The 54382-nt window shown below is 72.7% G+C and carries 62 protein-coding genes and 4 tRNA genes (2 of these 66 running past the window's edge); 40 read left to right on the top strand and 26 right to left on the bottom strand.

The window, feature by feature from the left end:
* The 8 genes from ACIRG9_RS11135 to ACIRG9_RS11100 form a co-directional block, all read left to right on the top strand.
* Nucleotides 1-32: the end of an efflux RND transporter periplasmic adaptor subunit gene (locus ACIRG9_RS11135; protein WP_402853543.1), read on the top strand. It extends 1282 nt beyond the left edge of the window; the window shows 32 of its 1314 coding nt (coding positions 1283-1314); the start codon falls outside the window, past its left edge; it ends in the stop codon at nt 30-32.
* A 70-nt stretch (nt 33-102) separates the two neighbouring features.
* A complete protein-coding gene (locus ACIRG9_RS11130) occupies nt 103-855 on the top strand; it encodes a response regulator transcription factor (RefSeq protein WP_402854254.1) in 753 nt (250 codons plus the stop codon).
* Nucleotides 852-2528 (top strand): sensor histidine kinase, encoded by a 1677-nt coding sequence (locus tag ACIRG9_RS11125; RefSeq protein WP_402853540.1) that lies wholly within the window; start codon nt 852-854, stop codon nt 2526-2528. Before ACIRG9_RS11130 ends, ACIRG9_RS11125 begins: the two co-directional genes overlap by 4 nt.
* A gap of 46 nt (nt 2529-2574) precedes the next feature.
* Nucleotides 2575-3831 carry an efflux RND transporter periplasmic adaptor subunit gene (locus ACIRG9_RS11120; protein WP_402853537.1) on the top strand — a complete coding sequence of 419 codons (1257 nt, stop codon included), beginning with the start codon at nt 2575-2577 and terminating at the stop codon, nt 3829-3831.
* Nucleotides 3831-4571, top strand: a complete 741-nt coding sequence (locus ACIRG9_RS11115) for an ABC transporter ATP-binding protein (protein WP_402853534.1) — start codon at nt 3831-3833, stop codon at nt 4569-4571. The genes ACIRG9_RS11120 and ACIRG9_RS11115 overlap by 1 nt, the downstream gene beginning before the upstream one ends.
* Entirely contained in the window at nt 4568-5761 is a 1194-nt protein-coding gene (locus tag ACIRG9_RS11110; RefSeq protein ID WP_402853531.1) for an ABC transporter permease, read from the top strand. The genes ACIRG9_RS11115 and ACIRG9_RS11110 overlap by 4 nt, the downstream gene beginning before the upstream one ends.
* A 21-nt stretch (nt 5762-5782) precedes the next feature.
* A complete protein-coding gene (locus tag ACIRG9_RS11105) occupies nt 5783-6343 on the top strand; it encodes a hypothetical protein (protein WP_402853529.1) in 561 nt (186 codons plus the stop codon).
* Between the two features lie 178 nt (nt 6344-6521).
* The gene (locus ACIRG9_RS11100) at nt 6522-6956 is read left to right on the top strand and encodes a VOC family protein (RefSeq protein WP_402853526.1); all 435 of its coding nucleotides are present in this window, start codon (nt 6522-6524) and stop codon (nt 6954-6956) included.
* Nucleotides 6957-6985: 29 nt separating this feature from the next.
* Here ACIRG9_RS11100 and ACIRG9_RS11095 read toward each other — a convergent pair.
* The 7 genes from ACIRG9_RS11095 to ACIRG9_RS11065 form a co-directional block, all read right to left on the bottom strand.
* Nucleotides 6986-7058, bottom strand: a tRNA-Lys gene (locus ACIRG9_RS11095).
* 152 nt (nt 7059-7210) lie between these two features.
* Nucleotides 7211-7468, bottom strand: a complete 258-nt coding sequence (locus tag ACIRG9_RS11090) for a GlsB/YeaQ/YmgE family stress response membrane protein (protein WP_402853524.1) — start codon at nt 7466-7468, stop codon at nt 7211-7213.
* Between the two features lie 153 nt (nt 7469-7621).
* Complete coding sequence (locus ACIRG9_RS11085) at nt 7622-8215, bottom strand: hypothetical protein (protein ID WP_402853521.1); 594 nt, start codon at nt 8213-8215, stop codon at nt 7622-7624.
* A gap of 5 nt (nt 8216-8220) precedes the next feature.
* Nucleotides 8221-9015 carry an EndoU domain-containing protein gene (locus tag ACIRG9_RS11080; protein ID WP_402853518.1) on the bottom strand — a complete coding sequence of 265 codons (795 nt, stop codon included), beginning with the start codon at nt 9013-9015 and terminating at the stop codon, nt 8221-8223.
* Between the two features lie 9 nt (nt 9016-9024).
* On the bottom strand, nt 9025-9726 hold the full coding sequence (locus ACIRG9_RS11075) for a WXG100 family type VII secretion target (protein ID WP_402853515.1): 702 nt from the start codon (nt 9724-9726) through the stop codon (nt 9025-9027).
* Complete coding sequence (locus ACIRG9_RS11070) at nt 9723-10052, bottom strand: type VII secretion target (protein WP_402853513.1); 330 nt, start codon at nt 10050-10052, stop codon at nt 9723-9725. The genes ACIRG9_RS11075 and ACIRG9_RS11070 overlap by 4 nt, the downstream gene beginning before the upstream one ends.
* A 5-nt stretch (nt 10053-10057) precedes the next feature.
* Complete coding sequence (locus ACIRG9_RS11065; RefSeq protein ID WP_402853510.1) at nt 10058-10465, bottom strand: YbaB/EbfC family nucleoid-associated protein; 408 nt, start codon at nt 10463-10465, stop codon at nt 10058-10060.
* Between the two features lie 239 nt (nt 10466-10704).
* On the opposite strand from ACIRG9_RS11065, the gene ACIRG9_RS11060 reads away from it, so the two are divergent.
* Entirely contained in the window at nt 10705-11211 is a 507-nt protein-coding gene (locus ACIRG9_RS11060) for a hypothetical protein (RefSeq protein ID WP_402853507.1), read from the top strand.
* 68 nt (nt 11212-11279) lie between these two features.
* On the opposite strand, the gene ACIRG9_RS11055 is transcribed toward ACIRG9_RS11060, so the two are convergent.
* Nucleotides 11280-12053, bottom strand: a complete 774-nt coding sequence (locus ACIRG9_RS11055; protein ID WP_402853504.1) for a prepilin peptidase — start codon at nt 12051-12053, stop codon at nt 11280-11282.
* Nucleotides 12054-12644: 591 nt separating this feature from the next.
* Between ACIRG9_RS11055 and ACIRG9_RS11050 the strand changes: the two genes are divergently transcribed.
* The 12 genes from ACIRG9_RS11050 to ACIRG9_RS10995 all read left to right on the top strand — a co-directional run bounded on the left by ACIRG9_RS11050 (nt 12645) and on the right by ACIRG9_RS10995 (nt 22103).
* Entirely contained in the window at nt 12645-13211 is a 567-nt protein-coding gene (locus ACIRG9_RS11050) for a hypothetical protein (RefSeq protein WP_402854251.1), read from the top strand.
* Nucleotides 13205-14149: a hypothetical protein gene (locus ACIRG9_RS11045; RefSeq protein WP_402853501.1), complete on the top strand. Its 945-nt coding sequence runs from the start codon at nt 13205-13207 to the stop codon at nt 14147-14149. Before ACIRG9_RS11050 ends, ACIRG9_RS11045 begins: the two co-directional genes overlap by 7 nt.
* 115 nt (nt 14150-14264) lie before the next feature.
* Complete coding sequence (locus tag ACIRG9_RS11040) at nt 14265-14933, top strand: SAF domain-containing protein (protein ID WP_402853498.1); 669 nt, start codon at nt 14265-14267, stop codon at nt 14931-14933.
* Nucleotides 14933-15763 carry a ParA family protein gene (locus ACIRG9_RS11035; protein WP_402853496.1) on the top strand — a complete coding sequence of 277 codons (831 nt, stop codon included), beginning with the start codon at nt 14933-14935 and terminating at the stop codon, nt 15761-15763. The genes ACIRG9_RS11040 and ACIRG9_RS11035 overlap by 1 nt, the downstream gene beginning before the upstream one ends.
* Nucleotides 15753-17285, top strand: coding sequence for a CpaF family protein (locus ACIRG9_RS11030; RefSeq protein WP_402853493.1), 1533 nt, complete (start codon nt 15753-15755; stop codon nt 17283-17285). Before ACIRG9_RS11035 ends, ACIRG9_RS11030 begins: the two co-directional genes overlap by 11 nt.
* Nucleotides 17246-18190 (top strand): type II secretion system F family protein, encoded by a 945-nt coding sequence (locus ACIRG9_RS11025; protein ID WP_402854249.1) that lies wholly within the window; start codon nt 17246-17248, stop codon nt 18188-18190. The genes ACIRG9_RS11030 and ACIRG9_RS11025 overlap by 40 nt, the downstream gene beginning before the upstream one ends.
* Nucleotides 18190-19050, top strand: a complete 861-nt coding sequence (locus tag ACIRG9_RS11020) for a type II secretion system F family protein (RefSeq protein WP_402854247.1) — start codon at nt 18190-18192, stop codon at nt 19048-19050. Before ACIRG9_RS11025 ends, ACIRG9_RS11020 begins: the two co-directional genes overlap by 1 nt.
* Before the next feature lie 27 nt (nt 19051-19077).
* On the top strand, nt 19078-19281 hold the full coding sequence (locus ACIRG9_RS11015; RefSeq protein ID WP_402853490.1) for a hypothetical protein: 204 nt from the start codon (nt 19078-19080) through the stop codon (nt 19279-19281).
* Complete coding sequence (locus tag ACIRG9_RS11010; RefSeq protein ID WP_402853487.1) at nt 19281-19763, top strand: TadE family protein; 483 nt, start codon at nt 19281-19283, stop codon at nt 19761-19763. Before ACIRG9_RS11015 ends, ACIRG9_RS11010 begins: the two co-directional genes overlap by 1 nt.
* A gap of 5 nt (nt 19764-19768) precedes the next feature.
* Nucleotides 19769-20227 carry a TadE/TadG family type IV pilus assembly protein gene (locus ACIRG9_RS11005; protein WP_402853484.1) on the top strand — a complete coding sequence of 153 codons (459 nt, stop codon included), beginning with the start codon at nt 19769-19771 and terminating at the stop codon, nt 20225-20227.
* On the top strand, nt 20224-20655 hold the full coding sequence (locus tag ACIRG9_RS11000) for a pilus assembly protein TadG-related protein (protein ID WP_402853481.1): 432 nt from the start codon (nt 20224-20226) through the stop codon (nt 20653-20655). Before ACIRG9_RS11005 ends, ACIRG9_RS11000 begins: the two co-directional genes overlap by 4 nt.
* A 14-nt stretch (nt 20656-20669) precedes the next feature.
* Complete coding sequence (locus ACIRG9_RS10995) at nt 20670-22103, top strand: LysM peptidoglycan-binding domain-containing protein (protein WP_402853478.1); 1434 nt, start codon at nt 20670-20672, stop codon at nt 22101-22103.
* 52 nt (nt 22104-22155) lie between these two features.
* On the opposite strand, the gene ACIRG9_RS10990 is transcribed toward ACIRG9_RS10995, so the two are convergent.
* Entirely contained in the window at nt 22156-23007 is an 852-nt protein-coding gene (locus ACIRG9_RS10990; protein ID WP_402853476.1) for a Rieske 2Fe-2S domain-containing protein, read from the bottom strand.
* A gap of 271 nt (nt 23008-23278) precedes the next feature.
* Between ACIRG9_RS10990 and ACIRG9_RS10985 the strand changes: the two genes are divergently transcribed.
* A complete protein-coding gene (locus tag ACIRG9_RS10985; RefSeq protein ID WP_402853473.1) occupies nt 23279-24178 on the top strand; it encodes an EamA family transporter in 900 nt (299 codons plus the stop codon).
* Between the two features lie 73 nt (nt 24179-24251).
* Here the strand turns inward: ACIRG9_RS10985 and ACIRG9_RS10980 are convergent, their stop codons facing one another.
* A complete protein-coding gene (locus ACIRG9_RS10980; protein WP_402853471.1) occupies nt 24252-24500 on the bottom strand; it encodes a flavin reductase in 249 nt (82 codons plus the stop codon).
* A gap of 397 nt (nt 24501-24897) precedes the next feature.
* On the opposite strand from ACIRG9_RS10980, the gene ACIRG9_RS10975 reads away from it, so the two are divergent.
* From ACIRG9_RS10975 to ACIRG9_RS10965, 3 genes are all read left to right on the top strand, one after another.
* Nucleotides 24898-25665, top strand: coding sequence for a Scr1 family TA system antitoxin-like transcriptional regulator (locus ACIRG9_RS10975; protein WP_402853469.1), 768 nt, complete (start codon nt 24898-24900; stop codon nt 25663-25665).
* Entirely contained in the window at nt 25656-25847 is a 192-nt protein-coding gene (locus ACIRG9_RS10970; RefSeq protein ID WP_402853466.1) for a DUF397 domain-containing protein, read from the top strand. Before ACIRG9_RS10975 ends, ACIRG9_RS10970 begins: the two co-directional genes overlap by 10 nt.
* A gap of 238 nt (nt 25848-26085) precedes the next feature.
* Nucleotides 26086-26850: a crotonase/enoyl-CoA hydratase family protein gene (locus ACIRG9_RS10965; protein ID WP_402853464.1), complete on the top strand. Its 765-nt coding sequence runs from the start codon at nt 26086-26088 to the stop codon at nt 26848-26850.
* Nucleotides 26851-26876: 26 nt separating this feature from the next.
* Here the strand turns inward: ACIRG9_RS10965 and ACIRG9_RS10960 are convergent, their stop codons facing one another.
* A complete protein-coding gene (locus ACIRG9_RS10960; protein ID WP_402853461.1) occupies nt 26877-27455 on the bottom strand; it encodes a TetR/AcrR family transcriptional regulator in 579 nt (192 codons plus the stop codon).
* Between the two features lie 138 nt (nt 27456-27593).
* Here ACIRG9_RS10960 and ACIRG9_RS10955 point away from each other — a divergent pair, with 138 nt between their 5' ends.
* Entirely contained in the window at nt 27594-29171 is a 1578-nt protein-coding gene (locus ACIRG9_RS10955) for a carboxylesterase/lipase family protein (RefSeq protein ID WP_402853458.1), read from the top strand.
* A 137-nt stretch (nt 29172-29308) separates the two neighbouring features.
* Here ACIRG9_RS10955 and ACIRG9_RS10950 read toward each other — a convergent pair whose 3' ends face one another.
* Together ACIRG9_RS10950 and ACIRG9_RS10945 are read right to left on the bottom strand one after the other, a co-directional pair.
* Nucleotides 29309-30793 (bottom strand): dihydrolipoyl dehydrogenase family protein, encoded by a 1485-nt coding sequence (locus ACIRG9_RS10950; protein WP_402853455.1) that lies wholly within the window; start codon nt 30791-30793, stop codon nt 29309-29311.
* 124 nt (nt 30794-30917) lie between these two features.
* On the bottom strand, nt 30918-31835 hold the full coding sequence (locus tag ACIRG9_RS10945) for a phytoene/squalene synthase family protein (protein ID WP_402853452.1): 918 nt from the start codon (nt 31833-31835) through the stop codon (nt 30918-30920).
* A gap of 130 nt (nt 31836-31965) precedes the next feature.
* Between ACIRG9_RS10945 and crtI the strand changes: the two genes are divergently transcribed.
* From crtI to ACIRG9_RS10905, 8 genes are all read left to right on the top strand, one after another.
* A complete protein-coding gene (gene crtI, locus ACIRG9_RS10940; RefSeq protein ID WP_402853449.1) occupies nt 31966-33447 on the top strand; it encodes a phytoene desaturase family protein in 1482 nt (493 codons plus the stop codon).
* Between the two features lie 31 nt (nt 33448-33478).
* On the top strand, nt 33479-34165 hold the full coding sequence (gene idi / locus ACIRG9_RS10935) for an isopentenyl-diphosphate Delta-isomerase (RefSeq protein WP_402853447.1): 687 nt from the start codon (nt 33479-33481) through the stop codon (nt 34163-34165).
* On the top strand, nt 34155-35102 hold the full coding sequence (locus tag ACIRG9_RS10930) for a MerR family transcriptional regulator (RefSeq protein WP_402853444.1): 948 nt from the start codon (nt 34155-34157) through the stop codon (nt 35100-35102). Before idi ends, ACIRG9_RS10930 begins: the two co-directional genes overlap by 11 nt.
* Nucleotides 35103-35178: 76 nt before the next feature.
* The gene (locus ACIRG9_RS10925; RefSeq protein WP_402853441.1) at nt 35179-35973 is read left to right on the top strand and encodes a polysaccharide deacetylase family protein; all 795 of its coding nucleotides are present in this window, start codon (nt 35179-35181) and stop codon (nt 35971-35973) included.
* 154 nt (nt 35974-36127) lie between these two features.
* Nucleotides 36128-36200: transfer RNA gene (locus tag ACIRG9_RS10920), tRNA-Glu, on the top strand.
* 32 nt (nt 36201-36232) lie between these two features.
* A tRNA-Asp gene (locus ACIRG9_RS10915) sits at nt 36233-36306 on the top strand.
* Between the two features lie 73 nt (nt 36307-36379).
* A tRNA-Phe gene (locus ACIRG9_RS10910) sits at nt 36380-36453 on the top strand.
* Nucleotides 36454-36693: 240 nt separating this feature from the next.
* A complete protein-coding gene (locus ACIRG9_RS10905) occupies nt 36694-37206 on the top strand; it encodes an SRPBCC family protein (RefSeq protein WP_402853438.1) in 513 nt (170 codons plus the stop codon).
* Between the two features lie 54 nt (nt 37207-37260).
* Here ACIRG9_RS10905 and ACIRG9_RS10900 read toward each other — a convergent pair whose 3' ends face one another.
* Together ACIRG9_RS10900 and ACIRG9_RS10895 are read right to left on the bottom strand one after the other, a co-directional pair.
* Entirely contained in the window at nt 37261-37968 is a 708-nt protein-coding gene (locus tag ACIRG9_RS10900; RefSeq protein ID WP_402853435.1) for a DUF2786 domain-containing protein, read from the bottom strand.
* A gap of 37 nt (nt 37969-38005) precedes the next feature.
* Complete coding sequence (locus tag ACIRG9_RS10895; protein WP_402853432.1) at nt 38006-38395, bottom strand: hypothetical protein; 390 nt, start codon at nt 38393-38395, stop codon at nt 38006-38008.
* Between the two features lie 166 nt (nt 38396-38561).
* Here ACIRG9_RS10895 and ACIRG9_RS10890 point away from each other — a divergent pair, with 166 nt between their 5' ends.
* Complete coding sequence (locus tag ACIRG9_RS10890; RefSeq protein ID WP_402853429.1) at nt 38562-39905, top strand: ABC transporter substrate-binding protein; 1344 nt, start codon at nt 38562-38564, stop codon at nt 39903-39905.
* Between the two features lie 59 nt (nt 39906-39964).
* On the opposite strand, the gene ACIRG9_RS10885 is transcribed toward ACIRG9_RS10890, so the two are convergent.
* Both ACIRG9_RS10885 and ACIRG9_RS10880 read right to left on the bottom strand, forming a co-directional pair.
* Nucleotides 39965-40708, bottom strand: a complete 744-nt coding sequence (locus tag ACIRG9_RS10885; protein WP_402853426.1) for an enoyl-CoA hydratase/isomerase family protein — start codon at nt 40706-40708, stop codon at nt 39965-39967.
* A complete protein-coding gene (locus ACIRG9_RS10880; RefSeq protein WP_402853423.1) occupies nt 40705-41562 on the bottom strand; it encodes a 3-hydroxyacyl-CoA dehydrogenase family protein in 858 nt (285 codons plus the stop codon). Before ACIRG9_RS10880 ends, ACIRG9_RS10885 begins: the two co-directional genes overlap by 4 nt.
* A gap of 164 nt (nt 41563-41726) precedes the next feature.
* Between ACIRG9_RS10880 and ACIRG9_RS10875 the strand changes: the two genes are divergently transcribed.
* The gene (locus tag ACIRG9_RS10875; RefSeq protein ID WP_402853420.1) at nt 41727-42002 is read left to right on the top strand and encodes a hypothetical protein; all 276 of its coding nucleotides are present in this window, start codon (nt 41727-41729) and stop codon (nt 42000-42002) included.
* A gap of 71 nt (nt 42003-42073) precedes the next feature.
* Here ACIRG9_RS10875 and ACIRG9_RS10870 read toward each other — a convergent pair whose 3' ends face one another.
* Complete coding sequence (locus ACIRG9_RS10870) at nt 42074-42850, bottom strand: class I SAM-dependent methyltransferase (RefSeq protein WP_402853417.1); 777 nt, start codon at nt 42848-42850, stop codon at nt 42074-42076.
* A gap of 54 nt (nt 42851-42904) precedes the next feature.
* On the opposite strand from ACIRG9_RS10870, the gene ACIRG9_RS10865 reads away from it, so the two are divergent.
* Nucleotides 42905-43315: a PPOX class F420-dependent oxidoreductase gene (locus ACIRG9_RS10865; RefSeq protein ID WP_402853414.1), complete on the top strand. Its 411-nt coding sequence runs from the start codon at nt 42905-42907 to the stop codon at nt 43313-43315.
* 92 nt (nt 43316-43407) lie between these two features.
* Here ACIRG9_RS10865 and ACIRG9_RS10860 read toward each other — a convergent pair whose 3' ends face one another.
* A complete protein-coding gene (locus ACIRG9_RS10860) occupies nt 43408-43617 on the bottom strand; it encodes a BldC family transcriptional regulator (protein WP_007073996.1) in 210 nt (69 codons plus the stop codon).
* A 254-nt stretch (nt 43618-43871) separates the two neighbouring features.
* Complete coding sequence (locus ACIRG9_RS10855; protein ID WP_402853411.1) at nt 43872-44711, bottom strand: hypothetical protein; 840 nt, start codon at nt 44709-44711, stop codon at nt 43872-43874.
* Nucleotides 44712-44884: 173 nt separating this feature from the next.
* On the opposite strand from ACIRG9_RS10855, the gene ACIRG9_RS10850 reads away from it, so the two are divergent.
* Nucleotides 44885-45967: a Glu/Leu/Phe/Val dehydrogenase gene (locus tag ACIRG9_RS10850; RefSeq protein ID WP_402853409.1), complete on the top strand. Its 1083-nt coding sequence runs from the start codon at nt 44885-44887 to the stop codon at nt 45965-45967.
* Nucleotides 45968-46270: 303 nt separating this feature from the next.
* Complete coding sequence (locus tag ACIRG9_RS10845) at nt 46271-46486, top strand: DUF3073 domain-containing protein (RefSeq protein WP_402853406.1); 216 nt, start codon at nt 46271-46273, stop codon at nt 46484-46486.
* A 147-nt stretch (nt 46487-46633) separates the two neighbouring features.
* On the opposite strand, the gene amcA is transcribed toward ACIRG9_RS10845, so the two are convergent.
* From amcA to ACIRG9_RS10820, 5 genes are all read right to left on the bottom strand, one after another.
* On the bottom strand, nt 46634-46870 hold the full coding sequence (gene amcA, locus ACIRG9_RS10840) for a multiple cyclophane-containing RiPP AmcA (protein WP_402853403.1): 237 nt from the start codon (nt 46868-46870) through the stop codon (nt 46634-46636).
* Nucleotides 46839-47942 carry a cyclophane-forming radical SAM peptide maturase AmcB gene (gene amcB / locus ACIRG9_RS10835; protein WP_402854244.1) on the bottom strand — a complete coding sequence of 368 codons (1104 nt, stop codon included), beginning with the start codon at nt 47940-47942 and terminating at the stop codon, nt 46839-46841. Before amcB ends, amcA begins: the two co-directional genes overlap by 32 nt.
* Before the next feature lie 122 nt (nt 47943-48064).
* A complete protein-coding gene (gene purM, locus ACIRG9_RS10830; RefSeq protein WP_402853400.1) occupies nt 48065-49219 on the bottom strand; it encodes a phosphoribosylformylglycinamidine cyclo-ligase in 1155 nt (384 codons plus the stop codon).
* Nucleotides 49220-49281: 62 nt separating this feature from the next.
* The gene (purF, locus tag ACIRG9_RS10825) at nt 49282-50898 is read right to left on the bottom strand and encodes an amidophosphoribosyltransferase (RefSeq protein WP_402853398.1); all 1617 of its coding nucleotides are present in this window, start codon (nt 50896-50898) and stop codon (nt 49282-49284) included.
* A 160-nt stretch (nt 50899-51058) separates the two neighbouring features.
* Entirely contained in the window at nt 51059-51382 is a 324-nt protein-coding gene (locus tag ACIRG9_RS10820) for a sterol carrier family protein (protein WP_402854242.1), read from the bottom strand.
* 194 nt (nt 51383-51576) lie between these two features.
* On the opposite strand from ACIRG9_RS10820, the gene ACIRG9_RS10815 reads away from it, so the two are divergent.
* Nucleotides 51577-53544: a carboxypeptidase regulatory-like domain-containing protein gene (locus ACIRG9_RS10815; protein WP_402853395.1), complete on the top strand. Its 1968-nt coding sequence runs from the start codon at nt 51577-51579 to the stop codon at nt 53542-53544.
* A gap of 208 nt (nt 53545-53752) precedes the next feature.
* Here ACIRG9_RS10815 and ACIRG9_RS10810 read toward each other — a convergent pair whose 3' ends face one another.
* Nucleotides 53753-54382, bottom strand: the 3' portion of a protein-coding gene (locus ACIRG9_RS10810) for a 2-phosphosulfolactate phosphatase (RefSeq protein WP_402853392.1). Its footprint extends 120 nt past the window's final position; the window shows 630 of its 750 coding nt (coding positions 121-750); its start codon lies off the right edge, out of view; its stop codon occupies nt 53753-53755.

Genomic DNA, 54382 nt, shown 5'->3' with positions numbered 1-54382 from the left:
CCGCCGGCGACGTCGTCCTGCGGTCCTGGTGACAGCTGGGGCACAGGTTCCACACAGGTCGCTCCGAGGCAGGCCCGGTAGGCAGAGCCGGTGCGAACCGACATCCTCCGGCCGCCCGGGGAGGGCCCGACCCCAGCTCTCGACGGCACGACCGATGCCGCCCGGGTGCTGGTGGTCGACGACGAGCCGAACATCTCCACGCTGCTCGCCGCCGCGCTGCGCCTGGTCGCGTACGACACCCGGGTGGCCGCCAGCGGCCGAGCGGCACTGGCCTGCGTCGAGGAGTTCGACCCCCACCTGGTCGTCCTCGACGTGATGCTGCCGGACCTCGACGGGTTCGAGGTGGCCCGGCGGCTGCGCGCGGCCGGGCGGCCGGTGCCGGTGCTCTTCCTGAGCGCCAGGGACACGGTGGAGGACCGGGTGACCGGGCTGGTGGTCGGCGCGGACGACTACGTCGCCAAGCCGTTCAGCCTCGAGGAGGTGGTGCTGCGGATCCGGGCCATCCTGCGACGCAGCCGACCTGAGTCGCCGGCGGTGCCGGAGAGTTCCACGCTGCGCTACGCCGACCTGGAGCTCGACGACGGCGCGCACCAGGTACGCCGGGCGGGTCAGCCGGTGGAGCTGTCGCCGACCGAGTTCCGGCTGCTGCGCTATCTGCTGCTCAACGCCGGCCGGGTGGTGAGCAAGGCGCAGATCCTCGACCGGGTGTGGAACTACGACTTCGGCGGTGACGGACGGATCGTCGAGTCGTACGTGTACTACCTGCGACGCAAGGTCGACCGGCTCGGCCCGCCACTCATCCACACGGTTCGCGGGGTGGGATACACCCTCCGACTACCGCCCGGGGACGAGTGAACCGCCGGCTGCGGGTGCGCCCGTGGGCACACTGGACCCTGCGCTCCCGGCTCGTGCTGGTGGTCGCTGCGCTCACCACGCTCGCCCTGCTCGGCGCGAACACGGCCGGGTTCTTCCTGCTCCGCGGCTATCTGCTGGAGCGGATCGACGACCAGCTGACCGCCCAGGCCCGGCCGCTGCACGCCGGACCCAGGCCGGGGATCGGGCCCTGGCCCGGCGACTCCACACCGCAGGCCGCGAGCCCGAGCCCCTGGCCGGAGCCGGGAGCGGACTCCGGCGCCGGCCGTGACCTGTCCGGGCGCTTCGCCCGCCTGGGCCAGGACCAGATGGTCCTGGTCTACCGCGCGGACGGCACCCGGGACACCGAACGCAGCAGCACGCCGACGGCGGCGGCCCCGGATCCGGGCACTCTCGCCGAGGTGACGGCGCGGGCCACGACCGGACGGCCGTACACCGTTGCTGGCGGTGACGGCGCAGTCGATTGGCGGTTGCTGGCCGTGCCGGTCGGGCAGGACGGAGCGGTGGTGGTTCTCGGCGTGTCACTGAGCGAGGTGGACCGGACCGCCGACCGGTTGCTGCTCATCGACGTGGCGGTCGCCGGCACCGTGCTGCTCGGGCTGGGCCTGCTCGCCGCGTCTGTGGTCCGGCTGGGCCTGCGCCCGCTGACCAGGATGGAAGGCATCGTCGCGGGTATCACCGGGGGCGAGCTCACCCACCGGGTCGACGGGGTCGACCCGCACACCGAGCCGGGCCGGCTGGGCGCGGCGGTGAACCTGATGCTGGACCGGATCGGTGCCGAAATGGCCGCCCGCGCTGCCTCCGAACGGCGGCTGCGCCAGTTCGTCGCGGACGCCTCGCACGAGCTGCGTACCCCGCTGACCTCGATCCGGGGCTTCGCCGAGCTGTACCGGCGTGGCGGTGCCCCGGCGGGGCCGCTGCTCGACGAGACGATGAGCCGCATCGAGGGCGAGGCGGCCCGGATGGGTGTACTGGTCGAGGACCTGCTCCTGCTCGCCCGGCTGGACCAGCAGCGGATTCCCGCGCTGCGTCCCGTCGACCTGCTGGAGATAGCCGCCGACACCATCCGCGACGCGCACGCCCGGACGCCGGAGCGGCGCGTCCGGCTGACCACCCTGGCCGACTGCGACGACTCGTTCGAGCCGCCGAGCGTGCTCGGCGACGAGCACCGGCTCCGCCAGGTCGCGGCGAACCTGGTCGGCAACGCACTCCAGCACACCGGGCCGGAGGTGCAGGTCACCGTCCGAATCGGGCGGCTGCCCGCACCGGCGGCCGACCCGGCTGTCCGGTCCGCCCCGCCGCCCGCGCCGACCGGCGGGGGGCTCGCGGTGCTGGAGGTGCACGACGACGGGCCGGGGATACCGGTGGAGCACGCCGGCCGGGTGTTCGAGCGGCTCTACCGGGTGGATCCCAGCCGCGGGCGGGGCAACGGCGGCGGCTCCGGCCTGGGGCTCTCCATCGCCGCCTCGATCGTGCATGCCCACGGCGGCTGCATCGAGCTGGACACCGCGCCGGACGCGGGAACGACCTTCCGGGTGCTGCTGCCCGCCGCGCTCGAACAGGCCGCCGGCAGTCCCGACACCGAGGTCCACGCCGCCGACGGTGCGCCGGCCGACCAGCCCGAGTTGCGGACGGCGATTCCGAGCCAGCTCTGAGCTTGCCTGGAACCTCCTCCCAGCCGACCGGTGGAGGCTTTCGGCCATGCGTGTGCGCCTGCCGGCTGTCCTGCACCGGCCTCCCGTGGCGGTGAACGCCACACTGGCCCTGCTCCTGCTCGGCGGCGGCTACTGGGCCTGGTCGTCGGTGACCGGCGACTCCGCCGCACAGGCGGAGCCGAACCGGGCCGCCCGAACGGTCCAGGTGTCGCGAGGGACCGTGACCGCCACGGTCACGGCGGACGGCTCGATCGAGAGCGCCACCACGGCGAGCGCCAGCTTCGCCACCGCCGGCACGGTCACCGACATTCGCGTACGGGTCGGCCAGAACGTCAAAAAGGGACAGCTGCTGGCGACGGTGGATCCGGCCGCGGCCGAACGAGCGCTCAAGCTGGCCCAGGCGAACCTGGACGCCGCCGAGAGCGCGCTGGAGCGGGCCCGCGCCGCCGACGGCGACACCTCGTCCGCCGAGAACTCGGTGACGCAGGCGGAACTCGCGGTCGACGAGGCCGAGGCCGGCGTTGCCGGGACGAAACTCACCGCGCCGATGGCTGGCACGGTGGTCGCCGTCAACGGCACGGTGGGCAGCTCGTCCGGGGGGTCCGGCGGTGGGTCGTCGGGCAACTCGGGCGGCGGCTCGCCCGGCGGTTCCGGTGGCCAGCAGAACAGTGGCGCGTCGAGCACGACCACGGGGTTCGTGGACCTCGCCGACCTGTCCCACCTGCAGGTCAGCGCGGCGGTCGCGGAGGCGGACGCCACCCGGCTCAAGAGCGGGCAGGCAGCCACCGTCATCTGGAACGCGCTGTCCGGCGCCCAGGCGACCGGCAAGGTGACGGCGATCGACCCGCAGGCCACCACCAGCAACAACGTGGTCACCTACGGCGTGACGATCGGCCTGGACGAGCTGCCGACCGGTGCCAAACCGGGGCAGACGGTCACGGTCAGCGTGGTCACCGGCACCGCCCAGGACGTACTGATGGTCAACTCGGCCGCGGTCAGCGGCAGCGGCGACCGGCGCACCGTCACCGTGGTCACCGAGACCGGCCAGGAGATGCGGCGGGTGGAGGTCGGACTCGCCGGCAACCAGGCGTACGAGATCACCTCCGGGCTGGCCGAGGGCGACCGGGTCGTCCTGCCGGAGAACAGCACCGGGACCGGCAGTAACGGCGGCGGCCTTCGGGGTGGCGCGGGCTTCCCCAGCGGTGGTGGCTTCCCTGGCGGTGGTGGGTTCCCCGGCGGCGGTGGGCCCGGCGGTGGCGGCTTCCCGGGTGGCGGTCAGGGCCCGCGACGGGCAGGCGGCTGATGGACCTCCGGGGCACACCGCGCCGTCCGGTCCTGGACGTCCGCGGGCTGACGAAGGTGTACGGCGAGGGGGACGCGGCGGTGCACGCGCTGCGCGGCGTCGACCTCTCGGTCGAGGCGGGCGACTACGTGGCGATCATGGGCTCGTCGGGTTCCGGCAAGTCCACCCTGATGAACATCCTCGGCTGTCTCGACGTACCGTCGGCCGGGCGATACCTGCTCGACGGGGTCGACGTGAGCAGTCTCGCCGACCGGCAGCTCGCGCTGGTCCGCAACCGGCTGATCGGCTTCGTGTTCCAGGCGTTCAACCTCATTCCCCGCACCAGCGCGCTGGCCAACGTGGAGCTTCCGCTGGCGTACGCCGGCGTACGCGTGGCGCAGCGTCGACGTCGGGCGATGGCCGCGCTGGACGCTGTCGGACTCGCCGAGCGGGCCGACCACCACCCCAACCAGCTCTCCGGCGGGCAGCAGCAACGGGTCGCCGTCGCCCGGGCGCTGGTCACCGAGCCCGCTCTGCTGCTCGCCGACGAGCCCACCGGCAACCTCGACAGCCGATCCACTGAGGACATCCTGGTCATTCTCGACCAGCTCAACGCCGCCGGACGGACAATCGTGCTGATCACCCACGAAGCTGAGGTCGGCGCCCGGGCCCGACGTCTGGTGCGGCTCTTCGACGGTCAGGTCCGCGTCGACGAACGGCAGGACGGGCTGGGCCGACACGCGGCGGGGGTGCCGCGGTGACGCTGGTCGAGATCCTCCGCTTCGCCCTGCGCGGGGTAGCCGCCAACAAGCTGCGCTCGGCGCTGACGATGCTCGGCATCCTGATCGGCGTCGCGGCGGTGATCCTGCTGGTCGCGGTGGGCAACGGGTCAGCTCAGGCGATCACGAGCCGGATCGAGGCGCTGGGCACCAACACCCTCACGGTGACCGGTACCAACCGGAGCGCGGGCACCGGCGGGCTCACCCTGGACGTGGCCGACGCGCTCGCCGACCCGGTGCTCGCCCCCGACGTACAGTCGGTGTCCCCGCTGGTCACCACCTCGGCCACCATCACGTATCAGGGCACGGAGCACGAGGTCGGCCAGTTCGTCGGCACCCGGCCGAGCTGGTTCGACGCCTCGAACTCCCCGGTCGCCAGTGGCGCGACGTTCAGCGTCGACGACGAGGCGCAGGGCCGCCGGGTGGTGGTCATCGGAAGCACCGTCGTCGACGAGCTGTTCGCCGGCGCCGACCCGATCGGGAAGCAGGTCACCGTCGGCGGCGCGCTGTTCACCGTGGTCGGCGTGCTGGCCCCGAAGTCCGCGACCGGTTTCCAGGACGCCAACGACATGGCGGTCGCCCCGCTGCGGGCGGTACGCGAGGTGCTGGCCGGCTACGGGACGCTCAGCTCGATCCTGGTCGAGGCGAAGAACCCGGAGCAGGTGGAAGCGGTCCAAGCGCAGATCGACACCGTGCTCGCCCAACGCCTGCCGAGCACCGGCACCGGCAGCACGCCGTACCGGATCCAGAACGCCGCGCAGCTGCTCCAGACGCAGACCGAGACCGCCGAAACCTTCACGGTCCTGCTCGGCGCGGTCGCCGCGATCAGCCTGCTCGTCGGCGGCATCGGCATCACCAACATCATGCTCGTCACGGTCACCGAGCGGACCCGGGAGATCGGTATCCGCAAGGCGCTGGGCGCCCGGCGCCGGACGATCCTGGTCCAGTTCCTGACGGAAGCGACCCTGCTCAGCCTGATCGGCGGGGCGCTGGGGGTGGCCGCCGCGCTGGTCGGGTCCCAGTTCTCCATCGTGGGCGTACGACCGGTGATCGTGCCCAGCTCCGTCGCGCTGGCCCTCGGCGTGTCGGTCGCGATCGGGCTCTTCTTCGGCGGCCTGCCGGCGGCTCGGGCGGCCCGGCTGCGCCCCATCGACGCCCTGCGTTACGAGTAACCCATCCGGAGAGACGAGGACATGGACACCACCGACACCGTCATCTTCGAACGGGTGGGAGACGAGGCACCGGGATCGCCGGACCGCCAGGCGGAGCCCGACCGGGACCTCTCCGCCGCACTCGCCGGCGCAGCGCCACGCCGCTGGTGGAACCGGGGCACCTTCGTGCTGGCCGGGCTGCTGCTGGTGCTGGTCGGCTTCCTGGCCGGGACGCAGGTGCAGCAGCGTTGGGGCGACGCCCCGGCAACCTCGCAACCCGGCCGGTTGGGGGGCTTCCCGGGGGCTATGCCCAGCGGGTTCCCCGGGGGCGGCGCGGGGCGCGGCGAGCTTGGCAGCGGGTCGGCCCCGACCTCCGCCGCAGCGGCCACCACCGGGAAGGTGAAGCTGGTCGACGCCGGTGTTCTGTACCTGGAGACCTCCGACGGCACCGTGGTCACCGTACGGACCAACGACGGCACCACCGTGCAGACCAGCAAGAAGAGCGAACTGGCGAAGCTCAAGGCCGGGCAGACCGTCAGCGTGCAGGGCGACCGATCGGCCGACGGCACGGTCACCGCCACCACGGTCACCGCCGCCGGCTGAACCGGGCGGCGACAGCTCCGACGCCTGACGTCCACCGCCGCGCATCCGGCAACGGCTCGTCGGCACCGGGCGTCAGGCGGTCCGGGCCCGCCGCAGGCCGGCCAGGGACTTTGAGACAGGCCCTGGCCGGGGGGCGGCCCGTGGAGACGACGAAAGACCCCGCCCCTATGGTGGACCGATGACGTCGGTCAAGCAGATCCAGGTCACCTTCGACTGCGCAGCGCCTGAGCGCGTCGCTCGTTTCTGGTGCGAGGTGTTGGGGTACGTCGTACCGCCGCCACCGGAGGGGTTTGCTACCTGGGACGAGTTCGATCGCGCGCTGCCGCCCGAGCGTCAGGGTTCAGCGTTCGCCTGCGTAGATCCCTCAGGTGTGGGCCCGCGACTGTATTTCCAGCGTGTTCCCGAAGGCAAGGTCGTCAAGAATCGGGTGCATCTTGACGTACGGGTCGGCACCGGGCTCGTGGGTGAAGAGCGCCTGGCCGTACTTGAGGCCGAATGCGCCCGGCTGATCGCGCTCGGCGCGGTACGCGTGCGACTACTGCGTGCCGATGGCGAGAACGAGTCGTGCCTCGTGATGCAGGACGTCGAGGGCAACGAGTTCTGCCTCGACTGACTCTCATCGCGCGGCAGTGAGCGTACGAGTGGGCCGCCGGGGACTCGAACCCCGAACCTAAGGATTAAAAGTCCTCAGCTCTGCCAATTGAGCTAGCGGCCCGCCGTGGCACTAGGCTACCCGAGCCCGTGCTGGCTCGACGCACCGCTTTCCCGGTACACCACGGACCGGGTTCGTCAGCGGCCGGCCAGCTGCCTGAACCGTCCGCGGCCGGCCCGCCCGGCAGGGGACGGACCGGCGGGCATGCCTCGGGATCAGCGGCGGCGGCCGGACGCGATCGAGACGCCGATCGCGGCGAAGCCGACCTGCAGGGCCAGCTCGATCCAGTCGATGCCGCGGGTGTCGGCGACGCCGAATGCGCTGGCGACGAGGGTGCCGAGCAGCGCGGCGACGATGCCGATGAGCAGGGTGAGCCAGATCGAGATCTTCTGCTTGCCGGGCACGACCAACCGGCCCAGCGCGCCGATGATCAGACCGATGAAGATCGCGGTAAAGATGCCGGTGACTTCCACGAGCTGTCCCTCCCAGGCCAGTTGTCTCCGTCCAGCGTTACCCAGCCCCGCAAGGAGGGCCAAACCCTGGCGTCCGGTGGAAACGCGGATGCCAGGGTTGACCGGGATCTGGCGCGCGTCGCAGCGCCGGTCCCTGATGCGGTTGTCGTCTCGTCAGGCGTTCCAGACCGCCTGCGCTGCGGCCAGTGCGGCGGCCTGATACGGCGTCAGCGCGGTGGCCTCGGCGACCACTTCGATCGGCCACTTCTCGCTCAGATCGGTCCACAGCACGGCGGTCAGGCCTGAGAACGTCTTGAGTTCGTCCGTGTCCTCGGCCACCCGCAGCACATAGAGCCAGGCCGCTCCGTCGGGTGCCCCGTCGAGCGGGTCCCGCCAGGCACGGTGCAGGCCCTGAGCGCCCTCCCGCGCGGCGTGGGTGGTCAGGAGGCTGTCCGCCCGGTAGGGGCTGGGAGCATCCACCGGGCCGGTCGGGCGAAACCGGTACGCCAGTGGCGGCTCCTCGGCGACTACCGGCACGTCGAGCAGGTCCGGGATGTCGTCCTCGTCGAGGAAGGAGCGGATCAGGCCCTGCTCCTCGCGGGTGATCCCGACGCCCTGGTACGCCAGGTTGCCGAGGAGCGCACTGCCGGCCAGATACCACTCGCCCGCGGCGTAGTGCTCGCGCACCGTGCCCAGGACGTCGTCGGACAGCCGGCCCGCGAGCCGGGCGCACGCCTCGGTGATCGTCGCGTAGGTCTTCGCATCCATGGCACTCACTTCTTGTAATCACCGAGCACGGTCGTGGTGACGTTCCCCTGGGCATCCTGGACGACCCTGACGATCTTGTTGCCCTTGGGGCCCTCCCACGTCCAGCTGCCGTTACCGCCGACGTCGGGGTGGCTGTAACGGGGCGGGTTGCCCATCGGCACGCCCTTCGGGGCGGGGTTCGGCGCGGGCGGGTTGGTGATGACGCCCGGGTCGCTGCCGTGCGGCGGGTAGGCGGTCCGGATCTCGCCGTTGGCGAGCACCGTCGTCTTGACCCGTACGCCGTCGACCTGGCCCTCGTAGTCGTAGGCCCAGGCCCATTTTCCGTCGACGTCCTTGGTCATGTACGGGCCCTTCACCGGTGGCCCCTGTTGCGTCACGCGGTGCGCGGCGTCGAGGATCTGCGGATCGTCCCAGTCCTTCGGGAACTCCGTCTTCTTCGAGTAGCCGGTGCCGGCACGGTGGCCGCCCTGCCGGCCGCCGTCGCCATCGAGGATGTGCTTTCTCGACGCGTCACTGTGGTGGATGTCGGCGGCTGTGGGCGGGGTTGTCGGCGCCTGCGGCCTGCCCGGCGTGTTCGGATTGTTGGACCCCGGCTGATTGTTGCCCTGGCCGCCGCCACCGGGCCGGCCCTGTTGCGCCTGCGCCGCGACGGTGTTCTGGGCGCTGCTGACGTTCTGCGGTACGCCTGTGCTGCCGTGCGGTCGTCCGGACGGCCCGTTTCCGCTGTTGCCGTCTCCCTGCGGGTGGGACGAATCTCCGCCGCCGTTTCCGCCGCCGTGGGGGGTCTTGGGTTTCGCCATGAGTCGGAGCTAGCCGTTCAGGAGCTTGGAGAGGTTGGTCAGGCTGGTGATCAGGGCCATGACGTACGTCAGGATCCGCCCGGCCCATTTGACGACGGCCGCCGCGATCTGCGCGGCGATCACCGGGATGGTGACGACGAAGATGGCCTCGACCGCCCACACGATCACGCGGGCCACCAGGTCGGCGATGAGGTCGCGGACGATGTCGCGGGTGAACATCACCAGGTTGCCGGCGGCCTGCGTGGCGGCGGCCATCGCGGCGGAGATTCCGCCGAGCCCGCTGATCGCCTCCACGTTGTGTCCCATGAGGTCGTGGTAGGCGTCCGCGGCCCGCCCCTGCCAGTGTGGCATGTCCCCGTTGACGAAGGACGCGAGGTCGGTGGCCATGCTCCGCAGCGCGGCCGCCATGTTGTCCCAGGTGGCCGCGTGCGAGGCCACCACGTCCGGCATGCCGGCGAGTTCGTCGAGGATCTGCCGTAGCGGCTCGAAGTATTCCATCGCCCAGCCCAGCCCGTTGGCCAGCAGCGCGCTGAAGGGATCCATCACGCTGGCGGCGACCTCGATGCCGAACGACGCCCCTGCGATCAGGTCGTCGACCCAGCCCTCGCTGTGGATGGCGTCGACCAGCCCTTGGAAGCTGTCGGCCAGGGCCGCGCCGGTCCAGGGCTTGCGGGTCGACACGACGTCGGCGACCAGCGACGTGTCGGTCATGGCGTCGCCCCCGTCAGTCCTCCACCCGCCTTGCGGACCTCGGCGTCGGCGTCGGCATCGGCGTGGTCGTAGTTGTCGGCGGTCTTCCGCAGCCTGTCGACGGCCAACGACAGGTTTTCCTCCACGTACGCGATCAGCTCGTCCTGCCGTTTGTGTCGGCCCTCCAGGATGGCGGGCATCCAACTGCAGAGCAGCCCGTACGCCTCGTCGTTCTGGGCGATGTGCGCGCTGGCGGTCTTGACCGCGTCGAACTGCCCCCTGACGGCGTCGACGTTGCGGGCGTGCGCGCGGATCTGCTCCGCGTCAACCGCGAATCCGTCGGTCATCGCGCTCACCACCGACCGTGCTGGTCGTCGGAGCTCTCCCCGGCGGGGTCGGGGTCGCGCAACTGCTGCCCGACCCGCTCGGCGATCGCCCGCCCCGCGGCCGACTCGGTGCCCACCGTGTCGGCGATGATCTCCTGCGAGCGGTCGGCCAGCTGCCGCTTCGCCTCGCGGATCGTGTCCATGATCGTCCTGCTGACGACCTCGGGGCCGACCCGCTGGACCCGCTGGCCCAGCCGCAGGTCGACCAACGCGCCCACGGAGTCGACCGTGACCTCGCACAGGCCGTTGCCGTCGGCAACCGTCACCTGCAGCCGCTGGAGTCGGTCGCTCATCGCCTTGGTGTCGGCCGCGAGCTGGTCGATCCGGCCCTTCCATTCCGCCAGCCGGACCATCGCGCCGTCCGGATCCAGCAAGCCCCCCGTGTTCGGAACGCCGGCCCCCATGTGTCTCCTGGTCGCTTACCTTGATCAATTCTGGCCGGGGAAGACTAACATCGCGCACCTTGGGTGAGCACGGCTCGGAATCCTCACGATCCACAACGGACCAGGTGGGGCCACGCGACACGCCGGCCGGCCGCCCGGGTCGGTGATCCGGCTGCGGGGGCCGCCCACCTGGTACGACGGTGGGACGCACCGACGGCGAGGAGGTACTGATGACCAGTGGACGGGAGACGACGGAGGTGGACCCGGTGGTGTTCCGGGCCGTCTACGACTCGCCGGCCTCGCTGCCCGGCCGGCACCGGTGGACCACGCCCGAGCACGATGTACGCCGGTTGGAGAAGCTGCTGAACATGCCGGCGCACAGCATCGGCGCCCCGCTCTGGGTCAGCGGCGACGAGCCGGACTGCCCCAAGTGCGGTCGCCGGTTGAGCTGGTACGACATCGTCGCCTCCGCCCTGCACGGGGTGCACGAACCGGCGATGATCGCCCGCGTCATCCTCGGCGACCGCAAGTACGTCAACACTGAGGTGCCGGACGCGATCCCCGGCGTGTACTGCTCCGACTGCCGCACCCCCATCGACGGGCTGCGCAGCTTCAAGTGTCACAACTGGGCGTACGCCTTCGAGGCGCTGGAGGAGATCGTCGAGCGGATGACCGGCGGCCCCGCCCAGCCGGCCCAGCACCGGCCGGCCGACGCGGCCGAGCCGCCGGCCCACTGACCCGCCGCGCCTCGATCCGCCCGGAGCGCCCTGGTCGGGTGGCGAGGAGCCCACCTGAACCGCCCTGGTCAGGTGGCGAGGATGAGGGTCAGGGCGGTGGCGAGGATGAGGAACGGGCCGAAGGGCAGGTGGCTGGACCAGCGGACCCGGCGGGCCGCCAGCAGCGCCAACCCGACCAGGCCGGAGAGGGTGACGGCCAGCATCAGCCCGACCACCAGCACCGGCCAGCCGTACCAGCCGAGCAGCGCGCCGGCTCCGAGCGCCAGTTTGGCGTCGCCGAGCCCGAACCCGCGCCGGCCGAGCAGCAGCGTGGTCCCGGCGAAGCCGGCGCTGAGGGCTAGTCCGGCCATGGTGGCGCGCAGCCAGGGCGCGGGACCGGCGCCGGCCAGCGCGGCCACCCCGAGCAGTGCCCAGACACCGGCCGCGGCCGGGTAGGTGAGCCGGTCCGGGAGCCGGCGCACCGCGGCGTCGACCAGGGCGAGCGGCACCGCCCAGGCGAGCCACCAGGCCACCGCCAGCCGTACGCCGACCGGGCCGCCGGTCAGCGCGAGCGCCGCCACCGCCGCGACCAGCGCCAGCTCGACCGTGCCGGGGGCAGCGCCGACCCGGGCCCGGCACACCGGGCACCGGGCCGCCGGCCCGAGCGCCGGCAGTGGCCGGTCCAGGCCGATCGGCGCGCCGCAGCCGTCGCAGCCGGCCCGGTCCGGCGATTCCGGGGGTACGGCGTACCGGGCGACGGCCAGCCGCATCGACGGTACGAGAGCCACGGCGGCCAACAGGCGTACCACCGGACGCCGGGCGGTGGCCCCCGCCGGGTCGGTCCGGAGCCGCTCGGTGGTCACGTCGACCCTCCAGCGCGGTTGCGGACCGTTCCACTCCGGAGCACAGAAAGTGATTGCCGCCGGATCGACGCCTGCCGGATGGCGCGGAAAACGGCGCTCCGACCGGCCGGACCGGCGGGCCGGGGTCCGGCGACGGTCCGGGTTCGACCGGCACCGCCGTCGACGGAACAGATCGGACGGAGCATCCCGCTTCCGCCCATTCCTCCGCCCGGCGAACCCCGACCGACACCCCGAGCCACTTGACAGGACAAGCGGACTCCACCCACCAGCCGAGCCGGGGCCCGGCCATTGTTCAGCGCGCGGACAGCCACCGGCCATCACCACCCGTCATCACTGAGCGTGTTCGATTGAATTGCCTCTGTTGCATCGGCGGGCGTCAGCCTATGCTCGCCCCTTGGGTACGACGCAACCCCCGATCAATTGGCGTCGGAGGCCGACCGGAGACATCACGTTTCGAATCACCTGAAGATCCGCACAGGTAAATGCAGCGGTAGCCAGCCGGGTCCCGGATGAGCACATCGGGACGCGCTTCCGCATGCCCGGAGCACCCTTCCGCAACCACTCCGGGTCGGCACCGAGGAGGGCACGGTGTTGCGAGCACGGCGTTCCCGCCGATGGACAATCTGCCTGCTCAGCCCGGCCATACTGGTCGCGAGCGCGGGATGCGGCACCGAGCCGGAGGCGGCCACCCGCCCGCTGACCGGAGCCGGCACCGCACCGGCCGCGCATTCCACGGCCGACGAACAGGCGGCTGGGAAAGCGGCTCTCGCCGCATATTCCGGATACCTGGCGGCGTCCCGGGTGGCGAGCGCACGAAGCGATCCCGGCCATCCCGAGCTGACCCGATTCCTGGCGGATCCACTGTTGACCCGGGTACGGATGGCAATTCGTGAGGCGAAGGAGCACGGCGCGATGCGTACCGGGCGGCTCGTCTCCGATCCCACCGTCGTGTCGGTCGACCTGACCGCCGTCCCGCCGAGCGTGGAGATCCAGGACTGCCTGGACGCGACCGGCTACCAACTCGTCTACGCCAAGGACCATCGGGTGGTGCCCGGCACGCGCGGCGGGCGTTACCTGGCGACCGCCACCGCGACCCGCTACCCGGACGGCCGGTGGCTGATCAACGCCGGCGCCGCGCATCAGGACCAGCCGTGCTGACCTGGGGAGGAAGGGGTGTCCCGGCCCACCCGGCCCGGGCCGGGACATCCCGCCGGCTGCTGCTCGCCGCCGGCCTGGCGCTGCTGCTCACGCTGGCCGGCGCGCCCGCCCGGGGGGCCAACCCCGGCGGAAACTGCCCGCCCGGGCAGAACGACTGCAACGTCTGGGACGACGACCCGGCCGTACCGCCCGGCCCGGGCGGCGGGGGCGACAACGGCGGAGGCGGGAACAACGGTGGCACCGCCCCGAAGTGCCAGTGGAACGGCCGGACGATCCCCTGCTACGACGACCTGCTGGGCTGGTTCAACAACAGCGACGGCTGCTACTACAAGCTGGCCGAGCCGCAACCCGAGGCACCGGACGGCCAGCAGTGGTATGTGCGGACGTGCAACGGCGGCGATCTGGGCGACCAGACGGTCGTGCTGCTGGACGACCCGCCGCCCGGATACGGCGCGCCGCCCGACCCGGAGGAACTGGCCCGCCGCGCCCTCGCCTCGATCACGCTGCGGCCACCCCGGATCGCGGTCGCGCCCCGGCGGAGCAACGGGCCGGGCCTCGTCGGCCTGCCCGTCTGGATGTGGGCCAGCACCGGCAGGTCGTACTTCGGACCGTTGCAGGCGTCCGCGTCGGACCGCGGGCTGACGGTCCGGATCACCGCCCGGGTGACCCGGGTCGTCTGGACCATGGGCGACGGCACGGAGATCACCTGCACCGGGCCCGGCACCGCGTACGACGCGAAAGGCCGGTGGGCCGGGCAGACCTCCCCCGACTGCGGCTACGACCGCGGGTACGCCCGGGCCGGCACCTACCAGGTGAGCGCCACCACGTACTGGACCGTGCACTGGCGGGGCGGGGGCCATAGCGGCGACATCGCCCAGAGCCGGGCCAGCGGCACGGTCCCGGTGCAGATCAACGAGCTTCAGGTGGTGACCCAGTGAGCGCGAGGAGTGAGCCGGGCCTGCGAGCCCCGCAGTCGCGAACGAAGACCAGCCCAGTGAGCGCGAGGAGTGAGCCGGGCCTGCGAGCCCCGCAGTCGCGAACGGAGATGGCGCAGTGAGTGTGGCGACCCGGAACGGGACCTCGGTGGACGTGGACGCGCCGGTGGCGCCGCCCCGGGTGGTCCGGCAGCGGCGGGTACGTCCCGGGCTGCTCGGCCTGGCGGTGCTGCTGATCGCCCTCGGCGGGCTGGGCGCGGCCTTCGCGGTCACCTCGGTCCGCTCCACCGGCAGCTACCTGGCGGTGGCCCGCCCGGTCGAGGTGGGCCAGCAGCTCAGCGCCGACGACCTGGTCACGGTACGGGTCTCCGGCGGCCAGGGGCTGCAACCGGTGTCGAGCAAGCGGCTGAAGGAGGTGCTGGACCTGCGGGCGGCCGTGCGGCTGGTCCCGGGCACCCTGCTGAGCGCCTCCCAGCTCACCGACGCCCCCCTGCTCGGCCCCGGGCAGCAGCAGATCTCGCTCGGGCTCAAGCCGAGCCAGGTGCCGGCCCGTACGCTCCACCCCGGCGACAAGGTCCTGCTGATCAGCACCCCGGACAGCCGCGCGAACACCGGGGGCGGGGCGCGCGGCGGCGGCACCCGGTTCGAGGCCACGGTGATCGACACCGCCATTCCGGCGAACAACGACGTGGTCGTCTACCTGGCCCTGGCCGTGCGGGACGTGCCGGCGGTGGTGGTGCTGGCGGCGGACGACCGGATCGCGCTCGTGCTCACCGAGGCGGCCTGATGGCGATCATCGCCCTGCTGTCGGCGAAGGGTTCGCCCGGCGTGACGACGTCCGCGTTGGCCGCCGCGCTGACGTGGCACCGGCGCCTGGTGCTGGCCGAGTGCGACCCGGCGGGCGGCTCGATCCTGGCCGGCTATCTCGGCGGGGCGCTGGACGGCCCCCGCGGCATCGGCGAGCTGGCCGTCGGGGAGCTGCGCGACGGCAACCTGGACAGCGCGTTCTGGTCACAGCTCGTCGACCTGGACGCGCCGAGGCGGGAGCGGCTGCTGCTGCCGGGCGTGGTCGACCCGGCTCAGGCCGGCAGCGTGACGCCGCTCTGGCAGCGGTTCGCCGACTTCTTCACCGGCCTGGAGAAGGGTGTCCCCCCGTACGACGTGCTGGTCGACTGCGGCCGGCTCCAGGTGGGCGCTCCACCGTGGCCGGTGCTGCGGGCCGCCACGGTGGTGCTGCTGGTGACCCGCGCCCACCTGCCCGACCTGTCGGCCACCCGGTCGGCGGTCCGGGCCGTCGAGCGGGACTTCACCGAGCACCGGGTGCCGCCGGGCACCCTGCGGCTGCTGGTGGTCGGCGACGGGCATGGCTCCAGCGAGATCAGCAAGGCGCTTCGGGTGCCGGTGATCGCCCGGCTGCCGCACGACCCGCGTGGCGCGGCGGTGCTCAGCTTCGGCGGCACCGTACGCTCCGGCCGGCCGCTGATGCGCGCGGCCGGTGCCCTGGAGGTGCCGATCCGGGCGCTGCTGGAGCGGCGGCAGGCCCGCCTGGCCTGGCCGGCCACGGCACAGCCGGCGGTGACCGCGCCGACCGCGCCGGGGGTGTCCGATGCGGTTTGAGCCGGTCTCCCACGACCCGCGCGGGCAGCAGCCCGGCGCCACCTCGACCGTGCCGCCGCTGGCCCCGCCGAACGGGCACCGCGACCCGGCGGGGCCGCCCGTGGTGCCCGCCGCGCCGCCGGCGCTCCCGTCGCCGCGCTCCCGGGTGGACTTCGCCGTGGTCCGCGAGCTGCGCCGGGAGCTGAGCGAACGGCTCACCCGCTGGCAGCGCGGCCGGGAGTTCGACGCGGACGCCGAGGAGGTGGAGCGGGCCCGACTGGCCGTCGCGGTGGTCTCCGCGTACGCCGACTCGATACGCCGGGCCGGCACGCCGATGCCCGCCGACGAGGAACGGCTGCTGCTCGACCAGGTGACCGCCGAGCTGGTGGGCCTGGGCCGGCTCCAGACGCTGCTGGTCGACGAGACCATCGAGGAGGTGCACATCCTCGGCTGCGACCAGGTACGCATCACCCGGCACGGCGGCGGGGTGGACTGGGCCGAGCCGATCGCCGACAGCGACGACGAGCTGGTGGAGATCCTCCAGGCGGCGGCCCGCCGGGCGGGGGCCACCGAACGCTCCCTGTCCACGTCGAAGCCGACGCTCGACCTGCAACTGCCCGACGGCAGCCGGCTCGCCGCGGTGTTCCTGGTCAGCCACCGCCCGTACGCGGTGATCCGCAAGCACAACACCCTCGCGGTGAGCCTGGAGGACATCGCCGGCGGCCGGCCCGACCTGGACGAGATGCTCGACCCGCTGCTGCGCGACTTCCTGCGCGCGTCCATGCGGGCCGGGCTGAACATCATGGTCGCCGGGCTGGCCGGGGCGGGCAAGACCACGGTCATCCGGGCGCTGATGGACGAGATCCCGGCCGACGAGCCGTACGTGCTGCTGGAGGAGAGCCGCGAGCTGCTGCCGGCCCGCCAGGGGCACAAGCACCGGGCGGTGATGAGCTTCGAGTCGCGGGAGGGGCACGGCGAGCGCGGGCTGGACGGCCGCCCGGCCGGCGAGGTGAGCATCGCCGACCTGATCCCGGTCGCGCTGCGGATGGGCGTATTGCGGATCATCGTCGGCGAGGTCCGGTCCCGCGAGATCGTGCCGATGCTCCAGGCGATGACCATCAGCCGCGGGTCGATGTGCACCATCCACGCGCGTACCCCGGCGGGGGTGAGCGAGCGGATCATCGAGCTGGCGCTCTCGCACGGCCGGGAGATGACGGTCGACCAGGCCCGCCGGATGGCGGGCAACGCGCTCGACCTGATCGTCTACGTCACCGTCGAGGACGAGACCGCGATCGGCGGCCGCAAGCACCGCTTCGTCTCGCACGTCGAGGAGGTGATCGGGGTCGGTGAGGGCAACCGGATCACCACCACCACGGTGTTCGGGCCGGGGCCGGACGGCCGGGCGGTCCCCCGGCACCTGCCCGAGCGGATCCGCGCCGAACTCCTGCGGGTGGGCTACGACGCCCGGCTGCTGAGCCGGTTCGTCGAGGCCGGCACCGGTGCCTGGCGCCGCCCCCGGAACACCCGGCTCGGGGGCCGGTGACCGCCATGTCGATGATCGAGCTGATCGCCCTCTTCTCCGGCGCGGCGTTCGTGGCCGGGCTGGTGCTGGTCGTGGTCGCGCTGGTCGGCACCCGTCGGCCCGCCGGACCCGCGCCGGGCGCGCGAGCCGGGGTACGCCGGCTCTGGACCGGCTCCGGGACGGGCCGGCGGGAGCAGCACAGATTCCGGATGCTGCTCGGCGCGGCGGTGGTGGCCGGCGCGCTGACCTTCCTGCTGACCGGGCTGCCGGTGGTCGGGCTGCTGGTCGGGCTGGCCGTGCCCGGGGTGCCGTGGCTGTTCGGGGTCGGCCGGGCCGAGCAGCGGGCCATCGCCCGGGTCGAGGCGGTCGGCGAGTGGACCCGCCGGCTGAAGGACATCTGCGGCACCGGCCAGGGCCTGCAACAGGCGATCATCGGCACCATCGCCACCGCGCCGGAGGATATCCAGGAGGAGGTACGCACCCTTGCCGCCCGGCTCCAGGCGGGCTGGCTGGCGAGGTCGGCCCTGCTCGCCTTCGCCGACGAGATCGGCGACCCGGTCTGCGACCAGGTGGTGGCCGCGCTGATCCTGCACCTGACGGACCGGGGCGAGCGGCTCGGTGACGTGCTCGGCTCGATCGCCTCGGCCGCGTCCGCCGAGGTGGCCACCCGCCGGGAGATCGAGGCGAAGCGTACGCAGCCCCGGTTCGCGGTCCGCTTCCTCACCGGGATGACCCTGGCCGCCCTCGCGTACGGGCTGGTCAACACCGAGTACATCCGGCCGTACCAGACGCCGTTCGGTCAACTGGTGATGGCGGTGCTCGGTGCCGCGTTCATCGGGCTGCTGGTCTGGGTGCGCTCGATGAGCCAGCCGCCCCGGCCGGCGCGCTTCCTGCCGGCCCCCGACCCGGACGAGGTGATCGCGTGATCCTCAACTGGCAGCTCGCGGTCGCGGTGCTGGGCGGGGCGGTCGTCGGCCTCGGCCTCTTCCTGGTGGTACGCGAGGCGCTGCCGGCCACCCCGGCGCTCGGTCCGGCGCTGCGCCGGCTGCACCAGCCGCCCGGTCAGTCGGTGGCGGGCCGGGGCGGGCCGGACTGGCTGGGCGGCTTCTCCCGCTGGCTGCGCCCGCCGCACCGGCAACTCGCCCTGCTCGACCGGACCCCGGAGCAGTACGCCCTGTCGGTGCTGCTCTCCGCGCTGGTCGGGTTCGCCACGCCGGCCCTGGTGTCGGCCGTGTTCTTCCTGGGCGGGGTGTCGCTGCCGGTGGTCGTACCGGTGCTGGGGAGCCTGGGGTTGGCGCTGGTCGCCGGCCTGATCGCGCACCATGACGTGCTGGCGAAGGCGAACGCCGCGCGCGACGAGTTCCGCCAGGCGGTCTGCACCTACCTGGACCTGGTCGCGTTGCAGCTCTCCGCGGCGCACGGCCCGGTGCAGTCGCTGGAACGCGCGGCGCTGGTCTGCGACGGCTGGGTCTTCGACCGGATCCGGGAGGCGCTGCGGATCGCCCAGCTCCAGATGCACTCGCCGTGGGACGAGCTTCAGGAGCTGGCCGAGCGGATCGGCATCCCGGAGCTGGGCGACGTGGGCGCGATCATGCGTACCTCCGGCAGCGAGGGCGCCCAGGTGCACGAGACGTTGCGCAGCCGCGCCGACTCGCTGCGCGACCAGATCCGTACCGACAACCTGGCCCGGGCCGAGGCGGTGACCAGCCGGCTGGACATCCCCGGCTCGCTGCTGGTCTTCGTGCTGCTCGGCTTCGCCGTCTATCCGTTCCTGGCCCGTCTGTGAACCTCAGCCGCGAGAAGGAGAACCCCGATGCGCCTCCACACCTACCTGTACGCCGCGGTGAGCAGCCGCCTGGCCGAGCTGCGGCGGGACACCGAGCGGGGCGACAGCCCGGTGCCGACCGCTGTGATCATCTTCGGCCTGGTCGCCGCCGCCATGGCGGTCACCGGGCTCGTCCTGGCCAAGGCCACCGACTGGATGGACGCCATTCCGGATCACGCGAAGGCACCGTGATGCCCTGCCCCACCCGTACGGGCCGGAGCCGGCCGGCATCCGCCGACCGGGTCACCGGCCTGCGCGGCCCGGGGCGGCTAACGGCGGTCGTCCGTGGCCGGCTCGCCGAGGGCGGGACGGAGCGGGGGGCCAACCCGGTCGAGCTGGCGGTGGTGATGCCGGCGATCCTGGTGCTGCTCTTCGGCTCGATCCAGCTCGCCGTCTGGTTCGTCGCCCGGTCCACCGCCCTCAACGCGGCGCAGAGCGGGGTCAACGCCCAGCGCGCGTTCCAGGCCCCGCCCGGCGCGGGCCGGGACCGGGCCACCAGCTTCCTGCACGCCGCCGGTGACTGGCTCGTCGACTGGCCGGCCCCCACCTGCACGACCACCGCCACCGAGGTCACCTGCACGGTCACCGGCCGCAGCCTGTCGGTGATCCCGGGGGTCCACTTCGCGGTCCGGCAGACCGCGCACGGACCGGTCGAACGCTGGACGACGGGGTGAGGCCGATGCGCGAACGGGGTTCCGTCTCGATCGAGGTCGCGGTGCTCGCCCCGGCCTTCATCGGCCTGATGGTGCTGGCCGGGGTGGCCGGGCGGACAGCCGTGGCCGCCGAGGCGGTGGAGTCGGCCGCACACGACGCCGCCCGGGCCGCCTCGATCGCTCGGGACGCGCGTACCGGCCGGGCCGCGGCCACCGACGCGGCCCGTCGACAGCTCGACTGGTCGGGGCTGAACTGCGCCGCCCCGCCGGCACTGGCCTTCCGCGGCTCGGTGGACGGGACGGCGACCACCTTCGCCAAGGCGTACGCCAGCGCACCCGGGGTGCCGGCGACCGTGACGGTCACGGTGACCTGCACGGTCTCCTTCGGCGACCTGAGAGCGCCGGGGCTGCCCGGGGTGCCGGGCAGCAAGACGGTCTCGGCGAACTTCACGTCCCCACTGGACAGCTACCGGAGCCGACGATGACCGGATGGCGCGCGCCGGAGAGCGGCCGGGTGAGTCTCTTCCTCGCGGTGGCGATGACCGGCGTACTCGCGATCATCGGCCTGGCGTACGACGGCGCCGGGCAGTTGCGGTCGTTGCAGCGCGCCGACAATCTCGCCGCCGAGGCGGCCCGCAGCGGTGGCCAGGTCATCGACCGGGCCAGGGCGATCGAGGGCGGCCCGAAGGAGATCGACGAGGCGGGTGCCCGCGCCGCGGTCGCCGACTATCTGCGCGCCGCCGGTGGCGTCAGCGGCCACCAGGTCAGCTTCCCGGTGGTCGACGGCGACAAGCAGATCCGGGTACGCGTCAGCGTCACCTACCGGCGGGACCTGCTCGGCCTCTTCGGCTTCAGGAACTCCGTCACCGTTACCGGTGAGGCCACCGCACGGGCGCTCACCGGGGCACCGTAGGAAGGGAAGCAGCGATGGCCGCACCCCGAAGTTCCGCCGTCCAGCGGGCCGGCCAGGTCCTCACCGGGTTCGGCGCACTCGTCGTCCTCTGCGCGGTGCTGGCCGGTGGGCCGATCGCCCTCCTCGCCTTCGCCGGCAACCCCCTCCCCGACCATCTGCCCACCCTCGTCGAGGTGGGTACGGCGCTGACCAGCCGCGACGACGGGCAACTCTTCCTGCGGGCGCTGGCCGTGGTCGGCTGGTTCGGTTGGGCGACGTTCGCGTTCTCCGTACTGGTGGAACTGCTGGCGGCGGCGCTGCGCCGGCCGGCGCCCCGGCTGCCCGGGATGGGCCGGCAGCAGCGGGCGGCGGCCGCGCTGGTCGGCTCGGTGGCGCTGATCCTGGCGGCGAGCCCGGTCGCCGCGAGCGCCGCCACCCTGGCCGCCCCGCACCCGGCCGCCGCGCCCATGGTCGGTGCGCCTGTGGTTGGGGCGCCTCTGGTCGCTGCTCCGGCGGTCGCTGCTCCGGCGGTCGCTGCTCCGGCGGTCGCTGCTCCGGCGGTCGCTGCTCCGGCGGTCGCTGCTCCGGCGGTCGCTGCTCCGGCGGCCCGGGTGGCGGCGCCACCGGTCCAGGCCGGATCACTGCCGATCCAGGCCGGTTCGTCGTCAGCGGCGGCGGCCGAGCCGGCCGTATACCGGGTGGCGAAGGGCGACTACCTCGGTGAGGTGGCCGAGCGCTATCTGGACGACTTCGAACGCTACCGGGAGGTGGCCCGGCTGAACCGGCTCGCCGACCCGGATCGGATCCACCCCGGCCAGCTGATCGAACTGCCCGAGGGGGCGGTGGACGACGGGGCTCGGCGGCACGCCACCGGACGACTGGTGGACACGCCGCAGACCCGTCCGGTGCCCGCCCCACGCACGCCGCCTGCCGGCCCGGTCACCCCCGGTGGCGCACCAGGCGCGACGGATCCGGACTCGACAGCTCCGGGCGCGACGGCACCGGGCGTGACGGTCCCCGGCGCGACGGTTCCGGGCGCGACGGTTCCGGGCGCGACGGTTCCGGGCGCGACGGTTCCGGGCGCGGTGGAGGCGATGGGGCCGGCTCCCACGCCGAGGCCGACCCTGCAGGCACCCTCGCCGAAGCCGTCCCCGCGATCTCCCACTGCGCAACCGTCCTCGCAGGCGTCGACGCCGATGCCGTCCTCACGGACTCCTACGCCGATGCCGTCGTCCCAGGTGACCGGCACGCCGGAGCCGTCCGCGGTGGTGGAACCGGCTGGGCCGCCGCCGGCGATGGCGGCCGGTGCGTCCCGGCCCATCGTCGAGGACCGGATCAACCGGCCGCTGGCGATCTCGGCGGTGCTGGCGGTGGCGAGCATCGTCGGCGCCCAGATCGGTGCCGTCCTGGGCCTTCGCCGACGCCGAACCCCCCAAGCGCTGTCGACCGGCCGCCACCGCAAGCCCTGATCACCGCCGATCTGCCCCGAAGCCGCAGCGCGGGGCGGGGCGGGGGAAGGGGTCAGGGGAGGCGGGCTTCCAGGCGACCGTTGACCACGCGGCTGGGCAGGATGACCTGGTCGTTTGCGGCCGGGCCGTGCACCACCTCGCCGCCGTTGAGGCGGAACGTGCTGCCGTGCCACGGGCACACCACGCAGTCGTGGCCGTCGACCTGCTGCACCTGGCCCTGGCCGAGCGGGCCGCTCTGGTGCGGGCAGCGCTCCAGCATCACCGTGACGTCGTCGCCGTGCCGGTAGAGGATCACCGACACCTCGTCGATCTCACGGGTGACGAGTTGCCGCTGCGGCAGCGTGGACATGTCTCCCAGCGGGTGCCAGCCCTCACTCATCAGGTGCATCTCGGAGATGCTCTGGCTGACCTGCGCCCCCTGCTTGTACGCGAGGTGCCCGCCCAGGTACGCCCCGCCGCTCGCCGCCGACAACCCGGCGTACGCGAGCGCCCGGCCCATTCCGTGTCGACCGTTCCACCGGGCGATCAGCGAGGCGGTGTAGCAGGTCAGGCCGATCACGTTCGCGGTGGCGTGCACCAGGCCGATCCGGCGCTGGTCGCGGGAGAGGGCGGCCCAGTCGTTGAGCCCGGCTACGGCGGCCGGGATGGCGGTTGCCGTACCGAGCCCGATCAGGGTGGTCGCGGCCCGGCGCTGCCCGGGCATCAGGTCCAGTACCGCGGCACTCATCCAGGCGCCGACGGGCACCTGCACCATCGCCGGGTGCAGTGGGTGCCCCAGCCAGACACCGTGCAGGAAGTCCCGGACCCGCTGGCCGCGCAGGGTGCCCTGGACGGCTCGCTGGAGCCGGTCGCCGATCCGGTCGAGCCGGGATGCCTGTTCGAGATTGTTCACAAGTCCGCGCACGGGTCCGCACTTCCCGGCAGGCGACCCGCCAAACCGGTCGGCCCCCACGATTCACCCCATCGGGTGCCTGCGGGCCGCCGCCCTGACCGAGGTCTTCGGCAGATTCTCCGGCGTCAGCTCAAGGCTCGCGCCCGATCCGGGCACTCGTTGCAGATCTTGGAGAGTTTCCGTCCGCTGTGGACGGAAACTCTCCAAGATCCGGACCCGCGGGCGTCCGCACGGGCAAGGAAATCACTCGCGTCGCGGGGCACCGCCCACCATCGTGACCAGCATGTACGCGCACGCCTCCCGTACCCCGTCTGCTGTCGCCGCGACCCGGCTGTTCGCCGTGCTGAGCCGCCCCGAGGCGGTGCCCCCGCCGCTGCTGATGCTGCTCGGGATGGTCTCCACCCAGGTCGGCGCGGCGGTGGCCAAGCAGCTCTTCACCACCACCAGCGCCGGGGGTACGACCACCCTGCGGCTCGGTCTGGGCGCGCTGGTCCTGCTGGTCGTGACCCGTCCGACCCGATGGCCCGGCTGGCGGGCGGCCGGCCTGATCGGGGCGTTCGGGGTGGCGATGGCCGCCATGAACCTCGCCTTCTACGCCGCGCTCCAGCGGGTGCCGCTCGGGGTGGCGGTCACGGTCGGCTTCGCCGGCCCGTTGCTGGTGTCGCTGCTGGGCAGCCGCCGGGTGGTCGACGTGCTCTGGGCGCTGCTGGCCGGGGCGGGCGTCCTGCTCCTGGCCGGGCTCGGCGGGATCGGGGTGGATCCGCTGGGCCTGCTGCTCTGCGCGCTGATCGCGCTCGGCTGGGCCGGGTACGTGCTGCTCGGCAAGGCGATGAGCGGGCACGTGCCGGGCAGCCGGGGGCTGGCGCTGGGCATGGCGGTGGGCGCGGTCTGCGTACTCCCGTTCGGGGTGGCGTCCGGCGGCGCGGAACTGCTCGATCCTCGCATCCTGGTGCTCGGGCTGGGGGTGGCGCTGCTGTCGTCGGTGCTGCCTTACTCGGCGGAGTTGGCCGCGCTGCGCCGGATGCCGGCGCGGGTCTTCGCGGTGCTGCTCAGCCTGGAGCCGGCGGTGGCCGCGCTGGTGGGTGCGCTGCTGCTCGGCGAGTTGCTGGCCTGGCCGCAGCTGCTCGGCGTGGCCTGCGTGGTGGGGGCGGCCCTCGGCGCCACCCTGGCCCGCCGGGCCTGAACGCTCACCGGTCCGAGCGCACACCAGCGTCCGCGCGTTCACCGCGTCCGACGGCTCACCGGCGTCCGCGCTGTCACCGGGCGCGGGCCCAGGTGAGGAAGCGGTCGATCAGGTCCGCCGGTGCGGCATGCCCGTTGAGCTGCGACAGCTGCGCGCCGGCCTCGGCCATCAGGAGGCTCAGATAGACCAGCAGCGCGGTTCGGTCCGCCCGATATTCGACCAGCAGGGCGAGCCGGGCCGGCTGGCAGGGCCAGTCCGTGCCGCAGTTCCGGCACCGCCACAGTGGACGCATCGGCAGGTGGGGCCGGGACGCCCGGCTCATCGCGCGCAACCGTTTCGCCGCCACCCGCCGGCCCGCCACCGCTGCGCTGGCGTGAGGTTGCCGGCGCGCCCCGGCCCGTCGGTGGGGAAGACGTCCGTCGGTTGGCTCGCCCACGCCGGCTGCTCGTTCTTGACAATCCACTGCCGGGGTACGCGCGGCGCCGTGTCAGGCCGCTGCCGCCAGAACCGGATGCGCATGTCTCTCCTCTCGGTCACCGGTGAGTGGGGCCGCCCCGGCGTCGTTGGCGGGGCGGCCCCGGCGCTGACGCTGGCCGCCGGGCTCCTTCACCTCCACCGGCCGCGCCGCCCTGCACGACACCCTGTCGAGGGTGGGCGGACAAGCACACCGCGTAGCGATATGGTCGGTAGATATTTGAGACGTCCAATGGGGAGGGACCGTGAACGACGCGCTACGGGTGGCGCTCGACGAGACCGGGTACACCACCGAGTCGCTTGCCGAACGGGTGGGCGTGGACCCGAAAACGGTGGGTCGCTGGCTGAGCGAGAATCGGATCCCGCATGGCAGGCATCGGGTGGCGGCGGCGGAGGCGCTCGGCCGGGACGTCGGGGACATTTGGCCGGACACTTCGAGACGTCGTGACCCGGTCTGGTTCCGTCCCTGGCAGGAGATCGAGCGCGAGGCGGTGGCGCTGCGCTCTTTTCAGTCCGTGGTGCTGCCTGGCCTGTTGCAGACCGAGGCGTATGCCCGGGCGGTGCTCACCGGGGCCGGCACGCTCCCCCGAGCCGACATCGAGCGGCACGTCACGACCCGGCTCACCCGGCAGGGCGTGCTGCGGCGCGACGACCCGCCCCAGCTCACCGCCGTGATCGACGAGGGGATCCTCCGCCGGCCCGTCGGCGGCCGGGAGACCATGCGCGATCAGCTGCTTTCCCTGGTGACCGCCTGCGCGGAGCCGCACATCCGGGTGCACGTCGTGCCGTCCTCGGTCGGCGCCTACGCCGGCCTGAACGGCCCGTTCGTGCTCGCCACCTGCCCCGACCACCGGCTCGCCGGCTACCTCGACAACCAGCTCGAAGGACAAGTGGTTAGCGACGTCGATGACCTCGCGGCAATAATGGCCGCTTGGGAGAACGTGCGCGGCGAGGCGCTCTCCCACTGGCAGTCGGTCGATCTCATCAGGGAAGTGGCGGAGACATGGAGTTGACGAACGCCCGGTGGCGCAAGAGCAGCCGCAGCAGCGGCAACGGCGGCGATTGCGTCGAGGTCGCCGACAACCTCCCCGGCCTGGTCGCCGTCCGCGACTCCAAGGACCCGACCGGCCCCACCCTCACCTTCGCCCCCACCGTCTGGCGCGCCTTCCTCACCCAGCCGCCCACCCGCGCCTGACGCATCCACCGCTCGTTCGCAGATCTTGGACAGTTGCCGTTCCCGGCGGACGGCAACTGTCCAAGATCCGGAGTCGGCCCGCGGAAACCTGCTTCCGCGCGGCACCCAACCCGCCGCACACCGTCAAGTAGCGGCACCCCACCCACCGCATCCGCCGCCCGCCAGTGGGCCGCCCCGCCCGCGCGGCACCGGCGCCGATCCCTGGCGCTCCGGGCGCCGTCGAGGGCATGCTGACCCGATGGGGGTACGCGTCGAGCACGCCGGGCCGGTGACCACGGTGATCATGGACCGGCCGGAGGCCCGGAACGCCGTCGACGGCCCGACCGCGCGAGCCCTCGCGGACGCTTTCCGCGCCTTCGAGGCCGACCCGGACGCGGCGGTCGCCGTGCTGTGGGGCGCCGGCGGCACGTTCTGCTCCGGCGCCGACCTCAAGGCCATCGGTACGCCGCGCGGCAACCGGGTCGAACCGGAGGGCGACGGCCCGATGGGGCCGACCCGGATGCGCCTGTCCAAGCCGGTGCTCGCCGCGATATCCGGGTACGCCGTGGCTGGCGGCCTCGAACTCGCGCTCTGGTGCGACCTGCGGATCGCCGAGTCGGACGCGACGCTCGGCGTGTTCTGCCGCCGCTGGGGCGTACCGCTGATCGACGGCGGAACGGTCCGGCTGCCCCGGCTGATCGGCGAGAGCCGGGCCATGGACCTGATCCTCACCGGCCGTCCGGTCCCCGCCGCCGAGGCGTACGCGATGGGCCTGGTCAACCGGCTGGTCGCGCCGGGTACGGCCCGGGCGGAGGCCGAGCGGCTGGCCGCCGAGATCGCCCGGCATCCGCAGACCTGCCTGCGCAACGATCGGGCGGCGCTGCTCGCCAACGCCGGACTGCCCGAGCCGGAGGCGATGGCCACCGAGCTGGCCTTCGGCATGGAGTCCCTGATCACCGACGGGATGAGGGGCGCGAGCCGGTTCACCGCCGGCGCAGGCCGCCACGGCGGCGCGCCCGAATAACGGGGCGAGGCGGGGAAGGCCGGCTGTCAGCCAGTGATCTTCGCCAGCGCACGCAGCCCGGCGACCACGTCGGCACCGGTTACGGGGTTGTCGGGGTCGGAGAGCGTCTGCATGATCACGCCGGACATCAGCGCGAGCTGGACCATGCCGAGAGTGCGTACGGACCGTTCCGGCACCTCGGTCTCGGGGACGCTCTCCAGGATCGCCGCCATGCCGCTGCGTCCCTGCCGCATGCCCTCGCTGAGCTGAGGCAGCAGGTCGGGCTGCCGCTGCGCCCGCAGGAACAGGTCGATGGAGACGAGCCACATCTTCGGGTGGGCGTGGGCCTGCGCGAGGAGTTCGTCCCACATTCGCTCGTACGCCTCAGCGGGGTTCGTGCCGGGCTCGTCGGCGGGGACGAGTGCACGCCCGGCGACGTCACCCCACTCGTCGAGGATCGAGAACAGGGCCTGGAACAGCAGGTTCTCCCGCGAGCCGAAGTGGTAGCCGATCGCGGCCATGCTGACGCCCGCAGTGGTGGCGATGTCGCGCACGGTGGTGCGGTCGAAGCCCTTGTCGAGCAGGCAGGTCCTGGCCCCGGCGAGGAGCGCTTCGCGGTTTCCCATGGCCAGCAGGGTAGCAATCCCTGGAGCAACCGTCTCAGGCAATCGTCTCAGGCAAACGTCTTGCGCGATCGCCCAAATTTGATCTACGGTTTCCCGGCACGACTACTTCCGGTCCCCGTCCACCACAGGAGAGCCACCATGGACACCCCCGGTCGATTTCGAAAGCGCACCCTCGGGTGCCTTGCCGCCGCCGCGTTCGCCGCCGCCGCGATCTGCGCGGCCCCGCCCGCCACCGCCACCCCCGGCGACCCCGCCGTCGTCACCACGGACAAGGGCGGCGTGCGCGGCACCGTCCACGGTGGCCTTCGCTCCTTCCAGGGCATCCCGTACGCCGCGCCGCCGGGCCGCTGGACCTCACCCGAGCCCACCGCGCCCTGGTCCGGCGTACGCGACGCCACCCGCCCGGGCCCGGCCTGCGCGCAGCCGGCCGGCCTGCCCGTCGGCGTACCCGGCGAGGCGGAGGACTGCCTGCACCTGAACGTCACCACGCCCGGCCGCAAGGGCGACGACCTGCCAGTGATCGTGTGGATCCACGGCGGCAGCATGATGTTCGGCACCGGCGACATGTACGGGCCGGACCGCCTCGCCGCCAACGCGGTCGTGGTGTCGATGAACTACCGCCTCGGCGTCATGGCGTTCCTCACCCACCCGTCGCTCGACGCCGGCTCGGCGAACGGCTCGGGCAGCTTCGCCCTCGAAGACCAGCAGGCCGCGCTGCGCTGGGTGCGTGCCAACATCGACCGGTTCGGCGGCGACGCCGGCAACGTCACGATCATGGGCCAGTCCGGCGGCGGGTACGCGGTCTGTGACCATCTCGCCTCACCGATGTCGGCGGGCCTGTTCGACCGCGCGATCATCCAGAGCGCACCCTGCGCCACCGGCGGCTCCCGCACCCGCGCCGAGGCGGAGGCCGACAGCGCCGGCGTGATCAAGGCCGTCGGCTGCGACGACGCCGCCGACGTGGCCGCCTGCCTGCGGTCGTCCGAGACCACCGTGGCCGAGCTGCTGGCCGCGTACGGGCCGTGGGCCGAGCCGCGCCCGGTATCCGGCACGCCGCTACTGCCGCTGAGCCCGGCGGAGGCGTTCCGCGCCGGCCGGTTCCACCGCGTCCCCGTGCTCGTCGGGGTGAACCACGACGAGGAGAACGGCCGGTACGCCGGGCTGGAGATCGGCCCGGGTGGGACGCCCATCCCGGCGGAGGCGTACGAACCGACGCTCCGTGAGCAGTACGGCGCCGACGCCGACGCGGTCCTGGCCCACTATCCCCTGTCCGACCACGACAACTCCGCCGGGCTGGCCCTGTCGACGATCGGGACCGACCGGAACTGGGCGAAGCCGACCTACGACACCGCGAAGCTGCTGTCGAGGTGGACGACGACGTACATGTTCGAGTTCGCCGAGGAGAAGACGCCGTGGTTCGTGGGCTACGACGAGCCGAGCTTCCCGTGGCGGGCGCAGCACATGGCCGAGCTGGCGTACCTGTTCGACCTGGACCTCTTCGTGCCGCGGACGCGACAGCAGGACCGGCTCGCCGACCAGATGATCGGCGGGTGGACCCGGTTCGCGGAGGGCGGCAACCCGAACGGCGGCGGGGACGGCGGCTGGCAGCGGTTCACCGACCAGCGCCCGCACGTGCAGTCGCTGACCTCGGGGCGCTGGCAGGCGACCGAGTTCGTCCGCGACCATCAGTACGCGTTCTGGTCCAGCCTGAGCTGACCCGGTACGCCACACCGGGCGGCCCCGGCGCGCACGCGCCGGGGCCGTTCCGCGGGCCGGTGAACGCCCAGCCTTCACGGCGTACCCGGGCGGTGGCGAGACTCCAGGCGACCGTCAGGCCATCTGCCGCGAACCTGCTAGCGCAGGCTGCGCAGCGCGTCCTCGATGGCCCGGTGGAACGTCGGGTACGCGTAGATCATGTGCCGGAGCTGGCTGATCGGGACCGCCGCGTGCACCGCCACCACCAGCCCGGACAGCACCTCGCCACCGGCCGGGCCGGCCGAGGTGGCGCCGATCAGCACGCCCTGGTCGGCGTCGGCGATCAGCTTGATGAAGCCCGCGTTGCCGGCCTTGTGGATCCAGCCCCGGGCGGAGGCGGTCAGGTCCGCGTACCCGACCTGGACGTTGACGCCGCGCTCGCGGGCCTGCCGTTCGGTGAGGCCGACCGCGCCGACCTCGGGGTCGGTGAAGGTGACCCGGGGCAGCGCGCGGTAGTCGGCGTACGGGACGCTGCCCGGCGCGGCGGTCGACCCGCCGGCGCTCATCGCCCCGCCGACCGCGCTGACCACCCCGGCCGCGCCACCGACGACGCTGGCGGTGCCGCTGGCGTCCGGGCCGCCCTTCATCCGTCGCATGTGGTCGAGCACGTCGGCGACGACGATCGCCGCCTGGTACATGGCGATGTGGGTGAACGCGCCCTCGCCGGTCAGGTCGCCGACCGCCCAGATCCCCTCGGTGACGTGCATCCGCGCGTTGACCGGCAGGTAACGCTGGGCGGCGTCCACGCCGACGGTGTCCAGCCCCAACTCCTCCAGGTGCGCCTTGCGGCCGGTCACCACCAGCAGTTGCTCGCCGGTGAACTCGGCACCGTCGGCGCGCACGGTGAACTGGCCGCCGTCATGGTCGACCCGCCCGGCCCGTACGCCGGTGTGGATCTCCACCCCGTCGGCGCGCAGCGCCTGCGCGGCCACCTCGGACGCCTCCGGCTCCTCGATGGCGAGCACCCGGTCGGCCGCCTCGATCACCGTCACCTGGACACCGAACCTGGCGAAGACCTGGGCCAACTCCAGCCCGATCGCGCCCCCGCCCAGCACCAGCAGGGACTCCGGCAGCTCCTCGACCTCGATCGCCTGATGGTTCGTCCAGTACGGGGTGTCGGCCAGGCCGTCGATCGGCGGGACCGAGGGGCGGGTGCCGGTGCCCAGCACGATCCCGTACCGGGCCTGGAAGACCTGCTCGCCGACGCGTACCCGGTCCGGGCCGTCGAGCCGGCCGCTGCCCCGGACGAACCGGCCGCCCTTGCCGGTGAACCGCTCGACCGCCACCCGATCGTCCCAGGTGTCGGTGGCCTCCTCGCGGATCCGCTTCGCCACCGGCGCCCAGTCCGGTTGGACCTGCGCGGAACCGGCGAGCACACTGACGCGTTGCGCCTCGGCCAGCGCGTTCGCCGCCCGGATCATCATCTTGCTCGGTACGCAGCCCCAGTAGGGGCACTCGCCGCCGACCAGGTCCCGCTCGATCCCGACGACGGTGAGGCCGGCCTCGGCGAGCCGCCCGGCCACCTCCTCGCCGCCGACGCCGAGCCCGACCACGATTACGTCCACCAGTTCTGGCTCCGCCATCCCGCCAGCATTCCGCACCCCGGCATCGGCCGCGACCCGGCCGCGCCGGAATTCCCGAGCCGGCCACCGGACCGACCGCCTACCGTGGCCCGACGAGTAAGGAAGAAGGGGCCCTTATCCAACGCTAGGCGTTAACAAGAGGCCCTTCCTTTCCCGCGACCGGGGTGCCGGCCGGGGTGAGCAGCGAGCGCGCGGCGACCGCCAGCCGCCGCCGCCCGGATACGCGGGCCCGCCGCACGAAGACGTCGTAGTGCTGGGCGGCCACCTCGTCGAGGATCCCGCCGTAGAGCACGTACGCGGTGCGCATGCAGGACTGCGAGGCGGCGGTGAGTAGTGGGACACCCGGCGCGGCGGCCGCGTAGTGGGCCCGGGCACGGGTCACCTCGTACTCGACCAGCTCGCGGATCTTCGGAGTGGCGTGCCCGGCCGCCCGGGCCGCGTACAGGTCGTCCCGGGTGACGTCGAACCGGGCCAGGTCCTCGTCGGGCAGGTAGGTCCGCCCCCGGCCCAGGTCCTCGGCGACGTCCCGGATGAAGTTGGTGAGCTGGAACGCCAGGCCGAGCTGGCGGGCCGGCTCGCGGGCGGCGGCCGGGTCGGAGCTGCCCAGGATCGGCAGCATCATGGTGCCGATGACGGCGGCCGAGCCCTCCATGTAGTCGAGCAGGTCGGCGTAGGTCGGGTAGGACGCCACCGTCAGGTCCATCGCCATGCTGCCCAGGAACGACGTGAAGTCGGCGTGGTCCAGGTCGAAGACGGCGATGGTGTGCAGCACCGCCGGGAGCAGTGGGTCGTCGACCGGCTCACCCCGCAGCCCGGCGGCGAAGCGGGCGGACCACTCCCGTAGCTGGTCGGCGCGCTCGTCCGGCGGCAACTCCTCGGTCCGGTCGACGATCTCGTCGGCGTAGCGAGTGAATCCGTACAACGCGTGGACATGCCGCCGTTTCCATGCGGGCAGCAGACTGGTGGCGAGATAGTAGGTCCGGCCGTGGCGTCGGTGCAGCTCGCGGCAGCGGTCGTAGGCAGCCGTGAGATCGGTGTCCACCGACCCTCCCCCAGATTCGACGCAAAAATCGACGCAACTCGTACCCTAAGGTACGCTCGCCGCGTGGCCAACGGCGCGGTCACGGCCGAGGCGTTCCGCGCCGCGCGGCCTCGGTAAGGGAGGTGGTCCCGTGCGGATCGTGACCGGACGCACGGACCGGGTGGTCGTCGTCGGCGCCGGCCTTGGCGGGTTGGCCTGCGCGCTGCACCTGGCCGGCAGTGGCCGGCAGGTGACCGTCCTGGAACGGGAGGCGGTGCCGGGCGGGCGGGCCGGCCGGCTCAGCGTCGACGGGTACGAGTTCGACACCGGCCCCACCGTGCTCACCATGCCCGACCTGATCGCCGAGGCGCTCGGCGCGGTCGGCGAGGAGCTGACCGACTGGCTCGACCTGACCCCGCTGGACCCGGCGTACCGGGCGTACTACCCGGACGGGTCGACGCTGGACGTGATCACGGACACCACCCGGATGGCGGCCGAGATCGCCCGGGTCTGCGGCCCCCGCGAGGCCGACGGCTACCTGCGGTTCGTCGACTACGCCCGCGACCTGTGGCGGTGGGAGCGGGCCGACTTCATCGAACGCAACCTGGACGCGCCGACCGACCTGCTCACCGCCAACCTGGTGAAGCTGCTGGCCAACGGGGCGTTCCGGCGACTCCAGACGAAGATCAACCAGTTCTTCCACGACCCACGTACCCAGCGGATCTTCTCCTTCCAGGCCATGTACGCCGGCCTCGCGCCGCACGACGCGCTCGCCATCTACGCGGTCATCGCGTACCTCGACTCGGTGGCCGGGGTGTCCTTTCCGCGCGGCGGCGTCCACGCGGTCTCCCGGGCGATGGCCGGCGCGGCCGAGAAGCACGGTGTGCAGCTCCGGTACGGCACCACGGTGACCCGGGTGGAGACGGCCAACGGCCGGGCCACCGGCGTGGTGACCGCCGACGGCGAGTTCGTCCCCGCGGACGTCGTGGTGCTCAACCCGGACCTGCCGGTCGCCTACCGCGACCTGCTCCCCGCCGGCCGGCAGCGCCGGCTCACCTACTCGCCCTCCTGCGTGGTGCTGCACGTCGGGTCGACGCAGGGCTACACCCGGATCGCCCACCACAACATCCACTTCGGGCGGTCCTGGCGGGGCACGTTCGACCAGGTGATCCGGCGCGGCGAGCTGATGACCGACCCGTCGCTGCTGGTGACGAACCCAAGCCGGACCGACCCCGCGGTGGCCCCGGCCGGGCGGCACACCTACTACGTGCTCGCCCCGGTGCCGAACCTCGACCGGGCACCGTTGCCCTGGCGGGGCGACCTGACCCGCCGCTACGCCGACCAGCTCGTCGAGACGCTGGAGGAGCGGGGCTACGTCGGCTTCGGCGACGGCGTCGAGGTGCTGCGTACGGTCACCCCGGCCGACTGGGCGGAGCAGGGCATGGCCGCAGGCACCCCGTTCGCCGCCGCGCACAACTTCTGGCAGACCGGACCGTTCCGCCCGTCGAACCTGCACCGGGCGCTCGGCAACGTGGTCTTCGTCGGCTCCGGCACGCAGCCGGGGGTGGGCGTACCGATGGTGTTGATCAGCGGCAAGCTGGCCGCCTCGCGGATCACCGGGGCCACCCGGTGAGCGCCGCGTTCGCAAAGGAAGGGCCCGTGCCGTGACCTCCCGTGAAGCGCACCTGGTCGAGCTGGTCGACGACGCCGGGCAGGCGATCGGCGCGGACACCGTGGCCTCCGCCCACCAGCCGCCGGGCCGGCTGCACCGCGCGTTCTCGGTGCTGCTGGTCGACCCGGACGGGCGGATCCTGCTCCAGCAGCGGGCCGCCGTGAAGACCCGCTTCCCGCTGCGCTGGGCCAACTCCTGCTGCGGCCACCCGCTGCCGGGCCAGCCCCTGGCCGAGGCCGCCAACCGCCGGCTGGCCGAGGAACTGGGCGTCGCGCCCGTCGACCTCACCGAGGTCGGGGTCCACCTCTACCAGGCCGAAGACCCGACCACCGGCCGCGTCGAGTTCGAGTACGACCACGTCCTGCGCGCCGACGTGCCGGCCGACCTGCCCACCCGTCCCGATCCGGCCGAGATCGCCACCCTGCGCTGGGTCGACCCGCACGAGCTCGCGGCCGACCTCGACGTCACCCCCCAGGCGTACGCGCCGTGGCTGAGCGGGGTGGTGGACCGGCTGCTGCGTCCCACAGCCCCCACCGCCGACGGACCCGGCGCGAACTCGGCGGGCCCGACCGCGGGCGGCACGGCCCCGGGCGCGGCCGGCGGCGCAGCCTCGTCCGGCGGCGCAGTCTTGTCCGGCGGGCCGGCCGATGGGGCTCCGGAGCGGTCGGGTGGCCGATGAGGCGCTGAGCGCGGGTGTCGTCGCGCGGACGCTGGGCGTCGCGGTCACCACGCTGCGTACCTGGCACCAGCGCTACGGACTCGGGCCCAGCGAGCACGTACCGGGGCACCACCGGCGCTACACCTCGACCGACCTCTCCCGCCTGGAGATCATGCGGCGGCTCACCGCGGAAGGGGTGAACCCGGCGGAGGCCGCCCGCTGGGCCCGCCGGGCGCCGGCGCTGACCCCACCCGAACATGCCGATCGCTCGACCCGGCCGGACGGGACCCGGGCCGGCGGCGGGACGACCATCCCGGTCGGCCGGGCCGGACCGGTCGCCCGCGGGCTGGCCCGCGCCGCGATGCGGCTCGACTCGGCGGCCATCGGCGAGACGATCGCACACGCTCTCGCCACCGACGGCGTGGTGACGACCTGGGACACGCTGCTCCGGCCGGTGCTCGCCGGGATCGGCGAACGGCACGCCGTCACCGCCGGGCTGATCGAGGTGGAACATCTGCTGTCCCGGTGCGTGTCCGAGGCGTTCACCGCGATGACCCGGGTGCACCCGGCCACCGGTCCGGCCCGGATCCTGCTCTCCTGCGCCGACGAGGAGCAGCACACGCTGCCGTTGGACGCGCTGGGCGCCGCCCTCGCCGAGGTGGGCGTGGGCTGTCGCATACTGGGCGCGCGGGTGCCCGTGCCGGCCCTGGTCGAGGCGGTCACCCGGACCGGACCGGCGGCCGTCGTACTCTGGTCGCACACCCGGGCGACCGCCGACCCGGATCAGCTCTCCACGCTGCTCGCCGCCCCCCACCGGCCCCTGCTGGTGCTCGCCGCCGGGCCGGGTTGGCGGGCCGACACGCTGCCGGTCGGCGTGGTCCGTCCGGTGGATCTCGCCGAGGCGGTCTCGCTGGCGGTGGCCGTACGCGAATCGCAGGACCGCTTGCCGATGTCCTGACCACCTCTCCCACTTTTGACCCACTTCGGCTACGGTCGGAGGTCCGCGTAACCCCGACCCCCTCTCGGGAGCGACGATGCGTTCACGCGCCGTGCTGGCGCTCGCCCTTGGCCTGGTGCTGTTGGTCACCGGCTGTGGCGGACCCGGCAAGACCCCACCCCGGGCGGCCGGCCAACCTGCCTCCGGCTCGCCCACCCCGGAGCCGACGCCGACGCCCACCCCGCAGCCCAGCCGGACCACGCCGCCGCCGAAACCGAAGCTGCGGCCGCTGCCGAAGACCCTCCCCGCCGGGCTGCACCGCCGCAGCGGTGACCATGCGGTGGCGCTGACCTTCGACGACGGCCCGGATCCGCGGTGGACGCCGCAGATCCTCGACCAGCTGCGGGCAGCCCACGTCACCGCGACGTTCTGCCTGATCGGCAAGCAGGCCGAGCGCTACCCGGAGCTGGTGGCGCGGATCGCCCGGGAGGGCCACCAGCTCTGCAACCACAGCTGGCGGCACGACCTCAACCTCGGCCGGCGGCCGGTGGCGGACATCAAGGCCGACCTGACACGGACGAACCGGGCGATCCGCGCCGCCGTGCCGAACGCCAAGATCACCTGGTTCCGTCAGCCCGGCGGCCGATGGACGGGGGAGGATGTGGCGGTGGCGCGCGAGCTCGGCATGCGCCCGCTGCACTGGACCGTCGACCCGCAGGACTGGAACCACCCCAACGCGAAGACGATCATCAAGCGGGTGGAGGCGGCGGCCCGCCCTGGCTCGATCGTGCTGATGCACGACGGGGGCGGTGACCGGAAGCAGACCATGGCCGCCTGCCGGCAACTGATTCCCGACCTGAAGAAGCGGTACGGGATCTCCCCGCTCCCCTGACCGGCCCACTGACCTGCGGTTTCGCCCGGTGATTGGAGCAGGGGGATACCGGTTTGGTCGACCGCCGGGGCATGGCATATGCTTCTCATGCCTCCGGCGGGGCCGGATGGGAGCAAGTCCGCCAGAACTTGCGATGTGCAATGATGGCGGGGCCGCCCTCATCGTCTAGCGGCCCAGGACGCCGCCCTTTCAAGGCGGTAGCACGGGTTCGAATCCCGTTGGGGGCACGGTCCGGCTCAGCCGGATGCAACACCAGCCAGGTCCTGTGGAGCAGTTGGAGTGCTCGCCGCCCTGTCAAGGCGGAGGTCGCGGGTTCAAGTCCCGTCAGGACCGCAAGCGCTGACGCCGCGCACTACGCGCGGCGTTCTGCGTATCGGCCCGTGCGGTAGCATGAGCCGAGCACCACGGCCAGGTAGCTCAGTTGGTACGAGCGTCCGACTGAAAATCGGAAGGTCGGCGGTTCGACCCCGCCCCTGGCCACATAGCCTTTCGCCGGGCTACAGAGATCCCCACCAGCGGAAACGCCGGTGGGGATCTTGCTGTATATGCCCCGGCCGCCCCACCACCCTTGTTGATCAAGGAGCTTGCGTCTGAAAATCGGCGTGATCCGGACGCAAAGTTCTTGATCAACCGGGCTGGGCGGGAGCCATCCCTATCGATGACGGGTAGGCGTCGGTTTGCCGGCTGCACCGGGGGGCAGCAGCCGGTATGGTCCGGCCTATGGGACAGGAGATGGTCGATCCGGATGAGGTCCGCCAGGAATTCGATCGCTTCTCCCTCCGTAGCATGCTCTTCGTCCCTGCCTCCGCCGAGCGGGCGTTCGCCGTCTTCACCGGCTCGCTGGCCGACTGGTGGGTACGCGAATACACCTGGTCCGGGCCAGCGGCGCTGGCCTGTCTGGGGGTCGAGCCCCGGGCCGGCGGAATGTTCTACGAGATCGGCCCGTACGGCTTCCGCAGCGACTGGGGCCGGGTGCTGACCTGGGACCCGCCCCGCCGGCTCGTCTTCAGTTGGCAGATCGGGCCGGACCGGGTGCCGGTGCCGGACCCGGCGCAGGCCAGCGAGGTGGAGGTGCTCTTCCTATCCGAGGGGTCGGAGCGCACCCGGGTCGAGGTCGAGCACCGGTACTTCGACCGGCACGGCGCGGCCGCCGAGGGCTACCGCAAGGCGCTCACCGCCGGCTGGCACGAGCTCCTCTGCCGCTACCTCGCCACGGTCGCCCGCAGTCGCTGAGCGGCGGCAAACCGGCGATCGCGCCGCCCGGCCTCAACCACCGGGATGGAGGAGTCATCGCTCGATGTCCCGTGCCGCGGCGCCGCGCCCGGTGACTGTGGTGCCGCCCAGGTGGGCCCGACGGCCCGCCGCCACCCCGGAGCCGAAGCCGGTGCCGGCGAGCCGGCGGGGCGGCGCGGTACGCAGCCGTGGATACACGTCGGCGAGCCGGCGCTGGACCCGGTCGGAGCGGTTGGCCAGCACCAGCGCCGTCGAGGGTGCGCCGGCTCCGGCGACCGCGTCGGCCTCGGCCACGCGCAGCCGGTCCGCCACGGTGTGGGCGAAGCCGGCCAGCCAGCTACGACGGAACGCGGCCGGATGCTCCCCGGCCGGTACAGGTACGCCGGCCAGCCCGTGCGCGGCCTGCACCAGCAGCGAGGTGAACAGCAGCTCGACGCGTTCCAGGTCGCTGGCGAAGCCGAACAGGTGCATCGCGAAGCCGGTGCCCTCCCGGCGGCGTACGCAGCGGCAGCGCAGCGGGTCGGCGACCGCCGCGAGCAGGCCGGCCTTGTCCCGGGCGTACGGAGCGACCACCTCGACGATCCGGTCGCCGACCGGGTCGGTGGCCGGTTCGCGGGCGGCCAGCAGCGCCCGGTCAACGCCGTAGCGGGCGATCAGCTCGGTCGCCTTGGCCATGAAGGCCGCCGACTCGGCGGGTGTGCAGGCCGGGTCCTCGGCCTGCGCGAGCAGCTTGCGGACCTTGCTCAGCATCGCCTCGGACATGCTCCAGAGCTACCACAGCCCGGATCCGTCGCGGCGCTCAGCTCGCCCGGCTGCGCAGCGTCGCCACCGTCGACCCGGCGAGGGTGAGCAGGCAGTCCGGCAGCAGCCCATCGGCCGCCGCGGCCCCGAAGAGGGCCTCACCCGTGTCGGCGTCGTCGTTGGCGTACGCGCTGACGAAGCGGGCCACCCAGCGGGTGTCGTAGTCGGCTCGGTCGATGTCGGGGAAGTCCAGGGCGCAGCCGCCGGCCGGAGCGTCGTCACCGAGCATGGTGGCGGCCAGGCACCACGCCACCCCGTACGCCCCGGCGAGGCCGGACCGGTCCACCACGGCGTCGAAGGCGCCCACCACCGCGTCCCCGTCGCCGGCCAGGGCCGAGCGGAGCACGGCGGTCGCGTCGTCCAGCGTCTGCTGTGCTACGTCGGTCACCTGCCGAACAGTAGGACGGAGGGTCAAGCCGTGACCCCGAAACAGCCCACCCGTCACGCTGGGTGATATCCGCAGTCAAGCTCCTGACGGAGCGCCATCCACGGTCCCGCCACCGGCAGCGGCACGCTAATGTGCGCAGCGGACCTTCGGCGGAGGAAGGACGACCATGCCCAAGTTTCGCGCGTCGCGCGCAGCCATCGCTGCGGCCGGCGCGGTGCTCCTGCTCGCTACCAGCGCCTGCGGGGGCGACCAGCCCGAGGAGGCGACCACCGACACCCAGGTGCGCCTCTACGGCACCGATGGCAACATGGCGAACTCGTTTGCCGAGAAACTTGCGGGCCGCGCCAGCCTGGTCAACGGCATGAAGGGAACCATGCCGATGACCGCGCTGCAGGAGAACTTCACGGAACGACTCCGCAGCGTAGATCCCAAGTTGACGGACTACACCTACGCCGGTGAGACGTACGACGCGATGGTGATCGGCGCCCTGGCCGCCCAGCTCGCCGGCACCACCGACCCGGCCGCCATCGCCAAGCAGATCGTCGGGGTGACCACCGACGGTGAGCGCTGCCAGGACCCGGCGTCCTGCCTGCAGCTGGCCCGGCAGGGGCGGGACATCGAGTACCGCGGGGTGTCGGTGACCCGGTCCGGGTTCACCGACGCCGGAGAGCCGTCCACGGCCAGCTACGCCACCGTGCACTTCGACCACGAGAAGCTCGACGACGGCAAGACCGAATTCGTCGGCGCCGGTGAGGAGTCGGCGGCGAGCACCGAGACGCCGCCCCCGGCGAAGAAGCAACGCGCCGGTGACAAGGCCGCGGACGCCCCGCTGGTCTTCGGCGGGCTGCTGCCGATGACCGGTGACCTTTCGCTGCTCTACCCGTCGATGGGGGCCGCCGCGGCGCTCGCGATCAAGGAGATCAACGCGGCCGGCGGCGTGCTCGGCAAGCCGGCCGTCTGGATCGAGGGCGACGACGGCACCAGCCCGGAGGTCGCCAAGGCCACGGTCGCCTCGCACGTGCAGAGGGGCGTGCACGTCATCATCGGCGCGGGTGCCTCGGGCGTCACCCGCGCGGTCCTGCCGGACGTGGTCGCCGCAGGCCGGGTGCTCTTCTCCCCGTCCAACACGGACGCCGGGCTCAGCAAGGTGGAGGACAACGGTCTCTACTTCCGCACCGCGCCCCCGGACACTCTCCAGGGCCGGGCGCTGGCCGACGTGATCGTGCGCGACGGCCCGCACAAGATCGCCATCGTGGCCCGCAAGGACTCCTACGGCGAGGGCCTCCAGGAGAACGTCCGCGTCGAGCTGGAACGGGTCGGCTTCGGCGCCGACCGGGTCAAGCTGCTCGCCTACGAGCCGCCGGCCGACCCGCAGACCCCGGTGGACTTCTCCGCCGGCGCCAAGGAGATAAAGGACTACGGGGCGGATGCCGTCCTCATCATCGGTTTCGCGGAGTCCGCGCACGTGATCACCGCGCTGGCCGACGCCGGAACACAGCTCCGGCAATGAACCGACGACGAGGGCCGCACCCGGGTGAACGGGTGCGGCCCTCGTCCTTTTCGGCCCGGTCAGCGGGGCCGGCGCCGCTCCAGGAACTCGGTCATCCGCCGGTGCTTCTCCTCGTCCTCGAAGAGCACCGCCTGGCTGAGCAGGTCGAGCTGCGGGTGGGCGGCGGGCGGGGCGTCCACGGCCAGTTTGGTCAGCCGCACGGCCAGCGCCGAGCCCTTGGCGATCTCGTCGAGCAGACCGTGCGCGGCGGGCAGCAGCTCCGCCGGCTCCGCCACCACCCGGTTGACCAAGCCGATCCGCAGCGCCTCGTCGGCGTCCACCCGGCGGCCGGTGAAGAGCAGTTCCTTGGCCCGGGCCTCGCCGACCAGCGCCGGCAACCGGTAGGTCGCGCCCGCGCCGGCGAGGATGCCCAACCGCACCTCGGGCTGGCCGAACACCGCACGCGACGTGCATACCCGCAGGTCGCAGGCGTACGCCAGCTCGGCGCCGCCGCCCAGCGCCGGGCCGTCCACGGCGGCCACGGTCGGCATCGGCAGTGCCCGGATCCGGGCGAAGGCGGCCTGGTTGATCGCGGCCAGCGCGTCCAGCCGACCGCGCTCGCGGAGCTGGCCGATGTCCGCCCCGCCGGCGAAGACTCCCTCCGCCCCGCCGGTGAGCAGCAGCAGCCGGGGCCGCGCCTCCAGCTCGGCGCAGACGGCATGCAGCTCGGCGATCAGGTCGGCGTCGATGGCGTTGCGCTTCTCCGGCCGGTCCAGCGTGACCACCAGCCGGTCCGGCAGCTCCTCGACCCGCAAACCGGTCACTGCTTGACCCCGCCTTCCCAGGTGTAGAAGCCCTGACCGGACTTCTTGCCGAGCTTCCCCTCGGCGACCATCTGCTCCAGCAGCGGGGGCGGCGCGAACCGGTCCCCGTACGCGGCCTGGAGGGTGCGGGCGATGTCGAGTCGGACGTCCAGCCCGACCAGGTCGGTCAGCTCCAGCGGGCCGACCGGGTGCCGGTAGCCGAGCACCATCGCCTTGTCGATGTCGCCGGGGCTGGCCACCCCGTCGGCGACCATCCGGATCGCCTCCAGACCGAGGGTGACCCCGAGCCGGGAGGTGGCGAAGCCGGGCATGTCGCGTACGACGACGGGATCCTTGCCCAGCCGGCCGGCGAGCGCGACGGCCGCCTCGGTGGTCTCCGGCGCGGTGGCCGGACCGACCACGATCTCCAGCAGCGCCATCGCCCAGACCGGGTTGAAGAAGTGCAGCCCGACGAAGTCGGCGGGCCGCGCCAGCCCCTCGGCCAGTTCGGCGATCGGGATGCTGGAGGTGTTGCTGCCGAGCAGGGCGGGACGCCGCGCCTCGGCCTCCAGCAGCACCGAACGCTTGAGGTCGAGCCGCTCGGGGACCGCCTCCACGATCACGTCGGCCCCCTCGGCAACCTGGGCCAGCCCGGCCCGCAGGGTGACCCGCTCCCGGTTCGCCGCCGCCTCCTCGACGGTCAGCTTGCCGCGCTGCACCCCGCGCTCCCACAGCTCACCGAGGCGCCGTACGGCGGCGTCGCCGCGCGCCGGGTCCACCTCGACCAGTTCGACCGCGTACCCGGCGCCGGCCGCCACGTACGCGATGCCGAGGCCCATGGTGCCGGCCCCGACGACCACAAAACGACCACTCATGACGTCCCCTCGCCGCGTGCGGTGGCGCACGGGGTCTCCGCCGCGCCCGGCCGCCCGCTCCGCTCGTTCCTGGATGCGACCCTATGCAGGGCCGACCGGAGTGGCGTGCGTGGGGGCGCGGCGCACCGGGTACAGACGACGGCCAAGCCGACGGAAGGATCGAGATGAGTCAGGCGGAGAACGCGCAGAGCGTGGAGACGCGCGGCGACGAGCGGGTGGACCTGCTCCGCGCCGACACCAACCACGACGGGCGGACCGACGTGTGGGTGGTGGACACCGACGGCGACGGGAAGGCCGACGTGTTCCAGTTCGACACGGACGGTGACGGCAAGGTGGACATCACCATGGTCGACATCGACGAGGACGGGACGCCGGACGAGGTGGTCGACGGCGACGGCGGTCTCCCGCCGGAGCAGCACTCCCCGACCGTCCAGGCCTGAGCCGAAAGGAAGGGCACCGTGTTGACGCCTGGCGATTGCAGGGTGCCCTTCCTGACCCTCCGAGCCCGCGCTCAGGCCAGTTGGAGGGTGGCCAGGTAGTAGGGGTGGTCGCGGTCGTCCACGTCGACCAGTCGCCACGGCGAGCCGTGGACCAGCCCGGCCAGTTCGTCGGCCGAGCAGACCAGGTAGTCGAACCATTCGGTGCCGAGCAGCCGGTAGCGCAGCCGAAGCCGGAGCTGGCCGCCGAGCCGGCCCCGCCGCCGGTTGCGCTCGTGGTAGCTGACCTGCACCGGGTCCGTGGTGCCGTACGGGTCGGTGCCCTGGGCGATCACCTGCGCGCCGGGACGGGCCAGCGCGGCGAGGGCGGCCAGGAACCCGGCCGCCCGCTCCCGCCCCTCGATCAGCCCGAGGTTGTTGCCCAGCAGCAGGAAGGTGTCGTACCGCCGGCCGTCGGCGACGTGCTGGTCGACGGTGCGGTGCACGAGGTCGCGTACGCCCCGGTGCCGGCAGACCCGCAGCGCGCCGGCCGAGGTGTCCAGGCCGGTGACCGGCACCTCGCGCTGCTGGAGGTGCAGCGCGATCCGGCCGGCGCCGACGCCGACGTCCAGCGCGTGCCCGCGTACCCGCTCCACGGCCCGGTGGTCGTACGGCTGCCATGCCTCCGGCGGGTCCAGATAGTGGCCGGCGGGAGCGCCGTTGACCAGGCCGTCGTCCCGCTCGATGATCTCGATGACCGGCCGGGGCAGCCGTCCGCCGGCCAGCGGCCGGGGGCCGACGCCGGTGGCGACGGCGTACGCGTCACGGATCATCTCGCCGAACACGTCGCCGATCGTGGGTTCCCCGGTCACAGCGATCACGCTAACCGGGCTCGGCTGGCCTGTCGCGGCCTTATCCTGGGCGGCGTGACCGACCTGGACCGCCTCGCGGCGGAGAAGTATGTGCTGCTCACGACGTTCCGCAGGGACGGGCGGGCGGTGCCGACGCCGGTCTGGGCGGTGCGCGACGGGGATGCGCTGGCGGTGTGGACCGCGTCGGACACCGGCAAGGTCAAGCGGATCCGGCGGAACGGCCGGGTGACGGTGGCCCCGTGCGACGTGCGCGGACGGCCGCGCGGGGCGGCGGTGCCGGGACGCGCGGCGGTCAGCGACCTGGTCGGCACGCGGCGGATCCGGGGGCTGCTGAAGCAGAAGTACCGGCTGATCGGCCGGCTGGGCCTGCTGGGCAGCCGGCTGCGCCGGGGGGAGTGTGGCACGGTGGGGCTGCGGATCGTGCTGGAGGATCGGGCGGCGACGGCGAGCCCCGGAGACGGGTGAGGAGCGCCGGAGACGACTAAGGGCGGCGGATCGTCGCTGTCGCGTACGTCCGGCCGCCCCTGATCGGAACGCCTGAGTATTCGTCCGGGTCGTCAGTCCCCTTGACGCTGCTGGGGGATCTGCCCCTGCAGCAGGGCCCGAACCTCCGACTCGCGGTAACGGCGGTGTCCGCCCAGGGTCCGGATCGCGCTAAGCTTGCCGGCCTTGGCCCACCGGGTCACCGTCTTCGGGTCGACACGGAACATCGACGCCACCTCGGCCGGTGTGAGTAGCGGCTCTGGTTCATGCGTTCGCGATGCCATCGGGGTCTCTCCTCCACATGTATAGACATCGGCCGGGGTCCCGCCGGCCGACGCGTCTCCCATGGTCCGGCTAGTCCCCGATGTCCGACATGGGCCGAACGGCTGAAGGTCCCTAGACGGACGGATGAACCATGCCCGATTTTTACTACTTTTATGCGGCAGAAAGTACCTTATTCGGACTCATGATCACGGGTCGTGATGCATCAACTACGAGACACTCTCGCCTCGAAAGGGCCTCGGCCGGATAATTCCGGCTAATTGCAGCGCTCCAGCAACTGCACCGCCCGCCACCGCGCGACCAGCTTGTCGTACGCCTCCGAAGCCTCCTCGGCCTCGCCGCGGGAGAGCCCGGCCAGCCCGGTCGCGACCAGCTCGGGCGAGTCGTCGGCCAGCAGGGTCTCGTCCGGCAGCAGTTGGACCAGGCCGCCGTAGTCCAGCTCGACGACCGAGCGCGGGTGGAACTCCTCCAGCCAGCGGGCGGCCTCCTCGACCGCCTCGGTGATCGGGGCCTCCCCGACCGACTTGCGCAACACGGACAGCGCCCGGGACGACCGTCGGCGCGCCTTCGAGATCTCGGTCCGGTAGCGCAGCGCCCGCCGGTCCGGCGCCGTCACCAGGTGCCGCTCCTGCGCGTCGAAGAGCACGAACCAGCGCAGCGGCACCCCCCAGGTGGCGATCTGTTCGTGCACCCGCGGCACCCCGTGCTCCAGCACCCGCGCCCCACTGCGCCAGTCCTCCACCACCGCCTTGGCCTGGCCGGCGAGGACCGGCGGGACGAACGCGTCGGCCAGCACCGTCGGCACCCCGTCCCGGGCGCTCAGCGCCGCCTCGGCCACCCGGATCCGCAGGTTCCACGGGCAGATCAGCAGCGAGTCGTCGGACTCCAGCACGTACGCCTCGTCCGGCAGGTCCGGCAGCCGGGTCCAGCCCGCGCCGAGCGCCTCGATCACCGCGGTCCGCTGCCGGACCGGCCCCTCCAACGGCGCGACGGCCCGGCCGTCGTCGACGTAACGGCGCCAGAACGACTGCCGGTCCCGGTCGAAGGCGGTCAGCGGCTCGTACACGCGCAGGTAAGAAGCGAAAAGCGACGGCACGGCGCGATCCTCCCACGAGTCGAGACCCGTACGTTGCCGGCGTGACATGGGGACCTGCCGTGCGCGACAGTACGGCTTCGGCCGATATTAGGCTCAGCAGCACCGGCAGCATCCCGCCGGCGCGTCACCAGGTCCGCGCCTCACAAGGGCGCACACCGTCACAGGAGTCAGCCATGGGCGTATTCGCCACCACCGAGGACCCGGGGTCCACCGGTCACGAACAGGTCGTGTTCTGCCAGGACAAGCAGTCCGGTCTCAAGGCGATCATCGGGATCTACTCCACGGCGCTGGGCCCCGCGCTCGGCGGCACCCGGTTCTACCCGTACGCGAGCGAGGAGGCGGCTCTCGCCGACGTGCTCGATCTGTCCCGCGGCATGGCGTACAAGAACGCCTTGGCCGGTCTCGACCTCGGCGGCGGCAAGGCCGTCATCTGGGGTGACCCGGAGCAGATCAAGAGCGAGCCGCTGCTGCGTGCGTACGGCCGTTTCGTGGAGTCGCTGGCCGGGCGCTACTACACCGCCTGCGACGTCGGCACCTACGTGGCCGACATGGACGTGATCGCCCGTGAGACGCGGTACGTCACCGGCCGCAGCCTGGAGCACGGCGGCGCTGGCGACTCCTCGATCCTGACCGCCTGGGGCGTCTTCCAGGGCATGCGGGCCGCCGCCGAGCACGCCTGGGGCAGCCCGACGCTCGCCGGCCGGCGGGTCGGCGTGGCCGGCCTGGGCAAGGTCGGCAAGTACCTGACCGGGCACCTGCTGGAGGACGGGGCCGAGGTCGTGGCGACCGACGTCAACCCGCAGGCCCTGGAGTGGGTGCGCGCCACCCACCCGCAGGTCGAGCTGGTCGACGACACCGCCGCCCTGATCGCCGCCGACATCGACGTGTACGCCCCGTGCGCGCTGGGCGGCGCCCTGAACGACGACACCGTGCCGGTGCTGCGGGCCAAGGTGGTCACCGGGGCGGCGAACAACCAGCTCGCCCACCCGGGCATCGAGAAGGTCCTCGCCGACCGGGGCATCCTCTACACCCCCGACTACGTCGTGAACGCCGGCGGCGTGATCCAGGTCGCCGACGAGATCGAGGGCTTCAACTTCGAGCGGGCCAAGCTGCGCGCCACCCGGATCTTCGACACCACCCGGGAGATCCTGCGGCTCGCCGACGACGAGGGCGTGCCGCCCGCGGTGGCCGCGGACCGGCTCGCCGAGCGACGGATGGCCGAGGTCGGCCGGCTCCGCACCATCCGCGTGCGGTGAACATCACGCCGGGGGCGGGGCACCGGCTCCGCCCCCGGCGCGATACGACCGTCCGGCTGGCGTTAAGCTGGAAATTGGGGCGTTTAAGGTCGATTTGACCGCTGTCACGGCCGCTCACGGCACCCACCCCTTACCGGGTACACTTTGTGACGGCCGGATCACTGCGACGCGCAGGGCCGGCTGACGGTAACCCGAGGTGCCGAACGGTGGCATCCCCATGTACCGTAAGAGCCACGAGAGATGCCTGACGTCATCGGGGCCCGCCTTCGGGCTGCCCCGCATTCTGTGCGAGGGGGTCGAGCCATGGGGCGCGGCCGTGCTAAGGCCAAGCAGACAAAGGTGGCCCGGGAGTTGAAGTACCACTCCCCGAACACCGACCTCGCCGCCTTGCAGCGAGAACTCGGCGGCAGCGGCAAGTCGGACCACGAATTCGACGACGACTACAAAGAGTATGTCGACGACGATGACGAGGACCACGCGGACGAGGACCCGGGCACCTGGGCCCGTCCGGCCCGCTGACCTCCGGTCACATCTGAGCACGCGGTAAGCCCCGCGTGCTCAAGCATGTGCTCTGCGGAAGCCGGCGTACGACCGACGATCAAGGACCTGCCGCACCGAGGGACATCCCTACACGCCCGGCAGGTCCTTGATCGCGGACTCGCGCCCTCAGCGGGGGCGGTTGTTCCAGTTGTAGAACGTCGGGATGTTCTCGAAATGGTTCCACGCGCACACCGCGCTGGCCCCGTCGCCGCCCGACACCTCCGCCCGCAGCAGCCGCGCGGCCTCGGCCTCGTGGAGCAGTGCGGTCAACCCCACGGCGGCCTCCCGTACCCGTTCGACGACAGGGTCCGGGCCGACTCCCCCGACCCGCTCAGACTGCCGGTGACTGGTGGTCTCGGGCATGCTCCAACACTCCCTCCAGTAGACGGATCTTGCTGTTGCGGCAGTGCTCGGTTTCCGTACCGTCGAAGCGCCCCTGCTCGAAGTACCGGTTGGCGGCGTGGCCACCACCACAGAAGCCGAAGTAGGGGCAGGACGACCGGCACGCCTCCACACCGACCAGGAACTCCGCCACCCAGGGAGTCCGCCCCGACCCGGCCAGGATCTCGGCCAGCGGGGTCGCCAGCACGTTGCCGCTGCCGAAGTCGCCGTAGCGGGGATCGGTGAAGCCGGCCAGCTCCGGGGAGAGCACGACCACCGAGCCGTCGTGGGCGACGGTGGGGATCGGGTCGAGCTGGCGGGGCAGCAGCTCGTCCGCCGTGCCGGCCAGCACGGCACCGGCGTAGCGCAGCGACCACTCCACCTCGCGCAGGTGAATGCGGGGATCCCGGCGCCACGCGCCGACCAGCTCCGCCCAGAACCCGGTCACCGCGGCCGCGTCCCGGGCGTTGCTCCTGGTGTTGACCCCCTCGGTCTCCTCGATGTTGACGCCGAGCACGTCGCAGCCGAGGTCGAGGAAGTAGTCGTACAACTCGGTGGCGAGGCCGGGACCGGGCCGGGACACCACGGCGAGGGCCGAGAAGGGCAGCCCGTGCCGGCGCAGCACGGCCACCCCGGCCATGATCCGGTCGTACGCGGCCCGACCGCCCCGGGTGACCCGCTCCGCGTTGCGCTCGCGCGGCCCGTCCACGCTCACGCTCACCCGTACGCCGTGCTCGGCGAAGAACTCGCACCAGGCGTCGTCGATCAGCGTCGCGTTGGTCTGGACGTGGTGCTCCACCTCCGGCCCGAACGGGGCGAGCAGGGCCGCCAGATGCTCCCTGCCGGCCGTCAGGGGCTCCCCGCCGTGCCAGACGACGGAGAAGCGCCCCGCCGCCGCCCACGGGTTCACCGAGGCCGCCACCGCCTCGGCGACCTCGACCGGCATCCGCCGGTCCGCCGCCCGCATCGGCAGGTAGCAGTAGGCGCAGTCGAGGTTACAGAGCGTCGTGGGCTGCATCACCACGTACGAGGGGACGGCGGCGATACCCCGCATCCCCGTGTGCACACCTGCGGCCATCAACCCTCCCCCGTCAGCCGAAGCGCCCTTCAGGCTAGGCGGCGGTGGCCACTCGGGTGAACCCCCGATCAGGTGGCCGGATGATCAACAGAACGTGATCATCCGCGGGTGTGGTGGCCGATCATCTGCACGTTGCCGGTGCCCTCGATGATCTCGCCAGCCTGCCAGGCGTCCACGCCACGCCCGGTCAGGGTGGCCAGCGCCCGGTCCGCGTCCTCGGCGGACACGATGGCGAACATGCCGACGCCCATGTTGAACGTCGCCTCCATCTCCGGGTCCTCGATCCGGCCCTTGGACTGGATCAGGTCGAAGATCGGCTGCGGCCTCCAGGTGGAACGGTTCACCACCGCGTCGACGTGCTCGGGCAGAATCCGAACCAGGTTGCCCGGGATGCCACCGCCGGTGACGTGGGCCAGCGCCCGCACCTCGGCCTCGGCAATCAGCTTGAGGCAGTCCTGCGCGTAGATCTTGGTCGGGGTGAGCAGCTCCTCGCCGAGGGTCCGCTGCCGGCCGAAGTCGTCGATCACCACGTCCAGCCGCATCCGGCCGGCGCCCAGCAGCACGTGCCGGACCAGAGAGTAGCCGTTGGAGTGCAGGCCGGAGGAGCGCATCGCGATCACGACGTCGCCCACCTCGACCCGCTCAGAGGTGAGGATCTCGCTCTCCTCCACCACACCGACGCCGGTGGCGGAGATGTCGTACTCGTCGGGGCGCAGCACCCCCGGGTGCTCCGCGGTCTCGCCGCCGAGCAGCGCGCAGCCCGCGTAGCGGCAGCCGTCGGCGATGCCGGCGCCGATCTCGGCGACCTTGTCCGGCACGACCTCGCCGGTGGCGATGTAGTCGAGCAGGAACAGCGGCTCGGCGCCGCAGGCGACCAGGTCGTCCACCACCATCGCGACCAGGTCGATGCCGACCGTGTCGTGGATGTCGAGCTGCTGGGCGATCACCAGCTTGGTGCCGACGCCGTCGGTGGAGGAGGCGAGGATCGGGTTCTTGTACTTCTGCGTGTCCAGCCGGAACAGGCCGGCGAAACCGCCCAGGTCACCCATCACCTCCGGGCGCCGGGTCTGCTTGACCTTGGACTTCAGCAGCTCGACCGCACGGTCGCCCGCCTCGATCGACACCCCCGCGTCGGCGTAGGAGACCGCGCGTTTACGCGCCGTACGGCTGGTGCCGGCCGACCAGGGCTGGCGGTCGCCGCCGGCGCCCGTCGGGCTGGTTCCTGCGCCGCTGCGCTCGGACACGTGCGTCACGGTTCTCCCCTTTGTGTTTCTCGCGGGGCCGTCCCGGTGGGGTCGGACCCGCGTCGGTGGTGCTACCGGCGTTGGGTGGCGGCCGACGGCGTCAGATCGGCCGCCATTCGGCCCGGAATGCCGCCCAGCGGCGCGGAGGCCGAATTGTGGCCGCCAGCCGAGCGGACGTTGTCGTTGGCTGCGGCGGTGGGATCAGCGGTGGGGTCGGACGCCTCGGCGGCGACCCGGCGGCCCACCCCTTCGAGCACGTGCTTACCGATCAGATGCCCGGCCGGCAGCTCGATCGGGTACTCCCCATCGAAGCACGCCCGGCAGAGCCGGCTCTTCGGCTGCTCGGTCGCGGCGATGAGACCGGGCAGCGAGACGTAACCCAGCGTGTCAGCACCGATCGACCGCCGGATGCCGTCGTTGTCCAGCCCGTTGGCCAGCAGCTCCGCCCGGGTGGCGAAGTCGATCCCGTAGAAGCAGGGCCAGCTGACCGGCGGGGAGGAGATCCGGACGTGGACCTCCAGCGCGCCCGCCTCGCGCAGCATCCGCACGATGGCCCGCTGGGTGTTGCCGCGGACGATCGAGTCGTCCACCACGACCAGGCGCTTGCCCCGGACGTTCTCCCGCAGCGGGTTCAGCTTGAGCCGGATGCCGAGCTGGCGCAGCGTCTGGGACGGCTGGATGAAGGTGCGCCCGACGTACGGGTTCTTCATCAGCCCCTGGCCGTAGGTGATGCCGGACTCCTCGGCGTACCCGATCGCGGCGGGGGTGCCGGACTCCGGCACCGGAATCACCAGATCGGCCTCGACCGGGTGCTCCCGGGCGAGTTGGCGGCCGATCTGCACCCGGGCGGAGTGCACGTTACGACCGGCGATCGTGGCGTCCGGGCGGGCGATGTACACGTATTCGAAGAGGCAGCCCTTCGGCTCGGGCGCGGCGAACCGGCTGGAGCGCAGCCCGTCCTCGTCGATGGCGATCAGCTCGCCCGGCTCGACCTCGCGGACCACGCTCGCGCCGACGATGTCCAGCGCGGCGGTCTCGCTGGCCACCACCCAGCCGCGCTCCAGCCGGCCGAGCACCAGCGGGCGTACGCCGTGCGGGTCGCGGGCCGCGTAGAGGGTCGACTCGTCCATGAAGACGAAGCTGAACGCGCCGCGCAGCCGGGGCAGCACCTCCAGGGCGGCCGCCTCGACGGAGAGGTCGGGCCGGCTGGCCAGGAGCATGGTGACCAGCGAGGTGTCGTTGGTCGCGCCGTCGGAGTCGAGCCGCCGCTCGGCCGCCTCGCGCTGCAGCTCGGCGGTGTTGACAAGGTTGCCGTTGTGGGCCAGCGCGATCGTGGTTCCGGCGCTGGTGGCCCGGATGGTCGGCTGGGCGTTCTCCCAGGTCGAGCCGCCCGTGGTGGAGTAGCGCGCGTGGCCGATCGCGACGTGCCCGCGCAGGCTGGCCAGGGTCGGCTCGTCGAAGACCTGGGCGACCAGGCCGAGATCCTTGAAGACCACCACGCCCGAGCCGTCACTCACCGCGATGCCGGCCGCTTCCTGGCCCCGGTGCTGGAGGGCGTAGAGCCCGAAGTAGGTGAGGTTGGCGACTTCCTCGCCCGGCGCCCAGACGCCGAAGACGCCACACGCGTCCTGCGGGCCGGGCCGCTGGGGGTCAAGGTCGTGGCTCAGCCGGCCATCGCCTCGGGGCACCTGCCGCTCCCTTGCTGGTCTGGACCGGCCCGGCGGAGTCGGGGGGCAGCTCCGCACGTACGGCCGGGACCTCGTCGCCTGACAGTGTACGCGAATCGACTCGACACCGACAGTCACGGTGTGCCTGCCCAGAGTGACACACTCTCCGGCGTACGCCCAGCTAGAGCGGGAGGTACGCGGAGAGGTCGGCGCGGCTCCCACTCACCCGTACGCGACCCTCGGTGACCGCGTCTGCCCAGGTCAGGCGCCCGACGGCCAGCGCCAACCAGGTAACCGGGTCCGTTTCCACCACATTCGGGGGCGTTCCTCGGGTGTGTCGCGGCCCGGCCACGCACTGCACGGCACCATAGGGTGGAACCCGCACCTCCACCGATCGGCCGGGGGCACGCTCCGCGAGGACGGCCAAGAGCGTACGGACCGCTTCCCGGAACACCGTCCGGTCGGGCGTACGCCCCTCGTCCAGCGCTGCCAGCGCCGCCGCCACCGAGGCGGACTTAGTGTACGGAGAGGACACGAAGGGACGATACGATCCGACGGCATTTCGGTCGATGCCGGCCCTGGGTAGAGATGTGCCGGCCAGACAAGGCATAGTTGCCGACGGCGTATTCGTACCGTGAGTGATCATTCCCCGGCCCGGCACCCGGCCGGCGGGGAGGTCGGACCCGGAAGGCGGTGGACGTGTCAACACACCGACGTGCCTGGAAGCAGCGGGCGGGTGTGGTCGTAGCGCTGGTCATCGGCGCGCTGCTCACCGTCCCCGCCACACCCGCACTGGCCGTGGATGCCTCGGTCAGCCCTGGCTCGATCACGATCAGCGCCGGCAGCGACGCCACAGTGCGTGTCAACATCAGGCCCGACCTGAGTGACAAGAGCGGGGAGATCAGCCTCACCGGCCTGCCGTCGGGGATCAGCTGCTCCAGTGGTTGCGGCAGCTTCCAGTTCAACGGGCCGCCCGGTTCGTCGAAGACGGTCCTGCTGACCATCAAGGCGAACGACAACGCACAGGACGCCAACACCAACGTGACCGTCCGGGTGGTCCCGGACAGCTCCGATCCCGCCACGCCGTCGTTCCAGCTGACGGTGAAGGGCAAGGCGGCTCCGCCGACCCAGGAGCAGGCGCAGACGGTCAAGTCGATCTCCGGCAAGGTCGTCGTCGCGGCGAACGGCGACCCGATCTCGGGCGCCCTCGTCATGCTGCGGGACGCCAACGGCAAGCAGCGCTCGGCCACCAGTGACGGCAGCGGGAACTTCCGCTTCACCGGCTCGATGTCGGACCCGATCGCACCCGGTCGAATCGACCTCGGCGCCAGCAAGGGCGACGCCCAACCCGGCACCAAGTCGATCAACGCAAAAGCCGGTGAGGCCGTGACCGGCCTGCGGATCAGCGTGCCGGTGAAGGTCGAGGTCACCCCGAGCGCCACGCCGTCGGAGAGCGCGGAGGCCATTCCGTCCGAGGAGGCCACCGAGGAGGACACCACCACCGAGGAGGCCGCCGCCAGCGATGGGGCCGCCGCCCCGGCGAACACCGCTCAGGAGGACTCGGGCTCCGGCAACTGGCTGCTGATCCTGGTCGGCGGTCTCTTCGTCGCCGTGGGCGTGGGCACCATCGTGCTGCTCTACCTGCGGCGCAAGAACGAGGGCGACGACGGGGACGACCCGGCCGGTCCGGGTGGCCCGGGTGGCGGCCCCGTGCCGGCCTCCCGGGGTGCCTACCGGGGCGCGGACGAGCAGACCCGGGTGGTCAACGGCATGGGTGCCGGGGCCGCGCCGACGATGGTCGGTGGGACCGCGCTCAGCGAGGCGCCGACCATGATGCACCGCCCGGTCGTGGACGACGTCCCGCCGGACCCGTACGGCGCGCCCCCCGGCCCCGGGTACGGCAGCGGCGCCCAGGGCGGCTACGGATACGGCGACGACGCGGCCGGCCAGGGCGGCTACGGCAACAACAGCTACGGCAACGCCCCCTCCTCGGGCGGTGGCTACGGCAACGCCCCGTCCTCCGGTGGCGGCTACGGCAACGCTCCCGCCTCCGGTGGTGGCTACGGCGGCGCCTCCTACGGAGAGGGCGGCTACGGCGCTGGCGCCGGCGCCGGCGGCTACCCGCCGGCCCAGGGCGGCGGCTACGGCAACGACCGCTACGACGAGCCGACCGGCCGGTACACCGGTGACAGCACCCAGTACGCGCCGCCGGCCGACCCGTACCCGACCAGCACCTATCAGCCGGACGAGGGCCGGGGCTACGACCAGCCGGGCCAGGACCAGTACGGGCGCGGCGCGGACCAGGGCAACAGCTACGGCTCGGGTGGCGGCTACGGTGCCGGTGCCGGTGCCGGTGCCGGTGCCGGCGGCTACGACAACGGGCCGTCCGGCGGCTACGACGGTGGCCAGCAGCAGGGCTACAACGGTTACGAGCAGGGTGGCGGCTACGGCGGTGGCGACGGCTACGGCCAGCCGCAGCAGGGTGGTTACGGCCAGCAGGGCGGCTACGGCCAGGAGCAGCAGCCGCCGCAGCAACGCAGCGGCAGCTACGACAACCAGGGCTACGACCAGGGCGGCGGCTACTACAACGATCCGGCCCAGGCCGGTCGGGGCCGCCAGGACGGCTCGCAGGACCGCGGTCGCCGCCTCGACTGGCTGGACGACTGATCGCCTGAGCGCCTCGCCAACATCGACAGTGGCCGCCCGGTTCCGCCGGGCGGCCACTTCGTCTGTTTGGCGGGAGGGTGGTGCTCAAGATGCGGCATGTTGCGGTCTCCCGGCAGTCGGAGACCACCACATGCCGCACATGGAGTGGATCAAGGGCGTGGGGCGGGCGGGGTGACGACCGGGTGGCGAGTGCGGCGCGGCGCGCGAATCAGCCGGCGACGAAGTAGCCCTGGCGGAGCACCGGCACCACGTCGGAGACGCCCACCTGGACGGCGACCTCCACGTCTCCGGCGAAACCGCTCTCGGCGAGTTCCTTGCCGGAGACGCATCCCCGGACCGCCGCCGGCACATCGGGGGTACTGGCCAGCGCGGCCAGTGCCATCGCCGCCTCCACCGAGAGCCCGCCCGGTACGCCGGACAGGGAGTCCAGCACGCTGGCCGCCCCGAGTTGGTCTTCCACGCAGGGGCGCAGTGAGCCGTCCGGCCAGCGTTCCCCGGCGGCCACCACCCCGACCGGGGCGTGGGTCGAGCCGTACCCCTCGGCGCGCAGCCATCGCCCGACGGCGCGTGCGTTACGCAGGCACGCCGCGACCACCGGCAGCCCGGTGGCGCTCGCGGCGGCGCTGATCGCCGAGCCGTTAGGGGACGGCAGGACCAGGTCGGCGACGACCGGCGCGGTCCGCAACGCAGCCGGCGAGAGCGACCACGGGTGTTCCGGGGTCACCTGCCGGCGGCCGACCGCGGCAACGGCACCCACCCGGCGGGCGTAGTCGGCCGCCTGCTCCCCCCAGGGAAACGGGTGCACCCGCATGCCCCGCCCGACCGCCACCTCGACGGC

Source organism: Micromonospora sp. NPDC093277 (assembly GCF_044765245.1).
GTDB lineage: Bacteria > Actinomycetota > Actinomycetes > Mycobacteriales > Micromonosporaceae > Micromonospora.
The sequence above is the reverse complement of the archived record's forward strand: the minus strand, read 5'-3'. Positions and strand labels throughout refer to the sequence as shown.

Bases quoted from the DNA above. Each gene is read 5' to 3' on its own strand.
- ACIRG9_RS11100 (WP_402853526.1), top strand. From the start codon at position 6,522: ATGACGTCGGTCAAGCAGATCCAGGTCACCTTCGACTGCGCAGCGCCT.
- ACIRG9_RS10995 (WP_402853478.1), top strand. From the start codon at position 20,670: ATGGCCGCACCCCGAAGTTCCGCCGTCCAGCGGGCCGGCCAGGTCCTC.
- ACIRG9_RS10955 (WP_402853458.1), top strand. From the start codon at position 27,594: ATGGACACCCCCGGTCGATTTCGAAAGCGCACCCTCGGGTGCCTTGCC.
- ACIRG9_RS11085 (WP_402853521.1), bottom strand. From the start codon at position 8,215: ATGGATGCGAAGACCTACGCGACGATCACCGAGGCGTGCGCCCGGCTC.
- ACIRG9_RS10905 (WP_402853438.1), top strand. From the start codon at position 36,694: ATGGGACAGGAGATGGTCGATCCGGATGAGGTCCGCCAGGAATTCGAT.
- ACIRG9_RS11120 (WP_402853537.1), top strand. From the start codon at position 2,575: ATGCGTGTGCGCCTGCCGGCTGTCCTGCACCGGCCTCCCGTGGCGGTG.
- ACIRG9_RS11035 (WP_402853496.1), top strand. From the start codon at position 14,933: ATGGCGATCATCGCCCTGCTGTCGGCGAAGGGTTCGCCCGGCGTGACG.
- amcA (WP_402853403.1), bottom strand. From the start codon at position 46,870: ATGCCCGAGACCACCAGTCACCGGCAGTCTGAGCGGGTCGGGGGAGTC.
- ACIRG9_RS10965 (WP_402853464.1), top strand. From the start codon at position 26,086: ATGGGGGTACGCGTCGAGCACGCCGGGCCGGTGACCACGGTGATCATG.
- ACIRG9_RS10970 (WP_402853466.1), top strand. From the start codon at position 25,656: ATGGAGTTGACGAACGCCCGGTGGCGCAAGAGCAGCCGCAGCAGCGGC.
- ACIRG9_RS10845 (WP_402853406.1), top strand. From the start codon at position 46,271: ATGGGGCGCGGCCGTGCTAAGGCCAAGCAGACAAAGGTGGCCCGGGAG.
- ACIRG9_RS11005 (WP_402853484.1), top strand. From the start codon at position 19,769: ATGCGCGAACGGGGTTCCGTCTCGATCGAGGTCGCGGTGCTCGCCCCG.
- ACIRG9_RS10900 (WP_402853435.1), bottom strand. From the start codon at position 37,968: ATGTCCGAGGCGATGCTGAGCAAGGTCCGCAAGCTGCTCGCGCAGGCC.
- ACIRG9_RS10850 (WP_402853409.1), top strand. From the start codon at position 44,885: ATGGGCGTATTCGCCACCACCGAGGACCCGGGGTCCACCGGTCACGAA.
- ACIRG9_RS11105 (WP_402853529.1), top strand. From the start codon at position 5,783: ATGGACACCACCGACACCGTCATCTTCGAACGGGTGGGAGACGAGGCA.
- ACIRG9_RS10980 (WP_402853471.1), bottom strand. From the start codon at position 24,500: ATGAGCCGGGCGTCCCGGCCCCACCTGCCGATGCGTCCACTGTGGCGG.
- ACIRG9_RS10890 (WP_402853429.1), top strand. From the start codon at position 38,562: ATGCCCAAGTTTCGCGCGTCGCGCGCAGCCATCGCTGCGGCCGGCGCG.
- ACIRG9_RS10985 (WP_402853473.1), top strand. From the start codon at position 23,279: ATGTACGCGCACGCCTCCCGTACCCCGTCTGCTGTCGCCGCGACCCGG.
- ACIRG9_RS10960 (WP_402853461.1), bottom strand. From the start codon at position 27,455: ATGGGAAACCGCGAAGCGCTCCTCGCCGGGGCCAGGACCTGCCTGCTC.
- ACIRG9_RS11075 (WP_402853515.1), bottom strand. From the start codon at position 9,726: ATGACCGACACGTCGCTGGTCGCCGACGTCGTGTCGACCCGCAAGCCC.
- ACIRG9_RS11060 (WP_402853507.1), top strand. From the start codon at position 10,705: ATGACCAGTGGACGGGAGACGACGGAGGTGGACCCGGTGGTGTTCCGG.
- ACIRG9_RS10925 (WP_402853441.1), top strand. From the start codon at position 35,179: ATGCGTTCACGCGCCGTGCTGGCGCTCGCCCTTGGCCTGGTGCTGTTG.
- ACIRG9_RS11010 (WP_402853487.1), top strand. From the start codon at position 19,281: ATGCCCTGCCCCACCCGTACGGGCCGGAGCCGGCCGGCATCCGCCGAC.
- ACIRG9_RS11000 (WP_402853481.1), top strand. From the start codon at position 20,224: ATGACCGGATGGCGCGCGCCGGAGAGCGGCCGGGTGAGTCTCTTCCTC.
- amcB (WP_402854244.1), bottom strand. From the start codon at position 47,942: ATGCGGGGTATCGCCGCCGTCCCCTCGTACGTGGTGATGCAGCCCACG.
- ACIRG9_RS10860 (WP_007073996.1), bottom strand. From the start codon at position 43,617: ATGGCATCGCGAACGCATGAACCAGAGCCGCTACTCACACCGGCCGAG.
- ACIRG9_RS11115 (WP_402853534.1), top strand. From the start codon at position 3,831: ATGGACCTCCGGGGCACACCGCGCCGTCCGGTCCTGGACGTCCGCGGG.
- ACIRG9_RS10875 (WP_402853420.1), top strand. From the start codon at position 41,727: ATGAGTCAGGCGGAGAACGCGCAGAGCGTGGAGACGCGCGGCGACGAG.
- ACIRG9_RS11015 (WP_402853490.1), top strand. From the start codon at position 19,078: ATGCGCCTCCACACCTACCTGTACGCCGCGGTGAGCAGCCGCCTGGCC.
- ACIRG9_RS11080 (WP_402853518.1), bottom strand. From the start codon at position 9,015: ATGGCGAAACCCAAGACCCCCCACGGCGGCGGAAACGGCGGCGGAGAT.
- ACIRG9_RS10950 (WP_402853455.1), bottom strand. From the start codon at position 30,793: ATGGCGGAGCCAGAACTGGTGGACGTAATCGTGGTCGGGCTCGGCGTC.
- ACIRG9_RS10880 (WP_402853423.1), bottom strand. From the start codon at position 41,562: ATGAGTGGTCGTTTTGTGGTCGTCGGGGCCGGCACCATGGGCCTCGGC.
- ACIRG9_RS11070 (WP_402853513.1), bottom strand. From the start codon at position 10,052: ATGACCGACGGATTCGCGGTTGACGCGGAGCAGATCCGCGCGCACGCC.
- ACIRG9_RS11030 (WP_402853493.1), top strand. From the start codon at position 15,753: ATGCGGTTTGAGCCGGTCTCCCACGACCCGCGCGGGCAGCAGCCCGGC.